This window comes from Roseomonas chloroacetimidivorans, assembly GCF_049629625.1.
GTDB classification, from domain to species: Bacteria; Pseudomonadota; Alphaproteobacteria; order Acetobacterales; family Acetobacteraceae; genus Roseomonas; species Roseomonas chloroacetimidivorans.
The window spans coordinates 1-55,411 of record NZ_JBNBZS010000021.1; the positions used below are offsets into that span (position 1 = coordinate 1).

Below are 55,411 nucleotides of genomic sequence, written 5' to 3' on the forward strand. Positions count from 1 at the left end.
CGCCCGTGAAGGCCGCCTTGGCAAAGGCGTCCAGCGTCAGGTTGTAGGCCCCGTCGCCGAGCGAGATCACCTCCATGTTCACGGTGTTCTGGAAGGCCTTGTCGGCCAGGACCTGGCCATCCAGCAGGCGCAGCGTGTCCGTGTCCGCGCCACCATCCACCTTGTCCGCCGCCGTGTAGCTGCCCGCATGAAAAACAATCGTGTCGTTGCCCGCGCCACCCTCGACCGTGTCGTCGCCGCCCCGGCTGTACAGCACGTCATTGCCGCCCAGCCCCTGCAGCAGGTCCCGGCCCGCCGTGCCGGAGAGGTTGTCCGCGCCTTCTGTTCCATCCACGGGCGTGCCCAGGACGGTGTCCTCGCGCACGGCAATGTTCTGGATGCGCTCGTCCCCGGCCTGGCCGACATCAAGCTGGCCGTAGGCCGTCTCCGCCGTCCCGTGCTCCGCCTTCAGGTACTCGGCCAGGGCATCCTGCTCGCTACCCTTGGCCGCGAAGGTCTCGGCGCCATCGGACAGCGCGGCATTGTTCAGCAGGTCGATCCGGCCGTCGGCATAGAGGCCGATCGGGTAGCCGTCGCCGCCATCCGCCAGGAAGCTCAGCGTCACCATCTTGATCGCCCGGGAGGCGTCGCCGACCAGCTCCCCATTCCGCATGATCGTGTCGAGCACCGAGCCATCCTCACCGAGGATGACAAGGTTCTGCACGCGCTCGCCGGCCCGCTGCACCGTCCCATCCGCGTTCAGGATCTGGGAGGTCGCGGCCGGGTCATAGCTGAAGGAGACGCCGCCCACCTGCCCGAAGGAGCCGGGGGTGGCGCCCGGCGCCACGCCGGCCACCGCGTGCTCGAAGATCCGGACCAGCTCCTCGGCAGAGACGGTCACGATGGACAGCGCGTTGTTGAAGCGCAGCGAGTTCTCGACATCGAGCTGGCTGACCGCGCCCACCGGCTTGCCGGCGGCTGGGTTACCTTGCGGGGGCAGCTCGCCCGCATCGGCGCCGGTGCCGATGGCGCCGATCTCTGCCCGGATGCCGCCACCATTCTTGATGGAGACGGTCACACCCGCATCCACCTGCTTCGCCACGAAGAGGTTCGCATCGGCCGAGAGGTCACCGAGATTGGTCTCCTCCGTCCGGGCCTCAGCGCGGCGGCCTTCCAGATACACGTTGGTGAAGCCAAGGATGTTGCCATCCTTCTGCTCGATCACCGCCGCCACGGCGTCGGTCACCGCCTTTACCTCGCCGCCGCGGGTTCCGTCGGCATAGGCATCCTCATTGCCCCAGAGGGAAGCGACCGTCTCATCCGTGGTCGCGTAGGCGCCGGACACCGCCGGATCGACGCTGCCGGGGATGATGTCACCGTTCTCGTCGAAGGTGACGACCAGCCGGCCGACATAGGAGTACTCGCCACCGGTGTTCACAACCGCAACCGACTTGCCATTGGCACCCGTCACGAAGACCGGGTAGTCCTGGCTGGCCGTGTCGCCGGGCTGCAGGGCATCCGTGCCGTCCGCGAAGACCGCATGGCTGCCGCCCGCGATGATGACGTCCACGCCGCTGAGCTTGGAAGCCAGGTCCAGCTCCAGCTGGTACTGCTGGAGGTGGCTGAGCAGAATAATCTTATCCAGGCCCTGCGCCGTCATCTGGTCGATCAGGGGCTGCAGGATCTGCGCCAGCTCATTCGTGTTGTTCACGCCGCCGTCGCCCGCGGGGTCCTTCACCGTCACCCCGCCGATGGAGGAGATGGAAGCCAGGAGCTGGGTCGTAACGCCGAGCACGCCGATCGTCTCGCCGCCCTCGGTGATCGTGGTCCAGGGCGCGACCTGCTGGTCAGCGGTCTCGGCCGTCAGCCCCGCCGGGCTGGCCAGATCGGCCGCTGTCGTGGCGTAGCTGGCCGCATCGCGCAGCGCGGCGGTGAAAAGGGCCGCCATGGCCGGGTCGCCGCTGAAATCGAGATTGGCGGAGAGATAGGGGAACATCGCGCCGATCGAGGTAACGGACGCCGCCGTGGTGCCCGTGCCCTTGGTGAAATCGATCGCGGCCGCCACGGCATTGGAACCGAAGTCCCATTCGTGATTGCCGAAGACGCTCGCCTGGACGCCCAGCGCGTTCATGATGGCGATGTCGATCGTCGCCGGGTTCAGGGACAGCCCGGCAAGATCAGCGGCGGGCACGCCCAGCAGCCAGGCATAGAGGTCCTGAAGCTCGTTCTTGACGCTCGGATCGGTGCCGGCGGCGTTGAAGGGGCTGGGGATGTAGTTGTCACCCGAGGAAAGGGTGATGCTGTTGGCGTAGCTGTCCTCCAGCTTGTCCACGATGGCCGCGAACTGGGCCGCGCGGGTGGTGGCGGCCAGCCCGGCCTCGAAGTCGGAGGCGTGGAGGATCTGCAGGGTGAAGGTGCCGTCTTCGGCCGGCTCCACGCTCAGCTCATGCGCGGTGGTGATGCCAGAGCCCTCGGCGGGGGAGATCAACATCGGCCCGTCGACGCCCTCGGGCGCGTCCTCGGCGGAGACGAAATGGATCACCTCCGGCGCGTCGCTCGTCTCGATCAGCCCAGCATATTCGGCCGAGGTCGGGGAGTTGATGGCGAAGGTCATGACAGCATCCGACCGCTCAAGCGCGACAAAGGCGTAGAGCTGGCCGTCGATCGTGCCGAGGGTGATGCTCTCGGGCTCCGGCCCCTTGTCGTCGGAGCGCGCGTCGTCAAGTCGCGCCGGGTTGTTGGCCTGAAGCATCCGCTCGATCATGTCGCCGGAGTCGAAGGTCTGGGTGAGGCCGTTCTCCGTCACCTCCCAGATCGAGAAGCTGCGGGCACCGAGCGTGTGGATCACGTCGATATCGCCATCCCCGTCCGTGTCGCCATCCGCCGTCGAGGCGTTCAGGCGGCCGAGCGCGGCATCGCCCTTCAGCGCGGCCACGCCGGCATCGCCGCCGAAGCTGTCAGCGTCGAGATTGAGGTTCTTGACCCGCGCCACGTCGTTGTAGCTGCCCCACTCGGACGCGTCGCCCTCATTGGCGGTGACGAGATAGGTCTTGCCCTCATAGTCGAAGGTTGCGATGCCATCCGGCATGTAGAGGCCCTGGACGGGGGCGGTGTGGATGTTCACGCCACCATCGCGGTCGGAGGTGTCGAGCCCATTGCCTTCGATGGAGTGGTCCTTGGTGCCGAGCGCAAAGACGCCGGTATAGGTCAGCGTGCTGAGGTCCAGCACGGCGATGGCGTTGTTTTCCTGCAGCGTGATGTAGGCCGTGCCGCCATCGGAGGAGAGAGCGATGTATTCCGGCTCCAGATCCGTCGCGGCGGTGACGCCGTCGACGCCGGTGATCCGCACGCCGGCCTGCCGCAGCTCCTCCGTGTCAAAGCCGCCAAAGCCAAGGATGGTGCTGCTACCGGTCGTGGTGTCGATCACGGCCACCCCGCCGGCCGGGTCGCCGGACGCGTCCACGCCGTAATTCTCGTTCGGCTCACCCTCGATGGCCACCAGCACGCGGCTGCCATCCGGGGTGAAGGTTACCATGTCCGGCACGGCGCCGACCTCGACCTGATGGATCAGGGAGGCGCTGCTGCCGTCAGCGGCAATTCGGTAGAGGGCGACAGTACCGTTGCTGCCGGGTTCCGCGCCGTCATAGGCCACGGCCATGAGATCGCCATGGACCGCGACGCTGTTTCCCGTGCCCAGGGCACCGAGATCAGCGGCGGGAAGGCTGAACCGGAGCGCGCCATCCTCAGCATTCAGGGCCTCCACGCCGGTCGGCCCCAGGACGAGCACGAGACCACGCTCCGCGTCATAGGCGCTCACTTCGGCGCTGCCGGCTGCGGATTGGGAGCTGTCCTTCGTCCACAGAAGGTCGGCGTTGATGCTGGCCATGGTGTCCGGTTCCGCCCAAAGGGTGTGATGGCGGGGGGAGTTAACGGACGATGAATGGCGCTTCATGCACGGTTTTGTGACATTCATTCGTCAACTTGGTTTGGCTGCCCCAAGGCCAGTGGCGGTGCGTGCGCAGTCCATCCTGGCGCGCCACTACTTCCCGGAGCATGCGCATCGCTGGAACCAGGTGGGCTACGCTATCTCCGGGGTGCTGACGGTGCCCCTGGAGGGGCGTTCTTTTGTGATCTCCCCAGAGCAGGCGGTGTGGCTGCGGACCGGCCTGTCGCACCGGGTCGGCTCACTCTCGGGGCGAAGTTCCACAGCCTCTGGCAAGCTCTGATCGTCGAGGCCGCCGCGATTGAGGGTCAGGAGGATTCCGACGGATATGCAAGCCGCGTGACCGGCCTGATCCTCGACCAACTCCGGCGTGCGAGGTCCCTCCCGGGTGCGCTTCCCTGGCCACGCAGCGGTACGCTGCTGAAGGTGTGCGAGGCCATCGAACGGCTGGGTGGCGGCCTCGGGGTGACCCAGACAGCGATGGAGCTCGGCTACGGCTTGGCATCCGCGTTCGCCTACGCCTTTCGCACCGACATGGGTTGCGGTCCTCAGACCACCATGCGCGGACGCTGCATCGATCATCGTATTCTCGCAGCATCTCATGCCGAAGATGCTCCGCCCTGAGCCAAGCTGCCGGTCATCCTCAACCCGAGAGCGGACGGACCTCTTTCGGCCAGATCATGCCGTCGCGCCGCCAGAAAAGCGTCTCTCCATCCGTTTGCATGGGGTGAAGCGGATCAGTAGGCGCTAAGCTCTGTCCTGCCGCTTTTCCGAAATGGACCTTGCAACAACCGGCCACCGGTGCATGAACCTACAGCCATTTCGCGCGCCGGAAGCGCATATAGAGAGTGACGCACAGCACGGCGATGACCCCGAGCACCACGAAGTAGCCGTATTCAGTCTTCAACTCGGGCATGTTTTCGAAGTTCATCCCGTAAATGCCCGCAATGGCCGTGGGAACGGCCAGGATCGCCGCCCAGGCGGCCAACTGCCGGGTGATCTCGCCCTGCCTCTGCTGCTCCAGCAGCGTGCTGATCTCGAAGACGGAGGTCAGCACCTCGCGTAGCCCGTCCACCCTCGTCTGGACGCGCCTGACATGGTCCAGCACGTCGCTGAAATAGGGTCGCGCCTCCGCGTCAACGCAGGGCATGTCAAGGCGGGACAGCTTGCTGCACACCTCGCTCATCGGGCCAAGAATGCGCTGGAACCGGATCATCTCCCGACGCAGCCGGAAAATCCTGGCCACCTCCTCCCGCCCCAGGAAGGTGTTCAGCGCCCTTTGCTCCATCCCCAGCACCTCCTCCTCGATCGCCTCCACGATCGGCAGGTATCCATCCACAATGAAGTCCATCACGCCGTGGAGCACGTAGTCCACGCCCTGCGAGAGCAGAGCCGGCGCCGCCTCCAGGTAGCTTCGCAACTCGCTATGCGCGCGCGTGGACCCGTGCCGCACCGTGATGATGTGGTGCTTCCCAACAAAGGCCGCGGTCTCGCCGTAGTGAATCTGGTCCTGCTCCAGATAGGCCGTGCGGGCAACGACGAAGAGCTGGTCGCCATAGACGTCCACCTTGGGAAGCTGGTGCGCCTTGAACGCGTCCTCCACGGCAAGGGGGTGCAGGCCGTACTTGTCCTGGAGCACTCTCAGTTCCTGCTCGGATGGATCAAGCAAGCCGATCCAGACGAACTCCGACTTATCGCCCACGCAGGGCGTGGGTTCGTCAATGGCGACGGGCCGGGCCCGCCGGCCGTTCTGGTAAAAGAATGCCGCGACGACGCTCATGGATATCTCTCGGAACGAGGCCGTAAGGTCCCGGAAGGTTGGGCACGGCCAGACCCCAGTGTGCCCTCGAGGACGAAGGTCGGGAAGGCGCATGAAGCGGGCCGCGTGATGGGCGCCGTGGAGGAGATCCGGGCCTTTCGTGGATCAGGATGGGGATTGGCCGTCCGGGTGCCCCGCGGCGCAGGAGCATCGCGAGGGTGACATGCATCCCCGGCGGAACCCGCGGGCTGCTGCACAGCGATCAGGGGGCGCTTGGCCGGAGTCCTCTGGCGGCCCGCAGCGAAGGTCAGAAGGTACGGGAGAGAAAGACCATCCCGCGTGCCTCGCAGATCTTCTGCGAGCCGAAGCACTCGCTGCGGTCGAGGCTGGTGTCGTAGTAGCCTGCGGTGAGGACGAAATCCGAGAGCTTGTAGGACAGCGTGATGTTCCAGTTGGCGAAGTCGGGCGAGCCCCAGTGGGGGTTGTTCTGGATCCACTGGTAGCCGAGGCGGCCAGCCAGTGTCAGGTCATAGGGCATGCCGACCTCGACGCCGCCCTCGACGTAGAAACCGTTACCCGACTCAAGCTGATAATTCGGCGACCAGTTGAGGGCGCCGAGCACCCTCACGGGCAGGAGCGGAACCTCGTAAGAGGTCCTGGCGGCCAGCTCGAAATACTGTAGGTCGTAGAGCCCGGTACCGGACGCGTTCTTATAGCCCGGGTAGATATAGGCGATGCCGCCCAGGTCGAGGCTGACGCCCGCGATTGTGGTACGCCAGCCAGCCAGGGCGTCGATCTCCTGGCGGGCGTTGGTCCCGAGGAAGGCCAGGTTAGAGGCGAAGGCCGCCATGTAGAGGCCGGTGCTGTGCTGGACGTCGACCGTGCCCTGCACCGCCGGGCGGTTCCGGGTTTGGCTGATGCCGCGGAACAGGTAGTCGGACGAAAGCGTGGGCGTGAGGTTCACCGTCAGGCCGGCACTCTCAAGTTCCAAGGCCTGGGCCGAAGCGGTGCCGAGAAGCGCGAGGCCACAGAGGATGTGGTGGATGGGCATGGAATGATGGTCTTTCAGGATGGTCCGGTCAGCGCGCAGCATCGAGTGCGAGATTGAGGCGCAGCACGTTCACGCGCGACGCACCGAGGAAGCCGAGGGCAGGCGCGGTGGTGTTCTCCGCCAGGATCACGCGCACGCGCTCCTCCGGCAGGCCACGCGCCCGGGCCACGCGGGTGACCTGTCGGGCGGCGTTCTCCGGGCTGATGTCGGGGTCAAGGCCGGAGCCCGAAGCCGTGACGGCGTCGGCGGGGATGGGTTCGGGGCCTGCCTCCGCCAGGCGTTCCCGCACCGCGTCCACCAGCACCTGGCTCGAGGGACCGCGCTGCGAGGCGGCAGAGGCGGCGGCGTTGTAGGGCGCGTCCACCGTCTTGCTGCTGTCCTCCGGATCGGCCGCGCTGGTGGCGGAGGGGCGCGGGTGGAAGTAGCGGTCCTGCGTGAAGTTCTGGCCGATGAGCGCCGAGCCAATGACGCGCCCTTCCCGCTCGATCAGGGAGCCGCCGGCCTGTCTGGGTGCCAGCGCCCCCGCAAGCTGCGTGAAGGCGGCCGGTACGGCGAGGCCGAGAAGAAGGGTGAAGCCGCAGACCAGGGCTGCGGCAGGGCGGATGAGGGACATGGTTCAGGCAATCCCCAGGAGCTGGAGGACGAAGTCGATGAGCTTGATGCCAAGAAAAGGCGCGACCACCCCACCCAACCCGTAGACCAGCAGGTTTCGCCGCAGCAGGGCAGCAGCCCCCGCAGGCGTGTAGCGCACGCCGCGCAGTGCCAGCGGCACCAGCGCCACGATGATCAGCGCGTTGAAGATCACGGCCGAGAGGATGGCGCTCTCAGGGCTTGCCAGGCGCATGACGTTCAGCGCCTGAAGCTCCGGGTACTGCGCGACGAAGATTGCCGGCAGGATGGCGAAGTACTTCGCCACATCGTTGGCGATGGAGAAGGTGGTCAACGCGCCACGGGTGATAAGGAGCTGCTTGCCGATCTCCACCACCTCGATGAGCTTCGTGGGGTCGCTATCGAGATCCACCATGTTCCCGGCCTCGCGCGCGGCCTGGGTACCGGTCTGCATGGCCAGCCCGATATCGGCCTGGGCCAGGGCGGGCGCGTCATTCGTGCCGTCGCCCGCCATGGCGACGAGGCGCCCCTCCCCCTGCGCGTCGCGGATGTAGCGCAGCTTGTCCTCGGGGGTGGCCTCGGCGATGAAGTCGTCCACGCCGGCTTCGGTGGCGATGGCGGCGGCGGTCAGGCGGTTGTCGCCCGTCACCATCACGGTGCGGATGCCCATCTGGCGCAATGCGGCGAAGCGCTCCCGGATGCCGGGCTTGACAATGTCCTTCAGCTCGATGGCACCGAGCAAGCGACGGTCCTTCGCCACGACGAGCGGAGTGCCGCCCGCGCGGGCGATGCGGTCCACCACCTCACGCAGCGCTCCGGGCACCTCGGCGCCCATCGCGCGGACGAGGCTGTCCGTCGCGCCCTTGCGATAGCTTCCCGTCGGCAGGTCCAGCCCCGAGATCCGGGTCTGCGCCGTGAAAGGCACCACTTTCGCCTCGGGCGGCAAGGCGGGTGGCATCACGCCGTAGCGTTCCCGCGCGAAGGCGAGGATCGAACGGCCCTCCGGCGTCTCGTCCGCAAGGGAGGACAAGATGGCGGCCTCGGCCAGATCCCGCACCTCCACGCCCAGCGCGGGGTGGAAGGCAGCGGCCTGGCGGTTGCCCAGGGTGATGGTGCCGGTCTTGTCCAGCAGCAGCACATCCACGTCGCCGGCGGCCTCCACGGCGCGGCCACTGGTTGCCATCACGTTGAAGCGCACCAGCCGGTCCATGCCCGCGATGCCGATGGCCGAAAGAAGGCCGCCGATCGTGGTGGGGATTAACGTGACCAGCAGCGCCGCCAGCACGGGCACGGAGGGCGGCTGGCCATTCCAGGAGGCAAGGCCCACCACGCTGGCGACGGCGATCAGGAAGATGATCGTCATGCCCGCCAGCAGGATGTCGAGTGCGATCTCATTCGGCGTCTTCTGGCGGGATGCGCCCTCCACCAACGCGATCATGCGGTCGATGAAGGTGGAGCCGGGGGCGGCGGTGATGCGCACCATGATCCAGTCGGAAACGACCATGGTGCCGCCCGTCACGGCACTGCGGTCGCCGCCGCTCTCGCGGATCACGGGCGCGCTCTCACCCGTCACGGCGGCCTCGTTTACGCTGGCGATGCCCTGCACCACTTCGCCGTCGGAGGGGATGAGATCGCCAGCCTCGACCAGCACGAGGTCCCCCACGCGCAGCTCGGTAGCGCTGCGCGGCTGCCAGAGTGCGCGGTCATCGGGCCGGACCAACAGCTTGGCCTGCGTCTCGGTCCGGGCCCTGCGCAGGCTCTCCGCACGGGCGCGTCCACGTCCTTCGGCCACCGCCTCCGCGAAGGTGGCGAAGAGAACAGTGAACCAGAGCCAGAGAGCGATCCCGGCCTGGAACGCCCAGGGCTCCCCCCGGAAGGCCGCACGGGCGGCGAGAAAGGTGACCAGGATCGAGACGATCTCGGTCACGAAGATCACGGGGTTCCGCAGCAGCGTTACCGGGTTGAGCTTGCGGAAGGCGTCCCCGATCGCGCGCGGCAGAAGCGCGGCGCCGAACAGGGGTGGCCGGACACGCGCGGCTGCGCCGGCGCTGATGGTGGTGTCGAGCATCTTGGTTGGCCTCAGAAGGTCTTGCCGGCGAGCAGGGCGAAGTGCTCGGCGATCGGGCCGAGGGACAGGGAAGGCAGGAATTGCAGCCCGCCAAGGATGAGGACCACGCCGGCCAGCAGCCCGGCGAAGAGCGGACCGTGGGTGGGGAAGGTGCCCGCACTAGGGGGCGTTTTTGCCTTGGCGGCCAGTGATCCGGCGATGGCCATGACCGGCACCACATAGGCGAAGCGGCCGAGCAGCATGGCGATGCCGAGAGTGGTGTTCAGCCAGGGCGTGTCGGCGGCGAGGCCACCAAAGGCGGAGCCGTTGTTCCCGGCAGCCGAGGTATAGGCGTAGAGCATCTCGGACAGGCCGTGTGGCCCCGCATCCTGGATGGATGAGGCCGCCATGGGCAGCACCAGCGAGAAGGCGGTAAAGCCGAGGATTGCCACCGGCAGGATGAGGACCGCCAGCATCGCGAGCTTGATTTCCCGTGCCTGCACCTTCTTGCCCAGATATTCCGGCGTGCGCCCCACCATCAGCCCGGCCACGAAGACAGCGAGCAAGGCGAAGACCAGCATGCCGTAGAGGCCTGAGCCCACGCCGCCCGGCAGGACTTCGCCGAGTTGGATGAGGAACATGGGCACCATCCCGCCCAGCGGCGTGAAGCTGTCGAGCATCGCATTCACCGCGCCGCAGGAAGCGCCCGTGGTGGTGGCGGTGAAAAGCGCCACAAGCGGCAGGCCGAAACGAAGGTCCTTGCCCTCCATGTTGCCCATGGCGGGATCGACGCCCATCGCGGCCAGCACCGGGTTGCCCGCAGCCTCGGCGGCGTAGATGGCGGCGGTGGCAATCACCACGAAGCCCAGCATCACGGCCAGCAGCGCGCGACCCTGGCGGATATCGCCAACGATGCGCCCGAAAGTGAGGCAGAGCGCGAAGGGGATGACCGCCTGTGCCCAGATCTGCAGGGCAGTGGCCAGCGCGTTCGGCCCTTCGAATGGATGAACCGAGTTCACGCCGAAGAAGCCGCCGCCATTGGTGCCGAGATGCTTGATGGCGATCTGGAAGGCTGCAGGGCCAAGCGGGATGATCTGCTCCGCGCCCTCCAGCGTCGTCGCGCTGACGTAACCCGCGAAGGTCTGGGGAATGCCGAGCGCCACGAAGGCGCTCCCCAGGACGAGTGCGAGGGGCAGTAGGACATAGAGATTGATGCGCGTGAAGTCGGCCCAGAAATTACCCAGCTCTCGCGTCCCACCCTTCGCGAAGGCGCGGGAGATGGCAAGCGCCAGCGCAATGCCGGTGGAGGCCGACAGGAAGTTCTGCACCGCCAGCCCGGCCATCTGCGAGAGGTACGAGGCCGCGACCTCGCCCGAATAGGCCTGCCAGTTTGTATTGGTGACGAAGCTGACCGCCGTGTTGAAGGCAAGCCAGGAGGACATGCCGGCGAAGCCCTGTGGGTTCAGGGGCAGCATCCCCTGCAGCCGCAGGATAGCGAAGAGCAGCACGAAGCCCGTCGCGTTCGCGGCGAGCATCGCGAGGGCATAGCCCTTCCAATCCTGCCCGCGCGCCGGATCGATACCGCCGGCGCGGTAGAGCAGTGCCTCCAGGGGTCGCAGCCAGGTGACGCGGCCGTCCGCGACGGCCGCAATGTAGCGCCCGAGCGGCACGGCAGCCATCAGCACGAGCGCGAGCACGAGCGCGATCTGCGCCCAACCGATGAGGCTCATGAATTCACAAAGCCTCGGGGCGCAGCAGCGCCCATAGAAGGTAGGCCAGGAGCCCGGCGGATACGGCGCCACCCAGGACAAGCTCGAGCATGGCGTGTCAGACCCGCTCGCAGCCGGCGACATAGGCGGCCATGAGCGCGAAGGCGCCGAGGCCAAGGCCGAGAAGAAGAATGTCGATCATTGTGAGCCCTTCCGCCGGGGACTACCGGCGATCGGGCCTTCAATGAAAAGGCGCGCGTAAATGGGCCATTCCGGATTTGGGCACGGCCCATAAAAAGCGCATAAAGGCGGCGCGAACTCACGCTGCGGAGCGCCGGCGTTTATGCGCTTTTTACAGACCCGGGGCGAATGAATGATCGCCTTTTTACGCGTGCAAGACCAAGGCATCGGACGCTCGTGGAGGGAAGACGCCCGACATGTCCGCCGCCATCTCGCACCTGTTGGAAGGCCGTATCGCGGCCCCGGCCTTGCCCCACTGGCGGGGCATCGCCCGGCGGGTTCAGTCCCCTCTCCGTCGGATGGGCTCGTGCACCGTGGCAGCCCTCACCCTCGCGGCGCTCCTGCTCTGGGGCTTCACCGGATCACTCGCCATGGGGCTGCGGACCCCACCGACAGCGGAGCCGCGCCTTGCTCTCCTGTGGCTCGCCATTGCGCTGGGCATCGCCGTGGCGGGCCTGGCCGCCGGGCTGCTCGCTCGGGCGAGCTTGGGGGAGTGAGATCCAAGGTGACGACGTCGCCAGGCCTGGCCTTTCCTTGAGCGCGCGTCCCGGAACGGGTCCTGGCGAGCCAGTCCGTCCCCATCCCGACGCGCTGCTCGCCATGGCGGCGCGGGAGGGACGCGGGCGGCTGAAGGTCTTCCTGGGCGCCGCGCCTGGGGTAGGCAAGACCTATGAGATGCTGATTGAGGCACGCCGCCGCGCGCTGGGCGGTGCCGATGTGGTGGTCGGGCTGGTGGAGACCCATGGCCGTGCGGAGACCGCCGCCCAGCTTGCAGGGCTGGAGGTGCTGCCCCGCGCGCGGCTGGACTACCGCGGGCAGGTGCTGGAGGAGTTCGACCTGGACGGCGCGCTGGCCCGCCGCCCCGCCATCCTCGTGCTGGACGAGCTTCCGCACAGCAACGCGCCGGGCAGCCGCCACCCCAAGCGTTGGCAGGACGTGGAGGAGCTGCGCGCCGCCGGCATCGAGGTCTGGACGGCGATGAACGTGCAGCACCTGGAGAGCCTCTCAGAGGCGGTGGCCCGCATCACCGGGGTGCGGGTGACAGAGACGGTGCCCGACCACGTGCTTGCAGGGGCGGACGCGGTCGAGCTGATTGACATTCCACCCGCCGAGCTGCTGGAGCGGATGCGCCAGGGCAAGGTGTACCGTCCCGACCAGGCGGCGCGGGCCCTGAAGGGCTTCTTCCGCGAGGGCAACCTGGCCGCGCTGCGCGAGATGGCCCTGCGCCGCATGGCGGACCGCGTGGATGCCGACGTCACGGACTACATGCGCGCCAACGCGATCACGGGCCCGTGGCCGGCGGGCGACCGCGTGATGGTGCTCGTGGGAGGAGATCCCTCTGCCGAGGCGGTCGTGCGGCATGCGCGCCGCATCGCCGATGCGCTCCGCGCGCCGCTGGTGGCGCTGCATGTCGAGCAGCCCGGGAGAACGGGCGGTGACCCGGGGCCCGCGCTCCGTCTTGCCGAGACGCTCGGCGCAGAGACGGAGACAGTGGTGGACACCGATCTGCCGCGGGCCATTCTGGCGGCGGCGCGGGCCCGGAACGCCACGCATCTCGTTATCGGCCGCGGCCGACCGAGGCTCTGGCGCCGCCTGACCGGGCGCACCCTTCCGGCCGTGCTGGTGCGCCGCGCATCCGACTTCGCCCTGCACCTCGTTCCGGCCCCCGCTGCGGTAGGACGCCCAAAGGCGGTGCCAGAGCGCGGCCAGCTCCCCGCCTGGGTCGGCTGGGCGAGCGTTCCGGCCTTTGTCCTGGCGGCGACGGCGGTCGGCCTCGCCCTGGACGAGCGGGTAACGGAGGGCTCGCTCGGCATGGTGTATTTGGCGGCAACCGTGGCGGCCGCGGTCGCCTTCGGGGCCGCCCATGGACTGGCCGCGGCCGTTCTCTCTTTCCTGCTCTGGAACTTCTTGTTCATTAAGCCGCGCTACACACTGACCATTGACGGACCACAGGAGGTTCTCGGCGCCATCGTTTTCGCCCTGGTGGCCCTGCTGCTGGCAGGCACGGCCGGGCGGCTGGGCCGCACGGCCCGCGCCGCGCAGGCACGCGTCTTCGGACTGCGGCGACTGGTCGAGTTCAGCCGCCGCCTGGGTGCGCCGATGGACCGTGCCGCTCTGCTGGCCCTTATCGCGGAGGAGGCCGAGCGGGTCGCTGGATGCCCCTGCTGTATCCTGATGCCGCTCTCGGGCGAGGAGCTGCCGGGCCTGGGCCTGCCGCGCGAGCGGCGGCCGGACGACACCGACCTGATCATTCGCGCGACAGCCCCCATAACCGCCGAGCCGGACGATCCCTCTATGGCCGCCGCTCGTTGGGCCTATATCAAGGGGCGCGCGACGGGATGGGGCACCGACACGCTGCCCGCCGTGCCCTGGCAGTTCCAGCCCCTGCCAACGGCGCAGGGTGTCGCGGGCCTGGTGGGCCTCCGCTTCGCGGACCGGGCTGAGCCGCTCGACACGGAGCGGCAGCACGCCCTGAATGCCTTGCTGGACCAGGCGGCGATCGCGCTCGAGCGGGCGGAGCTGATGGAGGAGCGCGCGCGGGGCGCGGTTCGAGCAGAGGCGGACGCGTTGCGGACCACCCTCCTTACCTCGCTTGGCCACGACCTTCGCACGCCGCTGACCAGCATTCGCGGCTCGCTGGAGACGCTGCGGACCATGGGCGATGCGCTTCCGCCCGAGGCACGGGCCGATTTGATCCTTGCGGCCGAGGAGGAGACGGCGCGCCTCGCCCGCTTTGCCTCGAATATCCTCGACATGGTACGGCTCGAGAGCGGGCAGGTTCCCCTGCGGCGCGAAGCCCTGGACCTGCCCTCCGCCCTGGAGGCCGCTATTGAACGCGCGGAGCAGGCGACGGGACGGCGGGTGGAACGCCGTATCGATGCGCGCCTGCCGACGCCGTCGCTGGACCCGGTGCTGTTCGACCAGATCCTTGCCAACCTGCTGGACAACGCCCTGAAATTCTCCGGACCAACAGGCCATGTCGCAGCCCTGGTGCGGCGCGAGGGCGCAAATGTCGCGATTTCCGTCGAGGATGACGGTCCGGGCATCCCGCGCGAGGACCTCGCCCGCATCTTCGACCCCTTCTACCGGGCCTCTCGTACCGATCGGATCGCGGCCGGCAGCGGTCTGGGCCTCGCGATCGCACGCGGGCTCGCCCAAGCGATGGGCGGGCAGATCACGGCCGAGAGCCCAATCCGGGAGGGGCGAGGAACACGCGTCACCATCCGGTTTCCCTCATGAACAATGCCCCTCCCAACCTCGCTCCGCCTCGCATCCTCGTTGTCGATGACGAGCCGCAGATACACCGCTTTCTCAGCCCTGCCCTCGCTGCCTCCGGCTACGAGCCGGTGCAGGCGGAGAACGCCATGGCGGGCCTGCACCTCGCGGCGACCCGCGCCCCCGCCGCCGTGCTGCTCGATCTCGGCCTGCCCGACCTCGACGGACAGGAGGTGATACCCCGCCTCCGGGCCTTCACGGCGGCGCCGATTATCGTGCTCTCCGCCCGTGATGGGGAGATGGCCAAGGTGGCGGCGCTCGATGCGGGGGCTGACGACTTCGTGGAGAAGCCCTTCGCCCTGGCCGAGTTGCTCGCCCGCCTCCGGGCGGCCCTGCGCCGTGCGGCCGCCTCCACGGGACATGACGCGCCGGCGGCGCTGATCCGGGTGGGAGAATTGGAGATAGACCTCGCCGCGAGGACGGCGACGCTGAGCGGGGCTCCCCTCAAGCTGACGCCGCGCGAGTGGGACCTTCTCGCGGCTCTGGGCCGGGCCGGGTCCGGGCGCGTGGTGACCCAGCGCCAGCTCCTCTCCGCCGTCTGGGGGCCAGGCCACACGGAGAGCCCGCAATATTTGCGCGTCTACATCGGACACCTTCGCCAGAAGCTCGGTGACGCTGCCTCGCTGATCCGGACAGAGCCGGGCGTTGGCTACCGGCTCGGCCCCGTGGCTTGAGGGCAATCTTCCGCTCCCTCATGGCTCGCACCACTTCCGTGGCAGAGATGGCCGGTCGTGGGCCGCCCCGCTGGGCGAGATTTGACGGGGCGTATCGCCGGCTTCCTCTCGATTTCAACGCGGATCATCCTGGCGGCCTCGCTGAACTGATGCTGCTCCTCGGCGCCGAGAAAGCGATGGGGCGCCGGTTTTCAGTAGCTTCAAGTCAGAATCGATAAAGTTCTTCCACCGCTGGTTGTTGGCTGAACCCGATCTGCTCTTTTGAGGGCTGCCCCAGATCGTGATCTTGCCCACTGCCACCGGCCATATGCCGAAATACAGTGCCGGAAGACCGCCTTGACCGGATCCGGAATAGTGGGTGCAATGATGCGCTCTGATGGCAGGGAAAGGGATCTGTCCCATGGTCCTCTCGAACCGGTGCTGGCCGGTCCCAATGACCCTGCATATCGCTTTACTGCTGCCGCTGGCTGGTTGTGGCCTGACGATAGAACGCACCAGTCGCGTCGCTGCCATCGAGCAGTCCCTGCAGGAGGCACAGACGCATGGTAGCGTCCTTCAGCAGCGTATCGGCGAGCTTGAGGCGACGTTGGAGACGGAGCGCCGTGCAGCAGGCGATCTGGCCACCCTGGACGAACGCTTGGCGCAGGCCCGAGGATCGCTCGCAGCCACGGAGCGGGCGCGGGCCATGGCGGACCAGCAGGCGCGCAGCCTGCGTGAACGCGTCGCGGCCGAGGAGCGTCGCCTTGCCGGCCTCCAATCCGAAGCCGGGCAACTCCAACAGGCATCCGAGGAGCGAAGGGGCACGCTCTCCGAGACGGAGCGCAACCTTGCTGGCCTGCAGGAACAAGCGGCAGCGGCAGAGCGTCGCCTCGCCGGGCTGCGTGACCGGTCAGAGGCGCAGGAGGGCCGCCTGGCAGCGCTCGGCGAACGGGCCGCGGCCGAAGAGCAGCGCCTGACTGGATTACGAGCGGCTATAGCTGAGACGGAGGGCCGTCTCTCCCGCATGACCCAGGCTGCCGATGATGCAGCCGGGCGCGTTCGTGGACTGGAAGCACGCTCGGCTGAGCTGGCCGGGGCCACCGGCGCAGCGGAGCGCCGCCTGAGCGAGCTGCGTGGCGTGCTGGCGACTGCCGAGACGTCGCTGGCCGAGCGCCGGGCCTCCATCACGCAAACGCAAGCTGAACTAGCCCGGCTTACCACAGCACGCGACGAGGCTGCCTCCACGCTGCGCAGCCTGCAGGCGCGCAACGAGGAATTGCGAACCAATGTCGGCAATGCTGAGCGTCGGCTCGCCGAACTGCGCGACGGCACCACCGCCGAGGAACGCCGCCTGCAGGCTTTGCGCGCCGAAGCTCAGGCGGCCGAAGTAAATCTTGCAGCCCGGCGCACAGCGCTGAATGAGGCTGAGCAGAAGCTGGCAGAAGCCAACCGCGCCGCTGGCGAGGCCAGCAGCCGCGTCCGTGGCCTGGAGGCTCAGGCTCAGCAGATCTCCGCATCCGCAGATCTGGCACGCCAGGAGCAAACCCGGCTTCAGGAACGTTCCCAAAGCCTGCGTAACGAGGCCACGGGCTTGGAGCAGCGCCATCAGGAGTTGGCCAAGCAGATCACTGAGGCTCAATCACGGCTTGACCAAAAGCAACGCGACTTGACCGAACGGACCAACGAGCTGTCGCGCGATCGTCAGAGATCTCAGGACCGGGTGGTGCCAATCGCTGGAGGCGGCACAGAGCAGCCAGCCTCTGACAAGGACAGGGCGCCCTCCGGAAGTCCATAAGCCGGAGCGCCATTTGCGACTGGGATCGCTCGGCCCGCTGGCCATGGCAGCCAGGCGAACCGATACGATTGCGCAACGAGCCTCTCCGTCGCCGGCTCCGTCAGGTGATCATGCCACCGCCCCTTCCCGGTCGGGCGGTTCCCCCACCGATTTGTCGCTTGCCGGCTCGGAGTAAGCTGCGCGGGAACATCTCTGCTTCGCCAGACAACAGGCACTTCAGCTTTGCAGCAGATCCACTGCTGCAAAGCTTAATAGGACTTCGGCAGGCCCAGCACCTTCTCAGCGATGAAGCAGAGGATGAGCTGCGGGCTCACCGGGGCCAGGCGCGGAATCATCACCTCGCGCAGGTAGCGCTCCACATGGTATTCCTTCGCGTAGCCGAAGCCGCCATGCGTCATCACCGCCTGCTGACAAGCCGCGAAGCCGGCCTCCGCCGCCAGGAACTTCGCGGTGTTCGCCTCCGCCCCGCAGGACAGGCCCTTGTCGTAGCGCCAGGCCGCCTGCATCACGCTCAGCCGCGCGGAATCCAGCCGCATCCAGCACTCCGCCAGGGGATGCTGGATTGCCTGATTCTGGCCAATGGGCCGGCCGAACACCACGCGCTCCCGCGCATAGCGGGTCGCCCGCTCCAGCGCGACGAAGCCCAGCCCCAGCGCCTCGGCCGCGATCAGGATGCGCTCGGGGTTCAGACCATGCAGGATGTACTCGAAGCCGCGCCCCTCCTCGCCGATCCGGTCCTCCTCGGGAACCTCCAGGTTGTCGAAAAAGACCTGATTCGAGTCCACGGCCTTGCGGCCCATCTTGTCGATGGCACGCACCTCAATCCGGCTGCGGTCGAGATCGGTGTAGAAGAGCGAAAGCCCCTCGGTCGGCTTACGGACCTCCTCCAGCGGGGTGGTGCGCGCGAGAATCAGGATTTTCTCTGCCACCTGGGCCGTGGAGATCCACACCTTCTGCCCGTTCACCACATAGTGGTCGCCGCGCCGCTCCGCGCGCGTGCGCAGGCGCGTGGTATCCAACCCGGTGTCCGGCTCCGTCACCGCGAAACAGGCGCGCTCGCGCCCGGCAATCAGTGGCGGCAGCATCCGGCGCCGCTGCTCGTCCGTGCCGAAGACCACCACGGGCTGCAACCCGAAGATGTTCATGTGCACGGCGGAGGCCCCGCTCATCCCCGCGCCGGACTGCGAAATGGCCTGCATCATGATGGCCGCTTCGGAAATGCCGAGCCCGGCACCGCCAAATTCTTCCGGCATGCAGATACCCAGCCAGCCATCGGCGGCCAGCGCCTGGTGCAGTTCCACCGGGAAGTCGCCCGTGCGATCACGTTCCAGCCAGTAATCATCCCCGAAGCGGGCACAGATGCGGGAAACCGCGTCGCGCACGGCCTCCTGCTCCTCGGTCAGCGCGAAGTCCATGCAACCTCCTCATCGGCGGGACCCGGCAGCTCGGGCGGGGGCCGCAGGGCGGACTCCGCCTGCCCGGCCCATCGCCCCACCGGCGCGGTGGAGCGCAGCATACCACCTTGCGGCAGCCTCGCCTCGCGCCAGAAGCCGACGGCGCGAAGATGCGGGTCCTCCAGCAACGCCTCCACGCCGTTCACCGGCGCCGCGGGAATGTCCAGCCCGCAAAGCAGATCCAGCCACTCCGCCGTGTTGCGCCCCGCCAGGATCTTCCCAACCAAGCCATAGGCATGATGGAAATTGGCGGTGCGCGCCGCATGGTCCCGCAGCCGAGGGTCGGAATCCAGTTCCGCCTCGCGCCCGACAGCACGGAAGAAGCGACGCCAATGCGCGTCATTGTAGAGCAGCACGGCGATGTGGCCGTCCCGGGTGCGGTAGGGCCGGCGCTGCGGCGTCATCAGCCGCGGATAATGCGGCCCGCCACATGGCGGATCAAAACTAAGGCCGCCGAGATGGTCGCCCAGCACCAGCTCGGCGAAGGTCTCGAACATCGGCACCTCGATTTCCGCGCCCTCGGCTCCCCGCTCGCGCGCGAAGAGCGCGGCGGTGACAGCCTGGGCGAGGTGGATTCCCACTACCCGGTCGCTCAGCGTCAGCGGCACGTAGCGCGGCTCACCGTCCGGCGAGACGCGCCCCATGATCTCGGCCAGCCCGCTCGCCGCCTGGATCAGGTCGTCATAAGCAGGGCGCGCGGCATAGGGGCCGCCCGCGCCGTAGCCCACCGCGCTGGCCACGATCAGCCGCGGGTTCACATTGCGCAGCGCATCACGTCGCAGCCCCAGCCGCGCGGCCGCATCGGCCCGCATATTGTGCAGCAGCACATCCGCACCGGCTGCCAGACGCCGCAATGCGGCCTGCCCCGCTTCGGATTTGAGGTCGAGCGCCACGGCACGCTTGCCGCGGTTGAGATGCGCGAACATGGCGCCGCCCTGGCCGGCACGGCGCAGCACGTCGCCCTCCGGCGGCTCCACCTTCAGCACCTCCGCCCCCTGGTCGGCCAGGAGGCGGGCGGCATAGGGCCCCATCACCACGGAGGAGCAGTCCAGCACGCGGATGCCGGCCAGCGGCCCGGGGGAAGGCAAACCCATCACTCCTTGGGAATGCCCGCTGCCTCGACCATCTCGCGCCAGACGACGAGCTGCTGCTTCACGAAGTCGCCCAGCTCCTGCGGCGTGCCGGAGAAAGCGTCGAAGCCGATCTCGGCGAAGCGCTGCTTTACCTCGGGCCGCTCGATTGGCTTGCGGATGGCGGCGTTCAGCGCCTCGATCACTGGGGCGGGCGTGCGCGCGGGGGCAAAGACACCGTTCCAGGAGGTGATGTCGAAGCCAGGCAGCGCCGCCTCCGAGAGCGTGGGCGCCTCCGGCATCAGCCGGGACCTTTCCCTGGTCGACATACCGAGGTTGCGCAGCTTGCCCGCGCGCAGATTGCCCAGGCCCGCCGCGATATCCACGAACATGCAGTCCACGCGCCCGGCGATCACATCCGTGATCGCGGGCGGAGTGGAGCGATAGGGCACGTGCAGCATTTCCGTACCCGCCATGCGCGCCATGGTGGCGCCGGCGACGATGCCCGTGCTGTTGCCGCTGGCATAGCTCATCTCTCCGCGCCGCCGGCGCGCCATCTCCAGAAACCCCCTCGCATCCTTCGCGGGCGAGCTCTCGCCCACCACCAGCATGAAGGGCAGGTTCCCCACCCGCGCGATGGGCGCGGAATCCGCCACCGGGTCGTAGTCGAGATGCTTCAGCAGCGCCGGATTGGCGGAATGCGTGGTGTTGGTGGTGACGAAGAGAGTGTGCCCGTCCGGCTCCGCCCGGGCCACGTAGCTGGCGGCGATCGCACCATTCGCGCCCGCGCGGTTGTCCACCACAATGTTGGCGCCGCCCAGCTCCGCGCTCATTACCTGCGCCAGGATGCGCGCGCCGGCATCCGTGCCGCTGCCGGCCGCAAAGGGAACCACCATGGTGATGGGGCGGGTGGGCCGCCATCCGCCCTGCGCCAGGGCGGGGCGGATGGCGGGCAGGGCCAGCGCGGCGGCGGCCGTGCCGAGAAGGGAGCGGCGACGCATCACCCATGCCCTCCCGCGCGGCGCGTGACCTTGGCCGGGTCCTCGCCATAGGGCGGCGCGTAGATCACCATGAGCTTCAGCGGCTCCTCGCTGGTCACGGTGACGACGTGCTCCACCCCGATCGGGAAGAAGCAGAAATCGCCGGGCCCGACCTCGCGGCTCTCGCCGCCCACCTCCACCTGCGCGCGCCCTTCCATGATGTAGCAGGTCTGCTCCAGGTCCGGATGGGCATGGGGTAGCGCGCCATTCCCGCGCTCGATGGTGCCGATCAGCACCTCCATCTGCGTGGCGCCCACCGTCTCCGGCGCGATCACGCGGCGATTGCTGGTGCCGGTGTGATTGGCGGGGCTGTAGGGGGCAACATCCTCGGCGCGCAGGAAAAAGCGGCGCGCCGCAGCCACCGGGGCCGGGGCTTCTGACACTGGATCGGTCTCCTCGAACGGCCCGCTGCGGAGGGCTCTTGCATTCAGTGCCACGAAGCTGGAAGCGCAGGGGCGATAAGGCAATTGAAAACTTGTTCTCGCTCGATAAGATCTTTTTATGGACGTAACGCTGAAGGGATTGCGCGCCTTCCTCACCATCGCGCGCCACCGCTCCTTCACCCGCGCCGCCGGCCTGTTGCATGTCACCCAGCCCGCACTGACCGTGCAGATCCGCCAGCTCGAGGCCGTGCTGGGCCTGCGCCTGCTGGACCGCACGCCGCAGGGGGTGGAGCCGACGGAGGCCGGGGCGGAATTGGCGCGGGTGCTGGAGGTGCAGCTCCGCGACCTCGATCACACACTGGAGAACGTACGGGACCTGGCCACGCGCCGCCGGGGCACGGTGCGGCTGGCGGCGCTGCCCTCCGTCGCTTCCGGCCTTCTGCCCCGCGCGATGCTACGAATGCGCAAGCGCCATCCGGAACTGCGCGTGCAGTTGCAGGAGGCGGTGACGGGCCGGGTGCATGATATGGTGAGGGCCGATATGGTGGATATCGGCATCGCCAGCGGCCCACCCCCTGGCCCGGACCTGGCGCGGGATCCGCTGTTCCAGGACCGGCTGCAAGCCATCCTGCCGGCGGACCACCCTCTGGCCTCGCGCCGCCGCATCCCGCTGGACGCCCTGGCACGGGAACCCCTGCTGCTGCTGGAATCCAACACCTCCGTCTGGCGTGTGCTGGATGACGCATTCGCGGCGAAGGGCCTCCGCCTCCTTCCCCTGCAGCAGGCGGTGCACACGAGCACGCTGATCGGCATGGCGCAGGCAGGCCTCGGCATCGCCCTCCTGCCCTCCACGGCCGTGGAGTTGCGCATGGCGCCGGAGCTGGCCCGGCGGCCGCTTCAGCCGGATCTGGTGCGGGAGATCATGGTGGTGCGCCGCGCCGGACGCTCCCTCTCCCCGGCCGCCGCGGCCCTGGTGGAGGCGCTGCGCGAGAGCGCCGACGACTGACGCCGTCAAATTCCCAGCTGGCCGGAGTGGACCTCTCCCTCAGCGGAGCAGGCCGCCGAGGGCCGCAGCCACCTCCATCACGCCGGGGCAAAGCGGGCCTGAGCCGCTTCAAGAACCCTGCTTCAGGGTACAAGCAGCGTGCACTGACCCGTTCCGGCCTGGAATGATCACCCCATCCCCGGCAGCCGCTCGATGAGCTTGTCGAGCGTGACGGGGTAGTCTCGCACGCGGATGGCGGTGGCGTTGTGGATGGTGTTCGCCACCGCGCCGCCCAGGCCGCAGAGGCCAAGCTCGCCCACGCCCTTGGCCTTCATTGGCGAAAGCAACGAAAGATCACCGCCGGTACTGCTCGTCCGTCACCTGCTCCATCCAGTCCACGGGGGAGCCGTTGAACTTCTCCTGGATGGCGATATGGCTCATCGCAGTGGTGGGTGTGGCGCCGTGCCAATGCTTCTCGCCGGGCGGAAACCAGATAACGTCGCCGGGACGGATCTCCTCAATGGGCCCACCATCGCGCTGCACCCAGCCGCAGCCGGAGGTCACGACCAGTGTCTGGCCGAGCGGATGGGTGTGCCAAGCGGTGCGAGCGCCGGGCTCGAAGGTGACCAGGGCGCCAGCCACCCGCGCCGGGTCGGGCGGGCTGAACAGCGGGTCAATGCGAACCGCGCCGGTGAAGTACTCGGCAGGGCCCTTGCCGGAAGGCTGGGAGCCCGCGCGCTTGATCTCCATCGCCGATTTCCCGTGACTATGAAAAGCCCAGGCCGCCTCGCGACGGCCCTCGGTGCTGCGGGCAAAAACCTAGCCGAGGTGGCTGTGACAGGTAAGGCGGTAAAACCCAAATAGACCCAGTAGTAGAATTTCTGAATGCGTCAGGCCGACGTCAGTGACTTCCCCATCCCCGCATGTCGGAGAGCTTCACGCGAGCCGCGGCTCAGCTCAGCGCGTTCCGATCGACGCCGTCAGAATTGCGAGACGTGAACACCATGAGTTGTGCCGAGCGCGCGAAAGGGGGTGGCTGCTTCTACTCAACAGGTTGACCCGCAGGCCAGAGGCGATTTCGATCTCAAACGGCGCGAGGTGACCAGCGCCAATTGGGCGATCTGCGGCAGATCCGGGCCGCTTTCTCCAGGACCGGAACGGCGGGCGAAGGAAGCCTTGGCGGTCAGCTCGGCCCAAGGCCCGATCATCAAGGTGCTCACGCGACGTCCCGGCACGCAGGACGTTAGCTCGATGCATCAAGGGACGGAGGCACCTACTGCGGCTCTACTTTATCGGCACGGCTGGTTGGAGCATCCCGAAGCAGCATGCCGGGGCCTTCCCTGGAGAGGGTAGCCATCTGGAGCGCTACGCCCGCTGCCTACCGGCTGTGGAGATCAATTCGTCCTTCTATCGTCCGCATCGTCCAGCCACCTACGAGCGCTGGGCCGCCAGCGTGCCTTCGGGCTTCCGCTTCTCGGCCAAGCTGCCCCGTGAGATCACGCACACCCGGCGGCTCGTGGACGCGGCCGAGCCACTAGACCGCTTCCTCGGAGAGGTAAGGGCGCTCGGTGCCGCGCTCGGACCCCTGCTGGTGCAGCTTCCTCCCAGCCTGCGCTATGACCACGCTGCGGCCGTACGGTTCTTCGGCGACTTCCGAGAGCGGTTCGATGGGCAACTCGCCTGCGAGCCGCGCCACGAGACGTGGTTCAGCGAGGCCGCCGAGGCGCTGCTCACCAAATACCAGGTGGCACGGGTCGCCGCCGATCCGGCCGTTGTGCCGCAAGCCGCGCAGCCGGGAGGCTGGCCGGGCCTCCTCTACATCCGCCTGCACGGCTCTCCGAAGGTCTACTACTCCGCCTACTCCCCCGAGGAGGTCGAAGCCACAGCCGGGCGCCTGCGCGCCGCCTCGGCGGAAGCTGAAGACTGCTGGTGCATCTTCGACAATACCGCCCTCGGCGAGGCAACTGGACAGGCGCTGGACCTGCTGCGGCAACTAGGTTGAGTGGGGTGTTTGCAAAGCACGTCGCCGCAGATTGCAAGCCAGCAGACCACGAGGGAAGAGCGCCGCGCCCAGCCGTGCTTGCCCTGGATCAGGCAATCGGGATCAGAGCGGGCGGGGATGATGCGCCTCTTCACGCAGTGGCGGGTTCGCCCGAACAGGTATGATTTTCGGGCCCCGGCTCGATCCGTGCTACGTCACCGCCATGGAGACCAAGCCCCCCATCCCCCGCGCCATCCTTGTCGGCATCCAGATGCCGGAGGTCGATGACGTCGCGCACCAAGCCAGCCTCGAGGAGCTGGGACGCTTGGTGAAAACGCTGGGCTATGAGGTAGTGGGTACTGTTTCACAGCGGCGTGAGGGCACCGGTGCAGCGTCGCTCCTGGGAAGCGGCAAGCTGGCCGAATTGGCGGCGCTCACGGGCGGCACCGGCCAGGTTGGCTCGATGGCACCGCCGTCCAGATCCAAGGCGCGGCAGCGCTTTGACGGCGCCGCCGAGACAGCGCCCATGGCGGAGCCGGAGGACGACGCGGCCCGCAGGCCCGAATTCGTGATCGTCGATCACGAGCTCTCGCCCAGCCAGATCCGCAACCTGGAACGCGCCACGGGCGCCCAGGTGCTCGATCGCACCGGCGTCATCGTCGAAATCTTCCATCGCCACGCCAATACCCGCGAGGCGAAGCTCCAGGTGGAGATGGCGCGCCTGAAATACGTGGCGCCCCGCCTGCGGGAGTCCTCGGGCGGCGGCGAACGCCGGCAGGGTCCCGGCGCGGGCGAAAGCACCCTCGACCTCGACCGCCGCAAGATCCGCGACCGGCTTGCGGAGCTGAAGGAACAGCTGGACGCCGTGCAGCGCGACAGCGACCACCGCCGCTCCGCTCGGCGGGACCAGCTACGGGTGGCGCTGGTTGGCTACACCAATGCCGGTAAATCCTCCCTGATGCGGGCTCTCACCGGCAGTCAGGTGTTGGTGGAGGACAAGCTGTTCGCCACCCTGGACACCACGGTCCGCATCCTGCAGCCGGAAACCCGGCCGCGCGTGCTCATCTCGGACACGGTTGGCTTCATCAAGCAGCTGCCGCACGACCTCGTCGCCTCGTTCCGCTCCACCCTGACGGAGGCGTTGGAAGCCTCGCTGCTGCTCTTCGTGGTCGACGCGTCGGACCCGACCTATGAGGCGCAGTTGGAGGTGAGCCGCAGCGTACTGCGCGAGATCGGGGCGGATGCCGTGCCGTCCCGCCTTGTGCTGAACAAGATGGACCGGGTGGACGACGCGAGGCGCGCCGCCCTGGTCGAGAAGCATCCGGACGCCATCCTGCTCTCCGCCCATGCGCCCGAGGATGTCAGCGCGTTGCGGGACACCATCATCGCCTTCTTCGAGGCGGAGATGGTCGAGGATGTGCTGGTGCTGCCCTATGCGAAGCAGGGGCTGATCGGCGAGGTGTATGAAAGCGCGCGTGTCCTGTCCGAGGAGTATGACGAGGCTGGCCGGGTGCTGAAGGTGCGCGGCCTGCCTGGTGCCATCGCGCGGCTGCGGCGGAGTCTTGCCGCGCTCTGAGGCTCGGATGCGGGCAGCATCCAGCAGCCCTTCGATATGACTACGGCGTCTGGAACCACCGGCAGCAACCGCCACCGATTGCAGGCCAAAGATCTCTTCTTGGCCGCTTCTGTCGAGAATTCGGCTTCTGGCGGGGGCACCCTGTTTTGAGCGAGGGGAGCCCCAGGCTGTCGATAAGCATCCAACCAGCCCCCGAGCTTGGCGGCACGCCCCCGATTCTGCTGCGAAACTTGGTCAAGAAGTGGGGCCCGATCGGGGCCCCAATATGCCATCCATTTTTTAAACAAACACAATGGTTTCGGCCGTGCCAGGGGGTGGAATTCTGCCGGCGTTGAAACACAGGCGGCCTCGTCCTGATCGAGGAGGGTGCCATCGGCACGCTGCCGCCGGATTGAGGGTAGGAGTTGCGGGAGGCATAACCCACCTGAATTCAGGACACCCGTCATGCCTCATGTAAAAGACCAAAGGGACGAGGCGGTAGCGGCAGCAGCGGAGCTGGCGCGTGACGTCGCGGGAAACCTCGATGCCGTGCTCCTCACGCATTACTCCGACCTCGAGACGCTCGACACATTGCGGCCTGGCGAAACCGACATCGAGACCGTCCAGGCGGTGAACCGGGCCGTCGCGGCCGAGATGATCGGCCAGGGTGTCGAGGTCTTTGTGCAGCGGGCAGACAGGGCAGCCTTCCGGCGCTGGATGCAGGGGAGGACGGACACACCGGAGAACCGTCGCGCCTGGATCGATCGCGGCCGCCTGCTCAGGGGTGAGGCCGCCCTCAAGCTGCTCGGCCTCAAGCCCGCGGGTTCACCTCACTCGGCACCCCGCTTTGAGAGATCGCCCAGCCCCGTCGCCGACCGGCTGCTTGCCGCCTTCGTCGCGGGGGAGGATGACGAAGTTGAGGCTCTTGCCCAGGATCTTCTATCGGCCGGACGGGACGATGTTCTTGATCTCGCGATCCGGAAGGCCGCCGAGCGCCATGGGGACCAGAACGCGGACGAACTCGCCAAGGCCCTGCAGTCGGTGGCGGCAGGTGACGCCGTCGGGCCCTCCGGATGGGCCGAGTTGGTCGCCCTTCCCGTGGCTCTCCCCCAGCAGCAATTGCCTAGTGCGGCCGCGATCGGCGACGGGCTGGTCGCGTCCGGAGCCCTGGCGGATACGCTCGAGATCCGCTTCCTGGCAGGTTGGCGCTCACCGGAGACCCTCGCGAGCCTCTCGCCAAGCACCCTCCGGCGCGTGCTCCTGGACATGGTCGCCGGTTCCGAGCTCCGCGACCTGCCACCGGGCGACGTAGACGAGCTGGTGAGGGACGGCTTCGGCGTGCTCGTCGGCCTGCAGATCGACTGGGATATCCCTGTCTGGGACGACATCGCTGCACAAGACGATCTTTTCGCCACGAATGGGGATGATGAAGGCCAGACGCCGGAGGAGGCCCGCCTTGCCGCCCTGTTCGATAGCTGGCGCGGCGCGGTCTTTGAGGCGAGCGGGGGCTGCGTGCCACTGGCCCTGGTTTCGCCGTCCGAGGTGGACGCCGAGATCGCGGACTTCCTGGACGAGGCCGGAGCGCAGACCCGCGGCCTCGAGGAGATCGTGGATCTCGTCGCCAGAGCCAGGCGTGATGCGAGGGATGAGGAGGTTGTCTGCCGTCTGGAAGTCGTCGGCGATGGGCTGGAACTATCGCTCTACACCGAGCGGGGCCGGTTCCTGGAGAGCATGACCCTTCCGGCGGACCGGATGCCAGCCAAGGCCGTGGAAATGCCGAGGCTCATCGGAACCTTCGTGCGGCTGGTCAGGGATGCGCCGGGCCGGTAGCCAAGCCGCCAGAATGGGCGCGGCGGGCATCCGTTCCAGTGCGGCCGAGGCGGCCACCCTCACCCGTTCAGGCAGCCAGCGCCGTCCCGGCCTGAACCTCGACCAGCACAGCTGCAGCCGCGGCAGGAGTGATCTCCAGCGCGTCGATGCCGTTGCCGGTGCCAGGATCGAAGCGGGCGGCCACCTCGACGGCCTTCTCCGCACCCATGCCAACCGCCATCACCGCCAAGGCATATTCCCGGCCCGAGCCGATCGACGTGAAAGCGTCCTCGACGGGCCACTTGCCGTCGCGCTGGTGCAGCCAGCACTTGCCGTCCGGCATCACTTCGAGCGCGGTGCACCAGCGGTCGCTCGACTGGCAGTCCGGACGGGGGCCGCCATGCTCCAGCCAATCGAGGACAACGGAGGCCACCGGCCAGTCCCCGGTCGCACCGATGAGGCGCCCGTCTGCCGTCCGACGGATCTTGGTCGACGAATAGGTTGTCGTGCCCATCGAGATGCGGCGGTCGGCGGCCATGAGGCGGCCGTCCCAGGCAATGGTGGTCACGGTGAGAGCCCCCCGGGTGCGTTGCACGTCAGCGTTTAGCCTTCCGGGCTTATCCCTCTCAACCAAATATTCACAAAAACGTGATCATCTCGGCCAAATGCACCGGGCGGGCTTCGCCAGTGCCAGATGCAGCCCTGCCCGACCGTGGAGACAGAAGACAGGCGAGCTTGCCACCCGTCCCGCCTACCTGGCGGCAGGGGTCCACCTCCGCTTCTGCGAAGGCTACTGCGCGATCTGCATGTCCGGACTGGACGCCTAAGCCGAATGGGCGAAGCTGGCCGATAGCGGCGCGTCCGCATCCGGGCAGACCATCTATGGATGGCAGCTGTCACGAGACAAGCTGGGCTTGACTGCTTCCCGGCCGGAAGCAGGTTTGCCTCGGTTCTAAGCGGCCCCTTCTGATCCAACAGGTGCCCCAGGCGCCGCTTCGAGTTTTTCGCTTCTCTCGCCTTACCTTGCGGGGTTCACGCGAGGCTGGTTCATGATGCGGCCCGATAATCATCTCTCGCACGACGGACGAAGCGTCGCTCAGCGAGGCGCTCAGGCGCGGAGCGCCTGCGCGAGGACCAGGCTGGCAAGGCGGGCTGTGGCAAGCAGGCGATCCAGGCCGTGACCCTCGCGGGCCATGGTGGAGAGACCGGTCATCACGGTCACCACATAATCAGCCAGGCGCCCGGCCGCCTCCGGGTGGGTGGCCGCGACGAAGCGGCGGATGGTATCCTCGGCGGCGGTGGTGAGGGCGCGGGCGGCCTCCCGCGCCTCCGGGTCGTTGCAGCGGGCGCCCTCAATAACAAGGCAGCCGGCGGCGGCAGGGTCGGCGGCGTAGCGGCGAGCGGCTTCCTCGAGCACTTCGGCGAGGGCTTCGGCCACGGGGCGCCCAGGACGCAGGATGTCGCTCAGGGGGACGCCCTTGATACCGGTGTAGCGGCCGAGAACGCGCGCATAGAGGCCGGCCTTGCTGCCGAAGGCGGCGTAGAAGCTGGGCGGGTTGATGCCCAGCGCCTCGGTAAGGTCGGCGACGCTGACGGCGTCGTAGCCACGGGCGTGAAAGAGGCGCTGCGCGGTGGCAACGGCCTGCTCGGGGTCGAAGCGGCGGGGGCGGCCGCGGGGGCGCGGTGTATTTGTAGTCATCGATACAAAATGCCTTGACGGGGCCTTCGGAGGGTTTATGTAGCGATCACTAGGTTAGACCTCAAGGAGGGCCTCATGGCCGGTTTTCAGGGTAAGTCCGTTCTGGTTCTTGGCGGTAGCCGGGGAATTGGGGCAGCGATCGTGCGCCGCTTCGCCGGGGAAGGGGCGGCGGTGACCTTCACCTATGCCGGATCGCGCGAGGCGGCCGAGCAGCTGGCCGGCGAGACGGGCAGCAGGGCGGTGCTGACGGACAGCGCGGACCGCGATGCGGTGATCGCGCGCGTGCGGGAGAGCGGGCCGCTGGACGTGCTGGTGGTGAATGCGGGGGTGGGCGCCTTTGGCGACCCGCTGGAGCAAGATCCGGACGCGGTGGACCGGCTGATCCGCATCAACGTGAACGCGCCCTACCACGCGGCTGTGGAGGCGGCACGGCGAATGCCGGAGGGCGGGCGGATCATCGTGATCGGCTCCGTGAACGGGGACCGGATCCCCTTCCCGGGCCTGTCGGCCTACGCGATGAGCAAGTCGGCGCTACAGGGCATGGCCCGCGGGCTGGCGAGGGACTTCGGGCCGCGCGGGATCACGGTAAACGTCGTGCAGCCCGGGCCTATCGACACCGACATGAACCCAGCGGACGGACCGATGAAGGACATCCAGCACGCCGTCATGGCCATCAAGCGCCACGGGCGGCCCGAGGACGTGGCGGGGATGGTGGCCTGGCTCGCGGGGCCGGAGGCGAGCTTCGTAACAGGCGCCATGCACACCATCGACGGCGGTTTTGGCGCCTGATCCGGCGGAACACGGGCGGCCGGGGCGCAGGCGGCCCCGGCCATGTTCTCACGGCCCAGTTCGAGGCTTCGAGGACTCGCCTTGCCGGACATCCGTAGCAGCGGCAAGGGATCGTCTACGTCAGCCATCCAGGCCCTGAAGTACGGCCATCCATGGCAACGATCGGCATCATCGGCGCGGGCGAAGTCGGCAACCATATCGCGCGCGCCGCCATCGCGAGCGGCTACGACGTCGTCATCGCAATTCGCGGAAACTTGGCACGCTGCGCAGGCTCGTTGCAGAGCCAGGGCCGTCGGCGAGCGCATCGACCGCCTCAGATGCGGCCAGGGCGGGCAACTTCGTCGTCGTGGCTGTTCCCCTCAGCTTGGCGAACGACATGCCCATGGAAGCGCTCGCGGAGAAGGTGGTGACCGACACGACTTGGCGTGACAGGAACTACCCGATCCTCGATTCCGGCGAAAAGACCGGGCACGAACTACGCCAGGAGCAGCTTACCGCATCCAAGGTGGTGAAGGCTCTTACGCATATCGAGGCTCCCCGCATCATCGCCTAGGGCAGGCCGCGCAGCTCCCCGGATAGACTGGCCCTGTCGGCATCGAGTCCTGGCCCACCCGCACCGGTCAGCCTGCATGGAAGCAGGAGCGTCAGGCCCGGCCGGACCTCATCGCCAACCCTTAACGCAAGGCGCATCGTCCAGAGGTAAGGCCGCACCGCCCGGAACGGTCCTGAGAGAGACGCTCGGCGGCTTAACCGCGTTTTCGGAGCGCTTGCTCAAGTATATGGGGGCGAAAGCGGTCCGCCGGCTATTTCTGTTGTCCACCCACTTCGTCCATATGCCACCCGAGTGGTCACGTCTGCTTTCGAGAACGCGGCGATGCCAGGCGGATGACCGATGGGCGGGGGCAGCAGTGCGCCCGGGCAGCGGCGTCATCCGCTCACCGTAGGAATAGAACCGCTCGGGCCGCCTACGCCTGTCCGGGCTTGAGCAAGTTGCCATCCCAGTAACAGGGAGCCATCAGCCCGAGCCGAGAGGTGGCAAGTGAGGGATCTGGACCAAGTCTTTGAGGAACTCGCGCGTTCCTCCTTCAGGCGGCGCTTCCGGCTCAACGGTCGCGATGCGGATTACCTGCGCGGAAACGGGAGAGACGTGGTCCTCTCACACGCCAAAGGATTCGTGGCAAAGCGGCTCGCGCCTGCGACTCCAGTCCGGGACGGCAAGCAAACCCCGATGCGCGGGCATCCAGTCTTCGTAGCGCAGCACGCCACCGCCACCTGCTGCCGTGGATGCCTCGCCAAGTGGCACGGCATCCCAGCCGGGCGGGAGTTGTCAGAGGCAGAGCGGGAACATGTCGTCTCGGCGCTGGCACGCTGGCTGGACGCCCAGCCTGCCATGGCGGGCGCTCAGGCCGAATTACCTTTCCGGGACGCATAGCCACCATCAGGTTGAGCGGGAGGGGCCACGCGACTGCATGAAGGCCCTGGGCTCGAGAAAACAGCTATTGCTGCCCTGCATCGTCCAGTCTGCAACTCGGCAAACCGTTGGAGTCAGGACGGCTTGCCCGGAGCACATCAAGCTGGCTCGGCGCCCCTCTGCGGCTTGCCACATGCCCCGGACTATCACACGTCCAGATTCGCCACCTTCAGCGCGTTCCCGACGATGAAGTCGCGGCGCGGTTCCACCACATCGCCCATCAGCGTCGAGAAGACGCGGCCAGCATCATCCGCATCCTCCACCTCGACGCGGAGCAGAGTGCGCGCCTCCGGATCCAGCGTCGTCTTCCAGAGCTGCTCGGGATTCATCTCGCCCAGCCCCTTGAAGCGCTGCACGGTCAGCCCCTTGCGGCCCTGCGCCAGGATGCGGTCCAGCGCCGCCATCGGCCCACGCACCTGCTGCTGCTGGCTCTCGAAATGCAGCGTCACCGGCTCACCGAAATCAGCAGAGAGGCGATCCCGCCGCTCCTCCAGCCAGCGCGCCTCCGCCGAGCGCAGCGCCACCGGTTCCAGATGATGGCTCTCCGTCACGCCACGCACCTGACGGAAGACCTTCAGGCCATCGCCGTTCAGCGTCGCCATCCAGCTTCGCTCGGTCGGCGCAGCCAGCTCGTTCAGCCGGGCAGCCAGACGCGGCGCGGCCTCCGGATGTGGCTCGGTGCCCAGGGCTCCGGCCACGGCAGCCTGCTCCACGATCTCCGCCGGGATGTTGTTTGCCAGACGCCGGATACGGCGCGAGACGTTGCGCAGATCGTCCACCGCCACGCGCAACTCCTCACCGGCCAGCTCACGGCCATCGGTGAAGGACATGCGCGCACCATGCAGCGCCTTCTCGAGGAGATACTCCTCCAGCGCCCGGTCGTCCTTCAGGTAGCGCTCGTCATTGCCGCGCTTGGCGCGATAGAGCGGCGGCTGCGCGATGTAGAGATAGCCGCGCTCAATCAGCTCCGGCATCTGCCGGAAGAAGAAGGTCAGCAGCAGCGTGCGGATATGCGATCCGTCCACATCCGCGTCCGTCATGATGATGATGCGGTGGTAGCGCAGCTTGTCCGGATCGAAGAACGGCATATTCGGCCGGTCCGGATCGCGCGCTCCAATGCCTGCGCCCAGGGCGGTGATCAGCGTTCCGACCTCGGCAGAGGACAGCATCTTGTCCATCCGCGCGCGCTCGACATTCAGGATCTTGCCTTTCAGCGGCAGGATCGCCTGGTTCGCGCGATTGCGGCCCTGCTTGGCGGAGCCACCTGCGGAATCACCCTCAACGAGGAAGAGCTCGGACTTCGCCGGGTCCTTCTCCTGGCAATCCGCCAGCTTGCCCGGCAGGGTGGAGATGTCGAGCGCGTTCTTCCGCCCCACCTTCTCCCGCGCGATCTGCGCCGCACGGCGCGCAACGGCGGACAGCACGACCTGATCCAGGACGAGCTTCGCCTCTTTCGGATGCGTCTCGAACCAGTGGCTCAGCGCATCGGCAACGGCCATCTGCACCACCGGCTGCACCTCGGACGAAACCAGCTTGTCCTTGGTCTGCGAAGAGAATTTGGGGTCCGGCACCTTCACCGAGAGAATGCAGGACAGTCCCTCCCGCATGTCCTCGCCGGAAAGCTCCACCTTCTCCCTCTTCGCCAGGTCGGCGGCATACTTCGTCACCACGCGCGTCAGCGCCTGGCGGAAGCCAGCCTGATGCGTGCCGCCGTCGCGCTGCGGAATGTTGTTGGTGAAGCAGAGGGTGCGCTCGCGCGGCGAGCGATTCCACCACATCGCCATTTCCACGCGGATGCCGTCGGTCTCCTTGCTCGCGAAAGAGACGGGCGGACGGAACAGCGGGTCCTCCGCCGCATCCATCCACTCGACAAAGGCGACGAGGCCGCCTTCGAAGTGGAAGTTGGCCTCCTGCACGGGGGTGTGACGCTCGTCGCGCAGATGGACCTTCAGGCCGGAATTAAGGAAGGCCAGCTCGCGCAGGCGCTTCTCCAATATGGCAAACTCGAACTCGATCCTGGTGAAGGTCTCGGAGGAGGGCTTGAAGGTCACCTCCGTGCCGGTCGGATGGTCGCTCGGGCCGACAACCTCCAGCGGCTTCACCGTCTCGCCATACTCGAAGCGGATCAGGTGCTCCTTGCCGCCTCGCCAGATGCGGACCTGCATCCATTCGGACAGCGCGTTCACCACCGCCGCGCCCACACCGTGCAGACCGCCGGAGACCTTGTAGGAGTTCTGGTTGAACTTGCCGCCGGCATGCAGCCGCGTCAGCACCACCTCGGCGGCGGAAACGCCCTCCTCGGCATGGATGTCGGTCGGAATCCCGCGACCGTCATCGGTCACGGTCACGCTGCCATCGCCGTTCAGCACCACCGTGCAGGTGGTCGCAAAACCGGCCTGAGCCTCGTCCACGGCGTTGTCGATGATCTCGAAGGCCATGTGGTGCAGGCCCGAGCCGTCGTCAGTGTCGCCGATATACATGCCCGGCCGCTTGCGGACGGCCTCCAGGCCGCGGAGCACGGTAATGGAGGCGCTGTCATAGGCACCATCGGCGCCGGCAGCGGCAACCTCGGCGACATGGGCGGCGCGGGCGGATTCGGACATGCGGTGTGGGAACCTCTCGGGCCGCGGCGGATGGTCGCGCGGCAGACGGAATCATCTGGCGCCAATATAAGGATTCCGCGCGCGCGAAGCCAGGGCGAGGCGCCAGAAGATCAAGGACTTCAAAGGAAAAAGGGCTAAAAGGGCCAGTTTCGGCGATCTTACGCCGCCTCCGGCACGATCCCATCCGCCCCGATCGAGAAAGTCTCCGCCACCCCGCGCAGCGAAGCGAAGACCCCGGGCTCCGTCCCTGTCAGAAAGCTCTGCGCGGGCAGGGCGGCCAAAGCGGCGAACAGCGCCTCCCGCCGCACGGCGTCCAGATGGGCCGCGATCTCGTCCAGCAGAAGCAGCGGCGCGAAGCCGCGGCTGGATGCGATCAGCGCCGAATGGGCCAGCACGGTCGAGATCAGGAGCGCCTTCTGCTCCCCGGTGGAGCACAGTTCGGCCGGCACCCCCTTGGGAAGGTGGGAAAGCCTGAGGTCGCAGCGATGCGGTCCACCCAGGGCCATCCCGGCGGCGGCATCGCGCCCGCGGCGGGCGGCCAGGGCCTCGCGCAGCCCATCCTCCACCTCCAGCGCCGACCGTGTCTCCAGCGCCGCCGCCGTCTCGCATTCCAGGGCACAAAGGGCAGCCGGGAAGGCGCCCGCCACGCCCTCGGCCAGGGCACCGTTCAACCGGGTGATCAGAGACCGCCGGGCGGCCGTCAGCGCCAGCCCGTGGCGGGCCATGGCATCCTCAAGCCCGTCCAGCCAAGCCGCCTCGACGCGCCGCCCCTCGCGCCCCTCGGAAAGCAGGCGGTTGCGTTGGGTCATGGCGTTTTCGTAGGCCGAGACCTCCCGCGCATGGTTCGGGTCGAGGGCCCAGACGAGGCGGTCCAAGAAGCGGCGACGGCCGGAGGCAGCTTCCTGAAACAGCCGGTCCATCTGCGGCGTCAGCCAGACCGCCGCCACCAGCCGCCCCAGCTCCGCCTGGGTTTTCACCGGCTCCCCATCCAGGCGGAAGGCACGTTTGTCCGCCGGCCCGTCATGGGCAGTCCCGGTGCCGAGATCGAAGACCCCCTCCGGCCCCTCGAAGCGGCCCGACACCGCCCAGGGCAGGCTTTCCTCGCCCACATGGCGGCCCAGATCGGCGTTCTTCGCGCCCCGCAGCCCGCGCCCGGGGCCGAGCAGGCTGATTGCCTCCAACAGGTTCGTCTTGCCCGAGCCGTTTTCCCCCGCGATCACGACCGTTCCGGAGGAGAAGCGCAGGGCGGCGCGCGCGTGATTCCGGAAATCCTGAAGCTGCAGACGCGTGAGGCGAAGGGTAGGGGTCACGTCTTGGGGGTGCCAGAAGAGGGGATCACCCGCACGGCCCCGCCCTTGCGGCTGGCCGGATAAGCGGGGCGGGCAGCGGCGCCGGGCCGCAGGCCAGGCATCAGCCCACCCGGCGCTCCGGCAACGCACGGCATCACAGATGGCGCCTCCGGGCGCCCCATCAAGCGATGCGGGTTCAGACCCGCATCGGCATCAGCACGTAGAGCGCCTCGGGCTTGGAGGCGTCCTGCACGATGGTCGGCGCCGAGCCATCCGCGAAGCGGAACTCCACCTGCCCGTCCACCTGGTCCGTGATGTCCTTGAGGTAGCGGGCCTGGAAGCCGATCTCGAGCGGTGCGGCGTCGTAGCTGACGGTGTCGTCGTCCAGCTCCTCCTGCGCCTGCCCCTGGTCCGGGGAGGCGGCGGTGAGAAGAAGGCGGTTCCTCTCGAGCGAGAGCTTCACCGGACGCGAACGTTCGGAGGAGATGGCAGCCACGCGGTCCACCGCGGCCGCAAAGGCGGCCTTGTCCACCGTCATCACCCGGTCGTTCCCCTTGGGGATCACCCGCTCGTAATCCGGGAAGGTGCCGTCGATCAGCTTGCTGGTCAGCGTCACGAAGCCGAGCTTGACCTGCAGCTTCGTGTCGGAGAGCCGAATCTCGATCTCCTCCGACGCCTCCTCGGCCAGCTTGCGCAGCTCGGCGACGGTCTTGCGGGGGACAATGACGCCCGGCATGCCCTCGGCGCCCTCCGGCAGGGGCTCCTCCACCCGGGCCAGGCGGTGCCCGTCGGTGGCCACCGCACGCAGCACCTTGCCGCCTTCGCCCTCGGTCGCGTGCAGATAGATGCCGTTGAGGTAGTACCGCGTCTCTTCAGTCGAGATGGCGAAGCGCGTGCGGTCCACGAGATCCCGCAACAGCCCGGCCGTCACGGTGAAGCGGTGCGGAAGCTTGCCCTCGGTCATCGAGGGAAAATCCTCCACCGGCAATGCCATCAGGCTGGTGTTGTAGCGCCCGGCCCGAAGGGCCAGCGGGGCATCGCCGCCGCGATGATCCAGCTCCACCGTCGCGCCTTCCGGCAATTTGCGGACGATCTCGAACAGGGTCGCGGCCGGGGCGGTGCAGCGGCCCTCGCGCGCGACCTCTACCCCCGCGACCTCCTCAACGATCGCAATTTCCATATCCGTGGCCGTCAGGCGAAGCCCATCCTTGCCGGCATCCATCAGCACATTGGCCAGGATCGGGATGGTGTTGCGCCGCTCCACCACGCTTTGGACATGGGCGAGGGCCTTCAGGAGCACCGCCCGGTCCACCGTGAACTTCATCGCCGCCATCCCCGCAACGCTGTGGGGGGCGCAAGGCCCCCGGAAGAACCTCGTATCATCCTGAAAACGCGACGTGAAGACTCGGGCAGAATCGGATCTTCCTGAACCCCGGCCCTGAACGCCCACCCCGCCCGCGCGTTCGGGCCAGGATTGATCTGGAGGTTACCATGAAAGCGATAGTGGTGCGCGCCCCCGGCGGGCTGGACAGGCTGGAACTGACCGACCGTCCTGATCCCGGCCAGCCCGGCCCCGGCAAGGTCCGGGTGAAGCTCCACGCCAGCTCCCTGAATTTCCACGACTATGCTGTGGCGGCCGGCAAGGCGCGGGCGGAAGATGGCCGGATCCCCATGGCCGATGGCGCCGGGGTGGTGGAGGCGGTGGGCGAAGGGGTGACCGAATTCGCCCCCGGCGACCATGTCGTCTCCTGCTTCTTCCCGGACTGGCAGGACGGCGCACCGACCATCGCCGATTTCAGCCGCACCCCCGGCGACGGGATCGACGGCTTCGCGCAGGAGCATGTCGTCCTTCCGGCCACCGCCGTCACCCGCGCCCCCCGGGGCTTCAGCCATGTGGAGGCCGCAACGATCACCACCGCGGGCCTGACCGCCTGGCGCGCCCTGGTGGTGGATGGCGGGCTGAAGGCGGGGGACACCATCCTGGCCCTGGGCACCGGCGGCGTGTCCATCTACGCCCTCCAGATCGCCAAACGGATGGGCGCCCGGGTCATCATCACCTCCTCTTCTGACGAGAAGCTGAAGCGCGCCCGCGCGCTCGGCGCTGACGAAACCATCAATTACCGGACCGAGGAGAACTGGGGCGCCCGCGTGCGTGAGCTGACCGGCGGCCTGGGTGTGGACCATGTGGTGGAGGTTGGCGGCCCGGGCACCCTGGCACAATCCATCCAGGCCGTGCGGGTGGGCGGGCACATCTCCCTGATCGGCGTCCTCACCGGCCGCGCCGGCGAAGTGCCCACCGCGCTGCTGATGGCCAAGCAGGCCCGCCTCCAGGGCCTGATCGTCGGCAACCGGCGCCAGCAGCAGGATTTCGTTCGTGCGCTGGATGATGGGGCGCTGCGTCCCGTGATCGACCGAAGCTTTCCGCTGGAGAAGCTGGCCGATGCTTTCCGCTATGAGGAGGCGGGCAGGCATTTCGGGAAGATCGGGGTGGAGTGGTGAGGACACCTCCGGGAAGGCTCTGCTTTCCCGGACCTTTCATCTGCTTAGGGGCGTGCGCCTGAGGTCCGTGACCTCTGGTGACTTGAAAGGGCAGGACACGCGGCTGGAAACAAACCGCCCGTGATGCTGTCAGCGATCACTGCTTCCCCAGAAACTCGATGCGGGGTCTGGGGAAGACAGAACCTTCCCCAGGAACATCCCTCAGGTCTCCAGCATCCGCCGCAGCAATTCCACATCCTCGGCAAAGCCCGCATCGCTCTGCATCAGCTCCGCCACGCGGGAGACGGCATGCATCACGGTGGTGTGGTCGCGGTTCCCGAAGCGCCGCCCGATTTCGGGCAGCGAGCGGGAGGTGAGCTGCTTGGAGAGATACATCGCCACCTGCCGCGGCCGCGCCACGTTCCGCGCGCGGCGGGCAGAGGACATGTCGGTCAGGCGGATATTGTAGTGCTCGGCAACGCGCTTCTGGATTTCCTCGATCGTCACGCGGCGATCATGGGCGCGCAGAATGTCGTGCAGCACCTCCTGGCAGGATTCCAGCGTCACTGGCCGGCCGAAGAGATTGGCATGCGCGATGAGGCGGTTCAGCGCCCCTTCCAGCTCGCGTACGTTGGAGGTGATCTTGTGCGCCAGGAATTCCAGCACGCGCACGGGTACGTCCACGCCCGCCGTGGCCGCCTTGGACTCCAGAATGGAGATGCGCAGCTCGTAGGTGGTGGCGTGGATATCAGCGACCATGCCGCAACCCAGCCGCGTGCGCAGCCGATCCTCGAGCCCCGCCAGATCCGAGGGCGGCTTGTCGGAGGAGACGACGATCTGCTTGCCCTGGTCCACCAGCGCGTTGAAGGTGTGGAAGAACTCCTCCTGCGTGTTGTCCTTGCCGATCAGGAACTGCAGGTCGTCGATCATCAGCACATCGACGGAGCGAAGGCTTTCCTTGAACTCCATCGTAGACTGCGAGCGCAGCGCGGCGATGAAGCGGTACATGAACTTCTCGGCGCTCATATAGGCCACTGAGCGGCCGGGCCCGCCGGCCTGCGGCTCGCGGATTGCCCAGGCGATCGCATGCATCAGATGCGTCTTGCCCAGCCCAACGCCGCCATAAAGAAAAAGCGGGTTGAAGCCCGGTGAATTCGGCTTCTCCGCCACGCGCCGCGCGCAGGCATGGGCGAATTCGTTGGGCTTGCCGACAACGAAAGTGTCGAAGGTGAAGCGCGGGTCCAACGGCGCGGCCCATTCCCCGCGCGGATCAGACTTCGGCGCCTCGCTGCGCGCTTCCCCTGCCGGCCGGGTGGCTGAAAGCGGCTCGGCCAGCTCCGTGCCATCCGTAGCAGCCGGCGCCGCCGGAGCGGATTCGCGTGGGCTGCCAGCATTCGCCACGCGGATATCCACACGGCGCACGCCAACCGACTCGGCCTGCCACAAGGCCCGCAGCCGGTCTCCATATTGTCCGCGCAGCCAATCACGCAGGAAGCGCGTGGGCACATGCACCACGGCCTCGTCGCCTTCCACGCCCGCGAGCGTCAACTGGCGCAACCAGGTCCGGTACTCGGCCTCGCCCACTTCCTCCCGCAGGCGGCCACGGATGCGCGCCCAGGCCGCATCCAGGCTGCCATCACCCTCGGCGTTGACCGAGGAGAAGGCTCCAGACACGGCATTGGCGTGCTGTTCCGGCATGCGATTCAACCGAGCCCCCTGTTCCGTCCTGCGTCGCCGCCTGGACGGTTACTGCATCACAAAGCGTAACTTGCGGCCTGGGTGACCGCAAACGCCAAACACGTTCCCGGCAAACGAGACGGGACGCGCAAAAAGACGCGCCACGGCGCGTGAGCACCGTGACGCGCTTGCATCACGATTTTCGTTCAGACGATCTATGCAGGACGCCAGAGCGGCGCCCATGCAATCAGGCGGTAGCGCCAAGCGCCTTGATGCGCGAGGACAAGCGCGACAGCTTGCGCGCCACGGTGTTGTCGTGCGTCACGCCCTTGTCGGCGGCGCGCTGCAGCTCCGGCTGGGCCAGGCGGAACGCCTCCTGGGCCTTCGCCTTGTCGCCACCCGTGATCGCGTCTTCGACCACGCGCAGGAAGGTGCGGACGCGCGAGCGGCGGGCGCGGTTGCGCTCGACGCGCTTCTCGTTCTGCCGGATGCGCTTACGCGCGGAAGCGGTGTTCGCCATGGGCCTTGAGGATACCAGTCGAAATGTTCGCGGGACGCGCACCGCCTGGGGCGGCCGCGGGAAGGGGGGCGTTCTATCCACAGCCCCCCCCAGAGTCAAGGAAAGGCGTGATGCCCCCCGTTATGCGTTCCGGAAGGCCGGCTTTCTCTTCTCCGCGAAGGCCGCCATCCCCTCCTTCTGGTCCTCGGTGGCGAAGAGGCTGTGGAAAAGCCGCCTCTCCAGCCGGACCCCTTCCCGGAGGGACAGCTCATAGGCGGCATTGACCGCCTCCTTGGCCATGGCGACCGAGGGCTGGGAGAAGGCGGCGATCGCCTCGCCCATCTTCAGGGCCTCCTCCACCAGGCTCTCCACCGGCACCACGCGGGTGACCAGGTTGGACCGCTCAGCCTCGGCCGCATCCATCATCCGGCCGGTCAGGATCATGTCCATGGCCTTGGATTTGCCCACGGCCCGGGTCAACCGCTGCGAGCCGCCGGCACCGGGAATGATGCCCAGCTTGATCTCAGGCTGGCCGAACTTCGCATTCTCGGCCGCGATGATGATATCGCACATCATGGCCAGCTCGCAGCCGCCGCCCAGCGCAAAGCCCGCCACCGCCGCGATCACCGGCTTCTTGATGGTGAGCACCGTCTCCCACTTGTTGCCGATGAAGTCCTCGAAGTGCACGGCGGGGTAGGTGCGGTCCTTCATCTCCTTGATGTCGGCGCCAGCGGCGAAGGCCTTCTCGCTTCCCGTGATCACGATGGCCCCCACGGCCGGATCGGCGTCGAAGGCCTTCAGCGCCTGGCCCAATTCCGTCGTCAGCTGATCGCAGAGCGCATTCAGAGCCGAGGGGCGGTTGAGCGTGATCAGCCCCACCTTGCCGCGCGTCTCCGCCTTGATCATCCCGTATTCGGCCATTTCGCCCTCCCGTCTGATCGGCGCAGGCTGTGGCGGGGCGCCGAGGAGGTCAACCGCCCCCCGGCCCGGCAGAATCACTCCCTTCCTCCTGCCCCGCCCTGTAGAAAACCTGGCCGGGCAGCCTCCCGGGCGGCAAACCCTCGGCCCTCCGGCGGTTCCTTCCGCGGTTCCGGCACAGGTTCCCGCTGCATGATCATTCGCCCGCGCCCCGGCGCCTTCGACCTCCTCTTCGCCCTGCGTGGATCCGTGGTGCCCATCGTGGCCCCGCGCGTTCTGGTGATCGCCGCCCTGGCACTGGCACTGGTGATCCTGGACCGGCGCTACCCCGGCACCTTCCCCGAGTTCACGGCGGCGCCCTTCACCGTTTTCGGCTTCGCCCTCTCCATCTTTCTGGGCTTCCGCAACAGCGCCTGCCACGCCCGCTGGTGGGAGGGGCGGCAGCTCTGGGGCCGCCTGATCACCGAGAACCGCCATTTCGCGCGGGAGGCCGCCGCCCTCCTTCCCGATCCGGCGATCCGCGCCCGGCTGCTGCGTCGCACGGCCGCCTTCGCGCATCTTCTGGCAACCGGATTGCGGGAGTTGGACGGGCAGGACCGCGCCCGCCCCTGGCTGCCGCCGGAGGAGGCGGAGGCGCTGCGGGGCTGCCGGAACCGTGCGGATGCGGTGCTGCGCTGGCAGTCCGGGGACCTCGCCGCCCTGCTGCGGGAGGGGCGGATCAGCGACATCCTCTACACCACCCTATCCGCGCCGCTGGCGGGCATGACCTCCGTCCAGGCGGGGTGCGAACGCATCCACAATACCCCCCTGCCCTATGCCTATTCCCTGCTCTTGCACCGCACGGCCTGGCTCTTCTGCCTGCTGATGCCCTTCGGCTTCGTCGGCGTGCTCGGACTCGGGACACCAGTGGTTGCCGCGATCCTGGCCTACACCCTGTTCGGCCTGGACGCCCTGGGGGACGAGCTGGAGGATCCCTTCGGCACGGAAACCAACGACCTTGCCCTGGACGCCATGGTGCGCGTCATCGAGATCGATCTGCTGGAAGCCCTGGGCGAGGCGGAACGGCCGGAGCCCCTGCGCCCGGCCCGGTATGTGCTGCGCTGACGACGCAGGGCCGCTCAGGACCCGCCCCCGCGCTCCACCTCTTTCCGCCGTTGCTCCGGCCATCCTGTCACGATCCCGCCTGTCGCGATCACCGCCGCGCCCAGCAGTGTCCAGCCATCTGGCGGGTCCCCGAAGATCAGGGCCGAGGAAAGGGTCGCCCAGATCAGCTGCGTGTAGGTCATCGGCGCCAGGATGCTGGCCGGGGCCCGGGAATAGGCCTGGATCAGCAGGTAATGCCCGGCGGAGCCGAACACCCCGGCCAGCACCATCAGCAGCCAGGCCCAGGCTGTCGGCGCCTGCCAGACGAAGGGCTGCGCCAGCCCCGCCACCGCCCCGGCGGCGAGGCCCGTGTGCAGGATGATGGTACTGGGCCCATCCACCGCGGAGAGCTTGCGCGTCAGGATCTGGTAGACGCCGAAGCTGGCGGCGGTGCCGAGTGGCAGAAAAAGCGCCCAGTGCGGCATTTCGCCGGTCAGGAAGGGCGGCCTCAGCGCGATCATTACGCCCACCAGCCCCACGCCGATGCCAGCCCAGCGGCGCGGCCCCACCACCTCCCCCAGCACCAGGGCGGCAAGGCCCGCGGTGAAGATCGGCGAGGCGAAGGTGACGGCTGAAGCGTCGGCCAAGGGGATGTGGTAGAGCGCGATGACGAACAACCCGTTCGCCAGCAGCAGCGCCAGGCTCCGCACCACTTCCAGCCCGGGTGCGCGGCTACGCCAGGGCAGCCGGCCGGTGACCAGCTGCAGCGCCAGCGCCACCACCAGCGTGTGGAAGACGAAGCGCATGAAGACGATCTGCGGCACGGGATATTGCGCCGTCAGCATCTTCGTCACCGTGTCCAGCGCGACGAAGAGCGCGATGGCCAGGAATTGGAGCAGAAGGCCGGAGAGGATGGGCGACATCGGGCGGGGTTATGGCATGCGCAGCCTGCCCCGTCCCTCCAGGCGCCCCCCCCGGAATCAGTCCGCCGTCACATTGGCCGCCCTCGCCACCGGCCCCCAGACCGCGTCCTGCGCCCGGATCGTCTCGGCCAGCTCCGCACGGGTGGAACCGACCGGCTCGGAGGCGAGTTCCCGCAGCCGCGCCGCCACGGCGGGGTCGCGCGCCAGGGAGATCATGGCCTCCTCGAGCCGGGCCGCCTGGGCCTCCGGCAGGCCGCGCGGGCCGACCAGGGCCAGCCAGGTCTCGGCGACGAAGCCCGGCACGGACTCCGCCACGACCGGCACATCCGGCGCCAGAGCGGAGCGGGCGGGGGAAGCGATCGCGATGGCCCGCGCCCGGCCGTCCCGCGTCGGCGGCAGGCCGGTGACGACGGTATCGGTATAAAGCGCGATGGTGCCGTTCAGCAGGTCCGGCAGGGCCGGGCCGGTGCCGCGGTAATGCACGATGGTGCATTTGCGCCCGATCTCCCGCATCAGCAACGACACGGCCAGGTGCTGCGTGGTGCCGGCCCCCGGCGTGCCGCAGGGCAGCGGTCCCTTCTCCAGCACGCTGCGGAGCGAGGCAATGTCCGTGATGCCCGCATTCGGCGTGGCGAGGAACACGACCGGGATCGCCGCGAAGCGGCTGATCGGCGTGAAATCCTTCAGCGGGTCGAAGGGCATGCTGCGATAGATGTGACGGTTGATCACCAGCGGCCCGGCCGGCACGGCACCCAGCACATTGCCGTCCGGCGCGGCCTTGGCCACCGCATCCGTGGCGATGTTGCCGCCCGCGCCCGTGCGGTTCTCCACCACCACCGTCCGGCCGAGCCGAGCCGCGAGCCCCTCGCCCATCACACGGGAAAGAAGGTCGATCCCGCCGCCAGGTGGAAAGCCCACGATCAGGCGGATGGGCGGTTGGCCCGATGGAGTCTGTGCCCGGGCCCTGGGAGCGGAAAGCACGGCGACGACGGCCAGGGCCATGAGCAGCGCAAGGGCCGCAAGGGCAGACGCGACAATGCGCGGCATGAACGATTCCTCTGGTTCTTTGCCCGAATCGTCCCGCCTCCGATCACCCGCGTCAACCATGCGGCGCGCCAGCGCTACAGACACGGATAAAAGGGCGTCTGGGGGAAGTAGGTCTTCCTGGCCATTCCCGGCCTGGATTGACGCCCAGAAGCTGCCGGCCGACCCTGACGCAACTTTCCGGAACGCGCCGTCCCCGACCGCGCACCGGCCGATCGGACGCGCCCACACTGATGCCCCTCTGGTTCGCTGCCACTATCTCCGCCGCCCTGTTCCAGTGCTGGCGCACTGCCCTTCAGCAGAAGCTGCGTGGCACCCTCTCCCTCAATGCTGCCGCCGTCGTGCGTTACCTCTATGGCGTGCCACCGGGCCTGATCATGGTCGCCACCTGGTGGTGGGCGACAGGCGGCACCCTGCCAGCCTTCGGCACCCGTGCCATCCTGCTCTGCGCCCTGGGCGGCTTGTTCCAGATTTTCGGCACGGTCTTCCTCATCTCCTCCTTCGCCCCGCGCGGCTTCGCCGTCGGCACCGCCTATTCCAAGACCGAGGCTTTGCAGGGCGCGATCTTCGCCGTGATTCTGCTGGGCGACCGCATCGCCCCACTGGCCTGGGTGGCTGTCGCCATCGGCGTTTGCGCCGTGCTCTGGCTATCGCTGGCCGGGCAGGTCACCAGCTTGCGGCAGGCGCTGCGGGCCACGACGCAGCCTGCGGCGCTTTGGGGGATCGCAGCCGGCACCTGCTTCGGCCTGACCAGCATCGCCATCCGCGCGGCAAACCAAACCCTGGCCGCGCCGGACCCGGTTCTGGGCGCGCTCTGCACCCTTGTTGTCACCAATGCCATGCAGACGGTGATGCAGGGCGGCTGGCTCCTGCTGCGGGAACCCGCCTCCCTCGGCCAGGTTTTCCGCAATTGGCGCAGTGCGGCCCCGGTCGGGCTGCTCTCGGCGCTTGGCTCCGCCTGCTGGTTCACCGGCTTCGCCCTGGCCCCCGTGGCGTTGGTGCGCTCGGTCGGGCAGGTGGAGATCCTCTTCACCCTCGCCTTCGGCCGCTGGTATCTGAAGGAGCCGCTGAAGACGCGCGACGTCCTCGGCGCGCTGCTGATCGTATTCAGCGTGGTTCTCGTGGTCCTGAGCTGAGCCGCTTCGCAACTTTGCCACGGGAACGGCACGGTTCCGCCCTGGTCCTGCATCCGGCCGGCTGCGACAATCCACCCCAGATGGAACACGCGCCGCCTTTCCTCGCCAGCCTGGTCCTCGGCCTGGCCTTCGCCTTCGCCTTCGGGCTGGCCGCGCGGACCCTGCGCATGCCGCCGCTGGTCGGGTATCTCGTCGCCGGCGTGGCCATCGGCCCGAACACGCCCGGCATCATCATTGACGGCGCCTTCACCCGCACCCTGGCCGAGGTCGGCGTCGGCCTCCTTCTCTTCGGCGTCGGCCTGCATTTCCGGCCGCAGGACCTGCTGGCGGTGTGGCGGGTGGCCGTGCCGGGGGCGACGGCGCAGGTGGCCATTGGCGTTCTGCTCGGCGCGGCGCTCGGCATGGCACTTCCGGGCCTGGGCCTGGGCCCGGCCCTCGTCTTTGGCCTGACTCTCGCCATCGCCTCCACTGCCGTCGCCACGCGCGCGCTGGAGGATCGCGGAACACTTGCGGGGGAGGCAGGCCAGATCGCCCTGGGCTGGCTCGTGCTGCAGGATCTGCTTGTGGTGCTCGGCCTCGTGCTCCTGCCCGCCGCAGCAGGCGAGCAGGGCGAAAGTATCGGGGAGGCGGTGCTGCTTGCCCTGGTGAAGCTCGCCACCTTCGCGGCGCTGATGCTGCTCGTCGGCCGCCGCGTACTGCCCTGGGCGCTGCGCCAGGTCGCCCGCTCCAACTCGCGGGAGCTGTTCACCCTGGCCGTGGTGGTCGTAGCCCTCGGCGTTGCCTTCGGCGCCTCCAGCCTGTTCGGCGTCTCCTTTGCCCTTGGCGCCTTCTTCGCGGGCATCGTGCTCGGGGAAAGCGATCTGGGCCATCAGGCCGCAGCCGAAACCCTGCCCCTGCAGCGGATCTTCGCCGCCATCTTCTTCGTCTCGGTCGGCATGCTGTTGAACCCGCTGACGGTGCTGGACGCACCTCTCACCTCGATTCTGGCCCTGGTCGTGGTCCTGCTCGGCACAGGGGGCGCCAGCTTCGGCCTTCTGGTCGCGTTGCGCGTGCCCCCCGCAACGGCCGCGACCGTTGCCGCTGCCCTGGCGCAGATCGGCGAGTTCTCCTTCGTGCTGATGGAACTGGCGATCGGCGAGCGCATCCTGCCTGCCGAGCTGCGCGGGCCGATCCTGCTTGGCAGCTTCGGCGCCATCCTCCTCATGCCGCTGACCTTCCGGGCTCTCGGCTTCCTGGCGAAGCGGATGCCCACCCGGACGCAACCCGTTCATCCCGATACCGCGCGCTCCGCCGCCCGCCTGCCTCGGCTGGAGGGCCACGCTATCCTGATCGGCTATGGGCGGGTCGGCGTGCTGGTCGCGGCCGCCCTGCGGCGGCACGATCTGCCCTTCGTCGTGGTGGAGGATGATCGAAAGCGCGTGGAATCGCTGCAGAAGCAAGCCGTCCCCGTACTCTGGGGCAATGCCACCCAGCCTGAGATGCTGGAAGCCGCTCACGCCGCCCGGGCACGGCTGCTGATCGTGACTCTGCCCCTGGCCTGGGAGGCCCGTCGGGTGGTGCAACTGGCCCGCGCCGCCAATCCCCGGATCGAGGTTGCCGTGCGCGCCCACCAGGACGCCGAGGTGGAGTGGCTGCATGACCAGGACTCCACCGGCCTCGCGGTCATGGGGGAGCGGGAGGTCGCGCTGGGCCTCGCCGATTTCGCGCTGCAACGCATGGGCGTGTCGCCCATTACGGCACAGGGAACCGTGGACGTGCTGCGCAAACGTCGCGTGGCCGATGCCGCCGTTGCCGGCCTGGGAGCATGACCCTGCACTTCAACCCGCCCGTCGGCACCCCCACCCGCCCGCGCCTGATTCTGCTTCACGGCGCTGCCTGCGGCCCCTGGATCTGGGCGGAAGGCTTCGCGCAGCGCCTGGCAGCGGCGGGGCATCCTTCCGTGGCCGTTTCGCTCTCCGGCCGCACGCTATCCGACCGCACCGCCGCCGTCCGCGCCGAGTTGGAGGACGGCCCGGCGCTGCTGGTCGGCCATTCCCTGGGCGCGCTGATCGCGCAGCGGCTGCTGGACCATCCGATGGTCCACGGCGCCGCCCTTCTCGCGCCCGTGCCGCCGGAAGGCCTGTGGTGGTCCAACACCCATCTCGCCCTACGCGACCCCACTCTCTGGCATGAGGTGGCGCGGATGACCGGTCCAGGCGAGCCCTCCCCCATCGTGCTGCGCGGGTTGTTCGGGCCAAAGATGGACCAGGCCACGGCCCTGCGCGACGCCGCGCGCCTCGGCGATGAATCCGCCGAGGCCCTGATGGAGGCGCAAATGCCCCAGCCTGTCGCCCCCGGCTGGATCCATGGCCGCCCGGTGCTGGTGCTGGGTGCGGAGCACGACCGGCTGATTCCGCGCACTGCCGTGGAGCGCTGCGCGGCCTGGCACGGCGTTCCCGCTCACTTCCTGCCCGATGCCGGGCATTTGCTGATGCTGGATGCGGGGTGGGAGGATGCGGCGGACCGGATCGCGGCCTGGGTGCCGGCGTGAAAAACTTGGGGAAGAAAAGATTCTTCCCCCAGGCTTTCACACGGGCCGATGCAATACCGGCACCGCCCGCGTCACGGTACGCTTCCCGTTCTTGAACGCCGCCAGCACCGGGCTGATCTCGCGCAGCGCATCGGCCGGGCTCGGCGCATCCACCAGCACGAGATCTGCCGGGTTGCCCACCGCCACACCGTAATCCGTGCGGCGCATCAGCTTCGCCGAACCCGCGGTGAACATGTCCCAGGTGTCGCGCAGATCGTCACGCATGCCACGCTGCACGATATTGGCGTAGAGATTCGCCTGCCGAATGAGCTGCCCGTCGCCCATCGGCGTAAACGGATTAAGGATGTTGTTGGAGGAAAGGGAGCAGGTCACGCCCGCCTTCACCAGCCGGTTCGCATCCACCACGTTGCGGCGGACGCCTTCCGTCTGATCGCGGCCGCCGAGATAGAGGTCGGTTGAGGGCAGCACCGTCAGCGCCACGCCGGCATCCGCCATCCTCTTCGCCACCTCGTCCAGCCCGTCCGGCGGCATGACCGAGAGCTTGGTGACATGGCCCACCGCCACGCGCCCACCCCAGCCATATTTCTCCGTCAGCTCACAGACCAGCAGCGTGTCGAGGTCGCTCGGCGTGTTGCCGCTGTCGAGATGCATGTCGATGTCGACATCGAACTCGCGCGCCAGCTCAAAGACCCGGCGGATCTGCCCGGCGCGGTCCGTGTCGTAATTCGGCGCAGCCCCAACCACCTTGGCACCGTTCTTCAGCGCCGCGACCATCAGCTCATCCGTACCGGGATTGTTGAGCAGCCCCTCCTGCGGCATCACGCAAATCTCGATGTCGATCGCCCATCGATACTCGTCGATGATCGACTTCACGCCCTCAAAGCCGCGCAGCCCGACCTTCGGGTCCACCTCGGCATGCGTCCGCATCGTGGTGCAGCCATGCAGGATGCACTTCTCCAGCGTGCGTCGTGCGCGCTGGGCCACATCCTCTACTGTGAAACTGTGCTTGACGTCGGAAACGCGCTCCATCGCGAGATGCGGGTTGCGCCTGGTCTCGCAGGCGCAGCGGTCGATGATGCAGGTCTTGTCCAGATGGATATGCGTCTCGACGAAACCCGGCGCCAGCAGCCTTCCACTGCCGTCCACCACCTCGACCGCCTCGCAGGCCAGGCTCGGTGCGATGGCCGCGATCTTCCCGCCGGAGACCGCCACATCCACCGGCGCCCCCTCCGGCCCGGTATCCACGAGGCGGACCTGACGGAAGAGGAGGTCGAAATTCATGGCGATTCCTGATGACGGACGAGGCGATCTTGGCACGTAATATGCCTACAGTCAGTAGCGATATCGCCACCCCTCCGGTCTGGCAATCGCCTGCCCGTCGGAAGAACGAATGACAACTCCCTCCCACGCTCTCTCGCGCCGCCTGCTTCTCGGGGCCGGCGCCTCCCTCCTCGCGGCGCCCGCTCTCCGGGCGCAGCCCGCCTGGCCCGTGCGCCCCATCCGCTGGATCATCAACTTCCCACCGGGCGGCGCAGCCGACACTCTCTCGCGCGTGCTGGCGGAGCAGATCGGCAACCGCCTCGGCCAGCCCATCGTGCTGGAAAATCGCGTGGGCGCCGGCGGCATGGTGGGGGCCGACATCGTGGCCAAGGCGCGCGGCGACGCCCATGTCGTGATGATGTCCAGCGGCGCCTCCCATGGCACCGGCCCGGTCCTCTACAGCAAGGTTCCCTATGACGCGCTGAACGACTTCACCCACCTGCATCTGGTCGGCACCTTTGCCTGCGTGCTGGCGGTGAACAACGACCTGCCCGTGCGCAGCGTGGCGGATTTTGTTGCCCTGGCGAAGAAGCAGCCCATCTCCTACGGCTCGGGCGGCAATGGCACGCTGAACCACCTCTCCGGTCAGCTTCTCGCGCGGGATGCCGGCATCACGCTGGAGCATGTGCCCTATCGCGGCTCGGCCGCTGCCATGACGGACACGATGGGTGGCCAGATTCCCTGCCTGTTCGAGAGCCTGCCGATCATCCTGCCGCATTTTCAGGCAAACCGGCTGCGGCCCATCGCTGTGACCGGCTCCGAACGCGATCCCACCCTGCCGGACGTGCCCACCTTCGCCGAAGCCGGCTTCCCCGGTGTGACAACCATTAGCTGGTTCGGCTTCTCGGCCGCGGCCGACATCCCGGACGCCGTGTCGGATCGCTGGCAGGCGGAGATCGGCGGCGCCTTGAAAACCGATTTCGTGAAGGACCGTTTCGCCAGGATCGGCGTCACGCCCGGCACGCTGGACCGCGCCGGCTACACCGCCCTGGTGCGGGACGAGCTGGCCCGCTGGAAGCCGGTGATCGCCGCCGCCGGCATCAAGGCGGACTGAACGGATCGGGGAGGGCTCGCCCTCCCCGCTTCAGTGCTCGACGGTTGCTTGCAGATCGCGGTGCCACGCGGCCTTCGCAGCCGCGCGCGCCAGCAGCGAGCCCAGGAACAGCAGCACCACCCCGCCCCCGAGCAGCGCCAGCATCGCCTCCATCGCGGCGGGCAGGGGCCGGCCCCGGTAGAAGGGATTCCAGCCGAGCACGCTCGTTAGTAGGATATAAATACCAACAGCGACCGCCACGGCCCCGAGCACGAAGGCCAGGAAGCCGAGGATATTCAGCAGCCGTGGCATCCGATGTCCTCTTCTGTCCGGGCTGCTGGACCCTGCCACGCCCGAAACGCTGCGCGAAGGGGGCCTCTGCGCGGCGGGATGCCCTATATGGACCGGCAAGGAGGCCCTCAGCCATGCCGATCGACGAAAGCCGTACCTTCCTGCCCGTGAACATCGCCATCCTGACGGTGAGCGACACGCGCGACCTGTCCACGGACCGCTCGGGCGACACCCTGGCCGCCCGGATCGAGGCCGCTGGCCACCGCCTGGTTGACCGCGCCATCGACCGCGACGATGCCGACGCCATTGAGGCCCGCCTGCGCCGCTGGATTTCGGACCCGCAGGTGGACTGCGTCATCACCACGGGCGGCACCGGCATAACGGGCCGCGACGTGACGCCCGAAGCCTTTGCCCGCGTGCTGGAAAAGGAGATCACCGGCTTCGGCGAACTCTTCCGCATGCTCAGCTATCAGAAGATCGGCACCTCCACGATCCAGTCACGCGCCATCGGCGGTGTCTCGGGCGGCACTTATCTCTTCGCCCTGCCGGGCAGCACCGGCGCGGTGAAGGATGCCTGGAACGACATCCTCGTTCACCAGCTTGATGCCCGCTTCCGCCCCTGCAATCTCGTGGAACTCATGCCACGGCTGCTGGAACACCTCCGGGCGGCCTGATTTGTGTTGTATTTGAAGGGTTTTCTGCCTGGGATCCATGAACTGTTTCCCGTGGAACAGTAACCGGACCAGCGCCGCAAGCCTTTGGCCTGGGGCATGAAGGCGATGCTGACCGTCGCCGAGGGGCCATGGTCCCTCGGCGTGCAACAGATGGAAGATCCAGGCTTCGGGGCGCTGCCCCGAATGCAAGCCGCGGCGCTTCCCTGCCGCCGCATCGAACCAGCCGACGCTTCCCCTGGCAACTTCCCGCCTTGGGGCCACGTTCGTTGCGCTCAAGCGAACGGAGGCAGGACATGGCGGGTGACGGCTTGCGGATGGCCCAGGCGGGCGAGGCGGTTCCCTTCGAGATCCCCGGCGCGAAGGGCGACTTCAAGATCCAGATCCTCAACGAGGATCGGGCGAAGGGCGTCGTCACCTCCATCGTCCACCTGCCGGCGGGCGGGGTGATTCCCGCGCATTATCATGAGGCCGGGTCCGAGATGCACTATGTGCTGGAGGGGGACCTGATCGAGGCCGGCCAGCCCCTAAGTGCCGGTGCCTTCCTCACTCATGCCAAGGGCGTGGTCCATGGCCCGCATGAGAGCAAGGGTGGCGCCAAGGTGCTGACCGTCCAGACCTGGCAGAGTGAGGGCGGGGAATTCGACTTCCGCCCGGCCGATCAGGGCGCAGCCTCCGGCAGCAGTGATCCGGCGGGCGGTACTTCCGGCTCGGGCAGCACTCAGCTCGGTGCCGAAACCCAGGAAGAGGCGGCCAAGGATCACCGGACCAAGGGTTATACCTGAGCACCGGAGGGGGCGCCGCTGCACCCCCTCCGATCAGGTCAGGCCATGGCGCGTGTGAAGACGGCGGGATCGACATTCCCGCCGCTGATCACCACGCCGACCGTCCGGCCCTTGGCGGAGACATGACCGGCCAGCACGGCGGCCAGTGCCACGGCGCCGCCGGGCTCCACCACCACTTTCAGATGGTCGAAGGCGAAGCGCATGGCCTTCAGCACCTCATCCGGCGTCACCGACACGCCACCGGCCAGGCGCGGCTGGTTCACCGCGAAAGTGAGTTCCCCCGGCGCCATAGAAAGCAGCGCGTCGCAGAAGGTCGATCCCTTGCCATCCGCCCGCACCCGGTGCCCGGCGGCAAGGGAGCGCGCCGTGTCGTCCCAGCCTTCCGGCTCCACCGCGATGACCTGCGTGCCGGGGCTCATCCCCTCCACCGCCAGGGCACAGCCGCCGACCAGCCCGCCGCCGCCGGTGCAGACGGCCAGCGCATCCAGGTGCAACCCGGCCGCCTCCGCATCCTCGATTAACTCCACCGCCACCGTGCCCTGGCCCGCGATCACGTCGGGATGGTCGAAGGGCGGGATCAGGGCGGCGCCGCGCTGCTCGGCGAGTTGGTTGCCCAGCGCGTCGCGATCCGTGGTGAGGCGGTCGAAGAAGGTGATCTCGGCGCCCCAGCGGCGCGTGCTCTCCACCTTGATGGCAGGGGCGTCCTGCGGCATCGCGATCAGCGCCCGCACACCCTCCGAGGCAGCGGCGCAGGCGATGGCCTGGCCGTGATTGCCCGAGGAATGCGTCACCACCCCGCCTGCGCGCTTCTCCTGGGGCAGGCGGAGCACGGCATTCGTGGCGCCGCGGAACTTGAAGGATCCGGTGCGCTGGAGAGGCTCGGGCTTCACCAGAACGGTTCCACCCACGGCTGCATCCAGCACGGGATGGCGCAGCGTCGGCGTGCGAACCACGCGCCCCTTCAGCCGTTCAGCCGCGGCACGGACATCATCATAGGTCGGCAGGGTGGTCATGCGGTTTCCTCGGCACCATCAGCAGTGCATCGAAGCGGCGGATTTCGAAGCGCGGCATGGTGCGGCCCTGGCCGGATGCGGGCAACCCGGTCCACCACATTGACAGTTTTGCACGACGCCCCTAGGTGCCAATCTGAAAATCACGCTCTCATTAAGGAGAAAAGCCGGTGCGCTCCGCACGGCGACATCGCGAGCGGCAAAGCACCCCGGCCCTGAGCGGCACGCAGGACGGCGTCCCGGCATGCCGGATGACGCGCCGCTTCCATCCGTGGCAGACCCGGCGGGCCTGACCGCCCCCCTTCCCCCTCCGGGATCCATCATGTCTGATCATCCCGGCGCATCGCCGGCCATCTCGCTGCAGAATCTTGTCCGGGAATACCGCGGCCGCGGGACGCCGCTGCGGGCGCTGGACGGCGTCTCCCTGGATGTCGCTCCAGGCGAGATCTTCGGGATCGTCGGCCGCTCCGGCGCGGGTAAATCCACCTTGCTGCGCTGCGTGAACCTGCTGGAACGCCCGGATTCCGGCACCGTCCAGGTGCTGGGCCAGGAGATGACCCGGCTGGACGAGGCCGCGCTGCGCCAGGCCCGCCGCGGCATCGGTATGGTCTTCCAGCACTTCAACCTGCTCTCCTCCCGCACCGTCGCCGGCAACATCGCCTTTCCGCTGGAAATTGCCGGCATGCCACGTGCCGAGCGCGAGGTTCGCGTGGCGGAGCTGCTGCCCTTGGTCGGTCTGGAGGCGCGGCGCGACCACTACCCGGCCCAGCTTTCCGGTGGCCAGAAGCAGCGCGTCGGCATCGCCCGCGCCCTCGCCTCCCGCCCCCGCATCCTGCTCTGCGACGAGGCCACCAGCGCCCTCGACCCCGAGACGACGGAGGAAATCCTTACCCTCATCCGCTCCATCCGCGACCGGCTGGACCTGACGGTGCTGCTGATCACGCATGAGATGGCCGTGGTGAAGGCCATATGCGACCGCGTGGCCGTCATGGAGGCGGGCACGGTCATCGAGCAGGGCCGCGTCTTCGAGGTCTTTACCCGCCCGGCCCATCCGACCACCCGGCGCTTCGTGTCCGAGGTCATCGGCTATGTCGTGCCCCCAGGCACGGTCGCGTTGCTGCCCGCCCCGAACCCGGGGGAGGAGCGCCGCCTTCTCCAGGTGCTCTTCGCCGGCCCCTCCTCCACCCGCGCGGTGGTCAGCGAGGCCTCGCGCCGCTTCGGGCTGGACCTGAACATCGTCTCCGGGCGGATCGACGCCATTGCTGGCGAGCCCTACGGCCTCATCGCCTTCGCCGCCTATGGCGCGCCGGCCGCCATCGCGGAGGCGACGGCCTGGATGCGCGGCCTCGGCCTCGATGTCTCCGAAATCGGAGAGGACCCGGCATGATCCCCTGGCTGCCACCCGCCCTGAACGACCTGATGGTCGATGCGGCCTATGAGACTCTGCTGATGACGTTCGGCAGCGCGATCATCGCCGTGATCATCGGCCTGCCCCTGGCCCTGCTGCTGCACACCACGGGGTCTGGCGGGCTCTCACCCAATGGCTGGATCAACCGGCCCATCGGGCTGCTGGTGAATGCGGTGCGCTCCACGCCCTTCATCATCCTGATGGTGGCAATCGTACCCTTCACGCGGCTGGTCGCCGGAACCTCGATCGGCACCACCGCCGCCCTGGTTCCGCTCTCCCTCGCCGCCATCGCCTTCATTGCGCGCCTTTTCGACAACGCGTTGCGGGAAGTGGACCGTGGCGTGATCGAGGCCGCCCGCGCCATGGGCGCGACCCGCATCCAGATCATGACCCGCGTGCTGGTGCCCGAGGCCCTGCCCGGCCTGATCGCGGCCATCACCGTCACCCTGGTCAGCCTGGTCGGCTACTCCGCCATGGCGGGTGCCATCGGTGGCGGCGGGCTCGGCGATCTCGGTATCCGCTTCGGCTATCAGCGTTTCATGCCCGAGGTGATGGCGACCGTCGTCATCATCCTCATCCTCTTCGTCCAGGCGCTCCAATCCCTGGGCGACTGGCTCGTCCGGCGCTTCAGCCGGCGCTGACACACGGAAGAAGAACAATGAACACCACCCGTCGCAGCCTGGGCACCCTGGCGGCGCTCGCCGCCCTCGCCCCGATTGCCGCCATGGCGCAGGATATCGGCACGGCGCAGCGCCCGCTCCGCATCGGCGTCACCGCCGGCCCGCATGCCCAGGCCATGGAGAAGGTGCGCGAGATCGCGGCCCGCGACGGGCTGGTGATCCGCATCGTGGAGTTCACCGACTATATCCAGCCCAACGCGGCGCTCGCCGCCGGGGACCTGGATGCCAATTCCTACCAGCACCAGCCCTTCCTGGATGGCGCGGTGCGTGACCGCCGCCTGCCGCTGGTTTCCGTGGGCAAGACCATGATCTTCCCGATGGGCCTCTACTCCCGCCGCCACAAATCGGCCGATGCCGTGCCGAATGGCGCCCGCGTCGCCATCCCGAACGATCCGAGCAATGGCGGCCGTGCGCTCGTGCTGCTGGCCAAGGCCGGCCTCTTCACCTTGAAGGAAGGCGCCGACCACAGCGCCACGGTGGCTGACATCACTGCCAATCCGCGCCGGATCCGCGTTGTCGAGCTGGAGGCCGCCCAGCTTCCGCGCGCGCTGGAAGAGGTCGACCTGGCCGCCATCAATACCAACTACGCCATCAATGCGGGCCTGAACCCGGTGCGCGATTCCATCGCGATCGAGGACAAGGACAGCCCCTATGCCAATGTCATCGTCGTGCAGGAGAAGGACCGGAACGCCCCCTGGGTGCGCCGTTTGCTCGCCGCCTACCAGAACGACGAGGT

51 protein-coding genes and 1 pseudogene (1 of these 52 cut by a window edge) are annotated in these 55,411 nt (G+C 68.0%); 24 read left to right on the forward strand and 28 right to left on the reverse strand.

The window, feature by feature from the left end; all coding sequences use genetic code 11:
* Window positions 1-3,865 (reverse strand): choice-of-anchor I family protein (locus ACO1BU_RS16915; RefSeq protein ID WP_424137142.1); only part of this gene is annotated, 3,865 nt, incomplete at its 3' end.
* Between the two features lie 64 nt (window positions 3,866-3,929).
* On the opposite strand from ACO1BU_RS16915, the gene ACO1BU_RS16920 reads away from it, so the two are divergent.
* Together ACO1BU_RS16920 and ACO1BU_RS16925 are read left to right on the forward strand one after the other, a co-directional pair.
* Window positions 3,930-4,205 carry a cupin domain-containing protein gene (locus ACO1BU_RS16920; protein ID WP_424137143.1) on the forward strand — a complete coding sequence of 92 codons (276 nt, stop codon included), beginning with the start codon at window positions 3,930-3,932 and terminating at the stop codon, window positions 4,203-4,205.
* Window positions 4,206-4,261: 56 nt separating this feature from the next.
* On the forward strand, window positions 4,262-4,546 hold the full coding sequence (locus ACO1BU_RS16925; protein WP_424137144.1) for a helix-turn-helix domain-containing protein: 285 nt from the start codon (window positions 4,262-4,264) through the stop codon (window positions 4,544-4,546).
* Between the two features lie 187 nt (window positions 4,547-4,733).
* Here ACO1BU_RS16925 and corA read toward each other — a convergent pair whose 3' ends face one another.
* The 6 genes from corA to kdpF all read right to left on the reverse strand — a co-directional run bounded on the left by corA (window position 4,734) and on the right by kdpF (window position 11,209).
* A complete protein-coding gene (gene corA, locus ACO1BU_RS16930) occupies window positions 4,734-5,702 on the reverse strand; it encodes a magnesium/cobalt transporter CorA (RefSeq protein WP_424137145.1) in 969 nt (322 codons plus the stop codon).
* Between the two features lie 286 nt (window positions 5,703-5,988).
* Complete coding sequence (locus ACO1BU_RS16935) at window positions 5,989-6,774, reverse strand: TorF family putative porin (protein ID WP_424137146.1); 786 nt, start codon at window positions 6,772-6,774, stop codon at window positions 5,989-5,991.
* A complete protein-coding gene (gene kdpC / locus ACO1BU_RS16940; protein WP_424137147.1) occupies window positions 6,761-7,345 on the reverse strand; it encodes a potassium-transporting ATPase subunit KdpC in 585 nt (194 codons plus the stop codon). The genes ACO1BU_RS16935 and kdpC overlap by 14 nt, the downstream gene beginning before the upstream one ends.
* Window positions 7,346-7,348: 3 nt before the next feature.
* Window positions 7,349-9,409: a potassium-transporting ATPase subunit KdpB gene (gene kdpB, locus ACO1BU_RS16945; RefSeq protein ID WP_424137148.1), complete on the reverse strand. Its 2,061-nt coding sequence runs from the start codon at window positions 9,407-9,409 to the stop codon at window positions 7,349-7,351.
* An 11-nt stretch (window positions 9,410-9,420) separates the two neighbouring features.
* Complete coding sequence (gene kdpA, locus ACO1BU_RS16950; RefSeq protein WP_424137149.1) at window positions 9,421-11,118, reverse strand: potassium-transporting ATPase subunit KdpA; 1,698 nt, start codon at window positions 11,116-11,118, stop codon at window positions 9,421-9,423.
* Between the two features lie 4 nt (window positions 11,119-11,122).
* Window positions 11,123-11,209, reverse strand: a complete 87-nt coding sequence (kdpF, locus tag ACO1BU_RS16955) for a K(+)-transporting ATPase subunit F (RefSeq protein ID WP_424137237.1) — start codon at window positions 11,207-11,209, stop codon at window positions 11,123-11,125.
* 325 nt (window positions 11,210-11,534) lie between these two features.
* Between kdpF and ACO1BU_RS16960 the strand changes: the two genes are divergently transcribed.
* The 4 genes from ACO1BU_RS16960 (at window position 11,535) to ACO1BU_RS16975 (ending at window position 17,061) form a co-directional block, all read left to right on the forward strand.
* Window positions 11,535-11,834: a hypothetical protein gene (locus ACO1BU_RS16960; RefSeq protein WP_424137150.1), complete on the forward strand. Its 300-nt coding sequence runs from the start codon at window positions 11,535-11,537 to the stop codon at window positions 11,832-11,834.
* 37 nt (window positions 11,835-11,871) lie between these two features.
* The gene (locus ACO1BU_RS16965; protein WP_424137151.1) at window positions 11,872-14,577 is read left to right on the forward strand and encodes an ATP-binding protein; all 2,706 of its coding nucleotides are present in this window, start codon (window positions 11,872-11,874) and stop codon (window positions 14,575-14,577) included.
* The gene (locus tag ACO1BU_RS16970; protein ID WP_424137152.1) at window positions 14,574-15,287 is read left to right on the forward strand and encodes a response regulator; all 714 of its coding nucleotides are present in this window, start codon (window positions 14,574-14,576) and stop codon (window positions 15,285-15,287) included. Before ACO1BU_RS16965 ends, ACO1BU_RS16970 begins: the two co-directional genes overlap by 4 nt.
* Before the next feature lie 433 nt (window positions 15,288-15,720).
* Window positions 15,721-17,061 carry a coiled-coil domain-containing protein gene (locus ACO1BU_RS16975; RefSeq protein ID WP_424137153.1) on the forward strand — a complete coding sequence of 447 codons (1,341 nt, stop codon included), beginning with the start codon at window positions 15,721-15,723 and terminating at the stop codon, window positions 17,059-17,061.
* A 248-nt stretch (window positions 17,062-17,309) separates the two neighbouring features.
* Here ACO1BU_RS16975 and ACO1BU_RS16980 read toward each other — a convergent pair whose 3' ends face one another.
* From ACO1BU_RS16980 to ACO1BU_RS16995, 4 genes are read right to left on the reverse strand one after another with little or no spacing between them, the layout of a single operon-like run.
* Window positions 17,310-18,476, reverse strand: a complete 1,167-nt coding sequence (locus ACO1BU_RS16980) for an acyl-CoA dehydrogenase family protein (RefSeq protein WP_424137154.1) — start codon at window positions 18,474-18,476, stop codon at window positions 17,310-17,312.
* Window positions 18,461-19,609: a CaiB/BaiF CoA transferase family protein gene (locus ACO1BU_RS16985; RefSeq protein WP_424137155.1), complete on the reverse strand. Its 1,149-nt coding sequence runs from the start codon at window positions 19,607-19,609 to the stop codon at window positions 18,461-18,463. Before ACO1BU_RS16985 ends, ACO1BU_RS16980 begins: the two co-directional genes overlap by 16 nt.
* Window positions 19,609-20,586 (reverse strand): Bug family tripartite tricarboxylate transporter substrate binding protein, encoded by a 978-nt coding sequence (locus ACO1BU_RS16990; protein WP_424137156.1) that lies wholly within the window; start codon window positions 20,584-20,586, stop codon window positions 19,609-19,611. Before ACO1BU_RS16990 ends, ACO1BU_RS16985 begins: the two co-directional genes overlap by 1 nt.
* Entirely contained in the window at window positions 20,586-21,008 is a 423-nt protein-coding gene (locus ACO1BU_RS16995) for a cupin domain-containing protein (protein WP_424137157.1), read from the reverse strand. The genes ACO1BU_RS16990 and ACO1BU_RS16995 overlap by 1 nt, the downstream gene beginning before the upstream one ends.
* Before the next feature lie 118 nt (window positions 21,009-21,126).
* Between ACO1BU_RS16995 and ACO1BU_RS17000 the strand changes: the two genes are divergently transcribed.
* Window positions 21,127-22,014, forward strand: a complete 888-nt coding sequence (locus ACO1BU_RS17000) for a LysR family transcriptional regulator (protein WP_424137158.1) — start codon at window positions 21,127-21,129, stop codon at window positions 22,012-22,014.
* A gap of 167 nt (window positions 22,015-22,181) precedes the next feature.
* On the opposite strand, the gene ACO1BU_RS17005 is transcribed toward ACO1BU_RS17000, so the two are convergent.
* The 3 genes from ACO1BU_RS17005 to ACO1BU_RS17015 all read right to left on the reverse strand — a co-directional run bounded on the left by ACO1BU_RS17005 (window position 22,182) and on the right by ACO1BU_RS17015 (window position 23,213).
* The gene (locus ACO1BU_RS17005) at window positions 22,182-22,328 is read right to left on the reverse strand and encodes a hypothetical protein (protein ID WP_424137159.1); all 147 of its coding nucleotides are present in this window, start codon (window positions 22,326-22,328) and stop codon (window positions 22,182-22,184) included.
* Window positions 22,329-22,347: 19 nt separating this feature from the next.
* The gene (locus ACO1BU_RS17010) at window positions 22,348-22,743 is read right to left on the reverse strand and encodes a (R)-mandelonitrile lyase (protein ID WP_424137160.1); all 396 of its coding nucleotides are present in this window, start codon (window positions 22,741-22,743) and stop codon (window positions 22,348-22,350) included.
* Window positions 22,744-23,039: 296 nt separating this feature from the next.
* Window positions 23,040-23,213: a hypothetical protein gene (locus ACO1BU_RS17015; RefSeq protein WP_424137161.1), complete on the reverse strand. Its 174-nt coding sequence runs from the start codon at window positions 23,211-23,213 to the stop codon at window positions 23,040-23,042.
* 71 nt (window positions 23,214-23,284) lie between these two features.
* Between ACO1BU_RS17015 and ACO1BU_RS17020 the strand changes: the two genes are divergently transcribed.
* From ACO1BU_RS17020 to ACO1BU_RS17030, 3 genes are all read left to right on the forward strand, one after another.
* Window positions 23,285-23,995 carry a DUF72 domain-containing protein gene (locus tag ACO1BU_RS17020; RefSeq protein WP_424137238.1) on the forward strand — a complete coding sequence of 237 codons (711 nt, stop codon included), beginning with the start codon at window positions 23,285-23,287 and terminating at the stop codon, window positions 23,993-23,995.
* A gap of 202 nt (window positions 23,996-24,197) precedes the next feature.
* Window positions 24,198-25,550 (forward strand): GTPase HflX, encoded by a 1,353-nt coding sequence (gene hflX, locus ACO1BU_RS17025; RefSeq protein WP_424137239.1) that lies wholly within the window; start codon window positions 24,198-24,200, stop codon window positions 25,548-25,550.
* 444 nt (window positions 25,551-25,994) lie between these two features.
* Window positions 25,995-27,359: a hypothetical protein gene (locus ACO1BU_RS17030; RefSeq protein WP_424137162.1), complete on the forward strand. Its 1,365-nt coding sequence runs from the start codon at window positions 25,995-25,997 to the stop codon at window positions 27,357-27,359.
* 67 nt (window positions 27,360-27,426) lie between these two features.
* Here the strand turns inward: ACO1BU_RS17030 and ACO1BU_RS17035 are convergent, their stop codons facing one another.
* Together ACO1BU_RS17035 and ACO1BU_RS17040 are read right to left on the reverse strand one after the other, a co-directional pair.
* The gene (locus tag ACO1BU_RS17035; protein ID WP_424137163.1) at window positions 27,427-27,906 is read right to left on the reverse strand and encodes a hypothetical protein; all 480 of its coding nucleotides are present in this window, start codon (window positions 27,904-27,906) and stop codon (window positions 27,427-27,429) included.
* A 540-nt stretch (window positions 27,907-28,446) separates the two neighbouring features.
* Window positions 28,447-29,037 (reverse strand): TetR/AcrR family transcriptional regulator, encoded by a 591-nt coding sequence (locus tag ACO1BU_RS17040; protein ID WP_424137164.1) that lies wholly within the window; start codon window positions 29,035-29,037, stop codon window positions 28,447-28,449.
* Between the two features lie 75 nt (window positions 29,038-29,112).
* On the opposite strand from ACO1BU_RS17040, the gene bdcA reads away from it, so the two are divergent.
* The 3 genes and pseudogenes from bdcA (at window position 29,113) to ACO1BU_RS17055 (ending at window position 31,258) form a co-directional block, all read left to right on the forward strand.
* The gene (bdcA, locus tag ACO1BU_RS17045) at window positions 29,113-29,826 is read left to right on the forward strand and encodes an SDR family oxidoreductase (RefSeq protein ID WP_424137165.1); all 714 of its coding nucleotides are present in this window, start codon (window positions 29,113-29,115) and stop codon (window positions 29,824-29,826) included.
* A 152-nt stretch (window positions 29,827-29,978) separates the two neighbouring features.
* Window positions 29,979-30,379: pseudogene (locus tag ACO1BU_RS17050) on the forward strand (NAD(P)-binding domain-containing protein).
* 486 nt (window positions 30,380-30,865) lie between these two features.
* The gene (locus tag ACO1BU_RS17055) at window positions 30,866-31,258 is read left to right on the forward strand and encodes a DUF4186 domain-containing protein (RefSeq protein ID WP_424137166.1); all 393 of its coding nucleotides are present in this window, start codon (window positions 30,866-30,868) and stop codon (window positions 31,256-31,258) included.
* A 185-nt stretch (window positions 31,259-31,443) separates the two neighbouring features.
* On the opposite strand, the gene gyrB is transcribed toward ACO1BU_RS17055, so the two are convergent.
* The 4 genes from gyrB to dnaN all read right to left on the reverse strand — a co-directional run bounded on the left by gyrB (window position 31,444) and on the right by dnaN (window position 36,513).
* Complete coding sequence (gene gyrB, locus ACO1BU_RS17060; RefSeq protein WP_424137167.1) at window positions 31,444-33,900, reverse strand: DNA topoisomerase (ATP-hydrolyzing) subunit B; 2,457 nt, start codon at window positions 33,898-33,900, stop codon at window positions 31,444-31,446.
* 158 nt (window positions 33,901-34,058) lie between these two features.
* Window positions 34,059-35,210 carry a DNA replication/repair protein RecF gene (gene recF / locus ACO1BU_RS17065; protein WP_424137168.1) on the reverse strand — a complete coding sequence of 384 codons (1,152 nt, stop codon included), beginning with the start codon at window positions 35,208-35,210 and terminating at the stop codon, window positions 34,059-34,061.
* The gene (locus tag ACO1BU_RS17070) at window positions 35,207-35,344 is read right to left on the reverse strand and encodes a hypothetical protein (RefSeq protein ID WP_424137169.1); all 138 of its coding nucleotides are present in this window, start codon (window positions 35,342-35,344) and stop codon (window positions 35,207-35,209) included. Before ACO1BU_RS17070 ends, recF begins: the two co-directional genes overlap by 4 nt.
* A 41-nt stretch (window positions 35,345-35,385) precedes the next feature.
* Window positions 35,386-36,513 (reverse strand): DNA polymerase III subunit beta, encoded by a 1,128-nt coding sequence (dnaN, locus tag ACO1BU_RS17075; RefSeq protein ID WP_424137170.1) that lies wholly within the window; start codon window positions 36,511-36,513, stop codon window positions 35,386-35,388.
* Window positions 36,514-36,680: 167 nt separating this feature from the next.
* Between dnaN and ACO1BU_RS17080 the strand changes: the two genes are divergently transcribed.
* Window positions 36,681-37,688, forward strand: a complete 1,008-nt coding sequence (locus tag ACO1BU_RS17080; RefSeq protein WP_424137171.1) for a zinc-dependent alcohol dehydrogenase family protein — start codon at window positions 36,681-36,683, stop codon at window positions 37,686-37,688.
* A 201-nt stretch (window positions 37,689-37,889) separates the two neighbouring features.
* Here the strand turns inward: ACO1BU_RS17080 and dnaA are convergent, their stop codons facing one another.
* The 3 genes from dnaA to ACO1BU_RS17095 all read right to left on the reverse strand — a co-directional run bounded on the left by dnaA (window position 37,890) and on the right by ACO1BU_RS17095 (window position 40,764).
* Entirely contained in the window at window positions 37,890-39,365 is a 1,476-nt protein-coding gene (dnaA, locus tag ACO1BU_RS17085) for a chromosomal replication initiator protein DnaA (RefSeq protein WP_424137172.1), read from the reverse strand.
* Window positions 39,366-39,591: 226 nt separating this feature from the next.
* Window positions 39,592-39,864 carry a 30S ribosomal protein S20 gene (gene rpsT / locus ACO1BU_RS17090; RefSeq protein ID WP_424137173.1) on the reverse strand — a complete coding sequence of 91 codons (273 nt, stop codon included), beginning with the start codon at window positions 39,862-39,864 and terminating at the stop codon, window positions 39,592-39,594.
* A 120-nt stretch (window positions 39,865-39,984) separates the two neighbouring features.
* Window positions 39,985-40,764 (reverse strand): enoyl-CoA hydratase, encoded by a 780-nt coding sequence (locus ACO1BU_RS17095; protein ID WP_424137240.1) that lies wholly within the window; start codon window positions 40,762-40,764, stop codon window positions 39,985-39,987.
* 189 nt (window positions 40,765-40,953) lie between these two features.
* On the opposite strand from ACO1BU_RS17095, the gene ACO1BU_RS17100 reads away from it, so the two are divergent.
* Complete coding sequence (locus ACO1BU_RS17100; RefSeq protein ID WP_424137174.1) at window positions 40,954-41,865, forward strand: bestrophin family protein; 912 nt, start codon at window positions 40,954-40,956, stop codon at window positions 41,863-41,865.
* Window positions 41,866-41,879: 14 nt separating this feature from the next.
* Here ACO1BU_RS17100 and ACO1BU_RS17105 read toward each other — a convergent pair whose 3' ends face one another.
* Both ACO1BU_RS17105 and ACO1BU_RS17110 read right to left on the reverse strand, forming a co-directional pair.
* Window positions 41,880-42,767 carry a DMT family transporter gene (locus ACO1BU_RS17105; protein ID WP_424137175.1) on the reverse strand — a complete coding sequence of 296 codons (888 nt, stop codon included), beginning with the start codon at window positions 42,765-42,767 and terminating at the stop codon, window positions 41,880-41,882.
* 57 nt (window positions 42,768-42,824) lie between these two features.
* On the reverse strand, window positions 42,825-43,814 hold the full coding sequence (locus tag ACO1BU_RS17110; protein WP_424137176.1) for a Bug family tripartite tricarboxylate transporter substrate binding protein: 990 nt from the start codon (window positions 43,812-43,814) through the stop codon (window positions 42,825-42,827).
* 230 nt (window positions 43,815-44,044) lie between these two features.
* On the opposite strand from ACO1BU_RS17110, the gene ACO1BU_RS17115 reads away from it, so the two are divergent.
* The 3 genes from ACO1BU_RS17115 (at window position 44,045) to ACO1BU_RS17125 (ending at window position 47,477) form a co-directional block, all read left to right on the forward strand.
* The gene (locus ACO1BU_RS17115; protein WP_424137177.1) at window positions 44,045-44,947 is read left to right on the forward strand and encodes an EamA family transporter; all 903 of its coding nucleotides are present in this window, start codon (window positions 44,045-44,047) and stop codon (window positions 44,945-44,947) included.
* A gap of 80 nt (window positions 44,948-45,027) precedes the next feature.
* Window positions 45,028-46,755: a cation:proton antiporter domain-containing protein gene (locus ACO1BU_RS17120; RefSeq protein ID WP_424137178.1), complete on the forward strand. Its 1,728-nt coding sequence runs from the start codon at window positions 45,028-45,030 to the stop codon at window positions 46,753-46,755.
* On the forward strand, window positions 46,752-47,477 hold the full coding sequence (locus ACO1BU_RS17125) for an alpha/beta hydrolase (RefSeq protein ID WP_424137179.1): 726 nt from the start codon (window positions 46,752-46,754) through the stop codon (window positions 47,475-47,477). The genes ACO1BU_RS17120 and ACO1BU_RS17125 overlap by 4 nt, the downstream gene beginning before the upstream one ends.
* Window positions 47,478-47,513: 36 nt before the next feature.
* Here ACO1BU_RS17125 and ACO1BU_RS17130 read toward each other — a convergent pair whose 3' ends face one another.
* Entirely contained in the window at window positions 47,514-48,758 is a 1,245-nt protein-coding gene (locus ACO1BU_RS17130) for an amidohydrolase family protein (RefSeq protein WP_424137180.1), read from the reverse strand.
* A gap of 109 nt (window positions 48,759-48,867) precedes the next feature.
* Between ACO1BU_RS17130 and ACO1BU_RS17135 the strand changes: the two genes are divergently transcribed.
* Window positions 48,868-49,851 carry a Bug family tripartite tricarboxylate transporter substrate binding protein gene (locus ACO1BU_RS17135; protein WP_424137181.1) on the forward strand — a complete coding sequence of 328 codons (984 nt, stop codon included), beginning with the start codon at window positions 48,868-48,870 and terminating at the stop codon, window positions 49,849-49,851.
* Window positions 49,852-49,881: 30 nt separating this feature from the next.
* Here ACO1BU_RS17135 and ACO1BU_RS17140 read toward each other — a convergent pair whose 3' ends face one another.
* Window positions 49,882-50,142, reverse strand: a complete 261-nt coding sequence (locus ACO1BU_RS17140; RefSeq protein WP_424137182.1) for a hypothetical protein — start codon at window positions 50,140-50,142, stop codon at window positions 49,882-49,884.
* Window positions 50,143-50,255: 113 nt separating this feature from the next.
* Here ACO1BU_RS17140 and moaB point away from each other — a divergent pair, with 113 nt between their 5' ends.
* The gene (moaB, locus tag ACO1BU_RS17145) at window positions 50,256-50,795 is read left to right on the forward strand and encodes a molybdenum cofactor biosynthesis protein B (RefSeq protein WP_424137183.1); all 540 of its coding nucleotides are present in this window, start codon (window positions 50,256-50,258) and stop codon (window positions 50,793-50,795) included.
* A 293-nt stretch (window positions 50,796-51,088) separates the two neighbouring features.
* The gene (locus ACO1BU_RS17150; protein WP_424137184.1) at window positions 51,089-51,577 is read left to right on the forward strand and encodes a cupin domain-containing protein; all 489 of its coding nucleotides are present in this window, start codon (window positions 51,089-51,091) and stop codon (window positions 51,575-51,577) included.
* 38 nt (window positions 51,578-51,615) lie between these two features.
* On the opposite strand, the gene ACO1BU_RS17155 is transcribed toward ACO1BU_RS17150, so the two are convergent.
* A complete protein-coding gene (locus ACO1BU_RS17155; protein ID WP_424137185.1) occupies window positions 51,616-52,590 on the reverse strand; it encodes a threonine ammonia-lyase in 975 nt (324 codons plus the stop codon).
* 319 nt (window positions 52,591-52,909) lie between these two features.
* Between ACO1BU_RS17155 and ACO1BU_RS17160 the strand changes: the two genes are divergently transcribed.
* The 3 genes in view from ACO1BU_RS17160 to ACO1BU_RS17170 are tightly spaced (at most 17 nt apart) and all read left to right on the forward strand, a layout consistent with a single transcriptional unit that may run on beyond the window.
* A complete protein-coding gene (locus ACO1BU_RS17160) occupies window positions 52,910-53,974 on the forward strand; it encodes a methionine ABC transporter ATP-binding protein (protein ID WP_424137186.1) in 1,065 nt (354 codons plus the stop codon).
* Entirely contained in the window at window positions 53,971-54,636 is a 666-nt protein-coding gene (locus tag ACO1BU_RS17165) for a methionine ABC transporter permease (RefSeq protein WP_424137187.1), read from the forward strand. The genes ACO1BU_RS17160 and ACO1BU_RS17165 overlap by 4 nt, the downstream gene beginning before the upstream one ends.
* 17 nt (window positions 54,637-54,653) lie before the next feature.
* A protein-coding gene (locus ACO1BU_RS17170; protein WP_424137188.1) for a MetQ/NlpA family ABC transporter substrate-binding protein crosses the window boundary here: on the forward strand, window positions 54,654-55,411 show its 5' portion. The gene runs 52 nt beyond the window's last position; 758 of the gene's 810 nt are visible here — the first part of the coding sequence; its start codon is at window positions 54,654-54,656; the stop codon falls past the right edge of the window.

Bases quoted from the DNA above. Each gene is read 5' to 3' on its own strand.
- gyrB (WP_424137167.1), bottom strand. From the start codon at position 33,900: ATGTCCGAATCCGCCCGCGCCGCCCATGTCGCCGAGGTTGCCGCTGCC.
- hflX (WP_424137239.1), top strand. From the start codon at position 24,198: ATGGAGACCAAGCCCCCCATCCCCCGCGCCATCCTTGTCGGCATCCAG.
- ACO1BU_RS16975 (WP_424137153.1), top strand. From the start codon at position 15,721: ATGACCCTGCATATCGCTTTACTGCTGCCGCTGGCTGGTTGTGGCCTG.
- ACO1BU_RS17150 (WP_424137184.1), top strand. From the start codon at position 51,089: ATGGCGGGTGACGGCTTGCGGATGGCCCAGGCGGGCGAGGCGGTTCCC.
- kdpF (WP_424137237.1), bottom strand. From the start codon at position 11,209: ATGCTCGAGCTTGTCCTGGGTGGCGCCGTATCCGCCGGGCTCCTGGCC.
- ACO1BU_RS16935 (WP_424137146.1), bottom strand. From the start codon at position 6,774: ATGCTGCGCGCTGACCGGACCATCCTGAAAGACCATCATTCCATGCCC.
- moaB (WP_424137183.1), top strand. From the start codon at position 50,256: ATGCCGATCGACGAAAGCCGTACCTTCCTGCCCGTGAACATCGCCATC.
- ACO1BU_RS16970 (WP_424137152.1), top strand. From the start codon at position 14,574: ATGAACAATGCCCCTCCCAACCTCGCTCCGCCTCGCATCCTCGTTGTC.
- ACO1BU_RS17010 (WP_424137160.1), bottom strand. From the start codon at position 22,743: ATGGAGATCAAGCGCGCGGGCTCCCAGCCTTCCGGCAAGGGCCCTGCC.
- ACO1BU_RS16990 (WP_424137156.1), bottom strand. From the start codon at position 20,586: ATGCGTCGCCGCTCCCTTCTCGGCACGGCCGCCGCCGCGCTGGCCCTG.
- dnaN (WP_424137170.1), bottom strand. From the start codon at position 36,513: ATGAAGTTCACGGTGGACCGGGCGGTGCTCCTGAAGGCCCTCGCCCAT.
- ACO1BU_RS17115 (WP_424137177.1), top strand. From the start codon at position 44,045: ATGCCCCTCTGGTTCGCTGCCACTATCTCCGCCGCCCTGTTCCAGTGC.
- ACO1BU_RS17030 (WP_424137162.1), top strand. From the start codon at position 25,995: ATGCCTCATGTAAAAGACCAAAGGGACGAGGCGGTAGCGGCAGCAGCG.
- ACO1BU_RS16960 (WP_424137150.1), top strand. From the start codon at position 11,535: ATGTCCGCCGCCATCTCGCACCTGTTGGAAGGCCGTATCGCGGCCCCG.
- kdpA (WP_424137149.1), bottom strand. From the start codon at position 11,118: ATGAGCCTCATCGGTTGGGCGCAGATCGCGCTCGTGCTCGCGCTCGTG.
- ACO1BU_RS17100 (WP_424137174.1), top strand. From the start codon at position 40,954: ATGATCATTCGCCCGCGCCCCGGCGCCTTCGACCTCCTCTTCGCCCTG.
- ACO1BU_RS17005 (WP_424137159.1), bottom strand. From the start codon at position 22,328: ATGAAGGCCAAGGGCGTGGGCGAGCTTGGCCTCTGCGGCCTGGGCGGC.
- corA (WP_424137145.1), bottom strand. From the start codon at position 5,702: ATGAGCGTCGTCGCGGCATTCTTTTACCAGAACGGCCGGCGGGCCCGG.
- kdpC (WP_424137147.1), bottom strand. From the start codon at position 7,345: ATGTCCCTCATCCGCCCTGCCGCAGCCCTGGTCTGCGGCTTCACCCTT.
- ACO1BU_RS17165 (WP_424137187.1), top strand. From the start codon at position 53,971: ATGATCCCCTGGCTGCCACCCGCCCTGAACGACCTGATGGTCGATGCG.
- ACO1BU_RS16920 (WP_424137143.1), top strand. From the start codon at position 3,930: ATGCACGGTTTTGTGACATTCATTCGTCAACTTGGTTTGGCTGCCCCA.
- ACO1BU_RS16985 (WP_424137155.1), bottom strand. From the start codon at position 19,609: ATGGGTTTGCCTTCCCCCGGGCCGCTGGCCGGCATCCGCGTGCTGGAC.
- ACO1BU_RS17125 (WP_424137179.1), top strand. From the start codon at position 46,752: ATGACCCTGCACTTCAACCCGCCCGTCGGCACCCCCACCCGCCCGCGC.
- ACO1BU_RS17000 (WP_424137158.1), top strand. From the start codon at position 21,127: ATGGACGTAACGCTGAAGGGATTGCGCGCCTTCCTCACCATCGCGCGC.
- ACO1BU_RS17130 (WP_424137180.1), bottom strand. From the start codon at position 48,758: ATGAATTTCGACCTCCTCTTCCGTCAGGTCCGCCTCGTGGATACCGGG.
- dnaA (WP_424137172.1), bottom strand. From the start codon at position 39,365: ATGCCGGAACAGCACGCCAATGCCGTGTCTGGAGCCTTCTCCTCGGTC.
- ACO1BU_RS17110 (WP_424137176.1), bottom strand. From the start codon at position 43,814: ATGCCGCGCATTGTCGCGTCTGCCCTTGCGGCCCTTGCGCTGCTCATG.
- rpsT (WP_424137173.1), bottom strand. From the start codon at position 39,864: ATGGCGAACACCGCTTCCGCGCGTAAGCGCATCCGGCAGAACGAGAAG.
- ACO1BU_RS17070 (WP_424137169.1), bottom strand. From the start codon at position 35,344: ATGCCGTGCGTTGCCGGAGCGCCGGGTGGGCTGATGCCTGGCCTGCGG.
- kdpB (WP_424137148.1), bottom strand. From the start codon at position 9,409: ATGCTCGACACCACCATCAGCGCCGGCGCAGCCGCGCGTGTCCGGCCA.
- ACO1BU_RS17120 (WP_424137178.1), top strand. From the start codon at position 45,028: ATGGAACACGCGCCGCCTTTCCTCGCCAGCCTGGTCCTCGGCCTGGCC.
- ACO1BU_RS17080 (WP_424137171.1), top strand. From the start codon at position 36,681: ATGAAAGCGATAGTGGTGCGCGCCCCCGGCGGGCTGGACAGGCTGGAA.
- ACO1BU_RS16980 (WP_424137154.1), bottom strand. From the start codon at position 18,476: ATGGACTTCGCGCTGACCGAGGAGCAGGAGGCCGTGCGCGACGCGGTT.
- ACO1BU_RS17040 (WP_424137164.1), bottom strand. From the start codon at position 29,037: ATGACTACAAATACACCGCGCCCCCGCGGCCGCCCCCGCCGCTTCGAC.
- ACO1BU_RS17095 (WP_424137240.1), bottom strand. From the start codon at position 40,764: ATGGCCGAATACGGGATGATCAAGGCGGAGACGCGCGGCAAGGTGGGG.
- ACO1BU_RS17135 (WP_424137181.1), top strand. From the start codon at position 48,868: ATGACAACTCCCTCCCACGCTCTCTCGCGCCGCCTGCTTCTCGGGGCC.
- bdcA (WP_424137165.1), top strand. From the start codon at position 29,113: ATGGCCGGTTTTCAGGGTAAGTCCGTTCTGGTTCTTGGCGGTAGCCGG.
- ACO1BU_RS17140 (WP_424137182.1), bottom strand. From the start codon at position 50,142: ATGCCACGGCTGCTGAATATCCTCGGCTTCCTGGCCTTCGTGCTCGGG.
- ACO1BU_RS17160 (WP_424137186.1), top strand. From the start codon at position 52,910: ATGTCTGATCATCCCGGCGCATCGCCGGCCATCTCGCTGCAGAATCTT.
- ACO1BU_RS17155 (WP_424137185.1), bottom strand. From the start codon at position 52,590: ATGACCACCCTGCCGACCTATGATGATGTCCGTGCCGCGGCTGAACGG.
- ACO1BU_RS17105 (WP_424137175.1), bottom strand. From the start codon at position 42,767: ATGTCGCCCATCCTCTCCGGCCTTCTGCTCCAATTCCTGGCCATCGCG.